We start from the raw sequence: 57,671 nt of genomic DNA, 5'->3' as shown, positions 1-57,671 counted from the left end.
CGAAGCCGCCGGGGAGCTCAACCGCCGCGTTTCGGGCGCCGATCGACTCGTCCGTGCGTTCAAGCGCGCGAGCCCAGGCGAAGCCCTGGCCAGAGTAGTTAGTAGGAGCGATGTAGGCCCGGATCGGGGCCGTCGGAACCTCTGTCACCGGAGCCACCCCGCCGCCGCCGAGCAACTTCGAGCTGAGTCGCCCGATCATCCCGTCAGGGTTTCGCGCTGCCGACTCCATTGCGCGGCCCATCCAGGACGGCATCTGTGAGCGGTGCTTCATCGCCCAATCGGCGAGCCTGGTGAAGAGCTGGCTCACGTCGCGTCCCTTTGCTTTCGAACAACTCCAGCAATTACCTGCGTCACCCTGCGGGCGACAGCGTTCATGGAATGAGTGGCCGCGGTCCACTCGGCAATGCTACGGCGCTGTGCGGGCTGGAGTGGGCGATCGGCGACGTCTCGCATTGCCTGAGCGATAGCGCTCGCATCGTACTGAACCGCGACGCCGACGGGCACGTGACGCGGGGCCTCTGAGATAAACAGGTTGGTGGGACCTGGGCCCGCGAAGATCACGGGGCAGCCAGTCGCAAGAGATGAGTATATTTTTGACGTGAAGGCGTACTCGTAGCCGCCGTCGGGGTGCAGGGTGGCGAGGCTCGCGAGCGATCTGGCGAGCTGGGGACGCAGATCTGCCGCGTCGACGGATGCTGCAAACTCCACGGCGCCATCGATTCCAAGCTCTGTCGCACGTGCGCGCATCGATTCCTGACCCGTGCCGTTTCCGATGAATCGAAGGCGATGGCCGGGGTGCGTCGCTGTGAACTGAGCGAACGCTTCGATCAGGATCTCGGCACCGTGCAGGCCGGTGTAGGTACCCGCGTAGATGAAGGTCCGCTCGACCACATCGTCGGAGTAGGTAAAGACTGAGGTGTCGGCGCCGAAACCAGTCACCGTCATGGGGCTATGGACGCCGAGCTCTCGCGTCCGATCGATCACTCCCTGTGAAATGGTGACCATCTCGGTCGCCCCGCGCATTGCAAATCGCTCGATCGTGCGCAGTATGCGCACCACGACCCCTGAACTCGTCGCGTGGCCTGCGGCGTCGGACCAAATGTCGGCCGCGTCGTAGACATACGGAATGCGCCTCAGCGCACAGATAACGCGTACGACGGCCCCAGTGGTGGGGGGAGGCTCGACAAAGACCGCAGCGGGGCGCCTGGTGAAGAGCAAACGAAACGCGAGCGGAAGATCAAAGCTCATGTACTGGACGTAGCCGCGAACGTAGCCGCTCTTGTCGCGCAGAACTGGAAAGGTTCGAACGCGCTCACCGTGAGAGCCGTCGCCAAGACCCGGCAATGGCCTCGCTGTCAATACCTCGACCTCGTGGCCGTCTGCGAGCATCGCGTCGGCCACACTCCCCAAGAAAAGCGAGGCTGCAGAGGGCTCTGGCCGATAGATGCGAGACGCGATGACGACGCGCACGACTAGGCCTCGAGGAAGTGCTGCATGATCACTGCGCGAGAAAAGTCGCCGTTGTGCAAGCGATTGACAAACTCGGGGCCCTGCGCGGCGATCTGTCGGTAGTAGTCGCGACGGGCGACGATGTCGCGAAGCCTGGCCTCGAGGTTGCCGGCCGTCGTTTCCGGAATGGGAAGGTGCATCTTGGCGTGCGAGGCCACCTCGTCACGCACCTGCTCGCTCACCTGCGCCAGGACGAGGCGTCCTGACGCCATCGTCTCGCAGGCGGCAACGCCGTAGTCGCCGCCTCGGAACTGGTCCAGGATGACGTCGGCACCAGCGAACACCGCGGGCATCTGGTCATTGGGGATGCCCCGGAGCTCGATGTAATCGATGAGTCCCTCTTCATGCAGGCGCCGGGCAATCGGCTCGATGAGGGTGGTGCCCTTGGGAATCGGATTGGTCGGCGCGTGTACCACCCGGATGCGATCGCGCACGAGCAGCGGTTCCGAGTTCGCCCACTTGGCCGGGTCAATGATGACCCCCAGGAAGTGCGCTTCGGGAAGATCGAGCAACAGGCCTGCGGTAGAGACGAATGTCGGCGCGTTCATCTCTGCGATCAGCTCGAGATTCTTGTTCACCACTGCCTCAACCAGGGCCGGCTGAATCCAGGAGTCATCTTGAAAGTAGGACCACTCGTTATTCGCGGCGTGGCGTGACGGAAGGCGGACGTCTGTGCCGTGACCGACGAAGCCAATCTTGAGGCCGGCCTGACGCAGCAGCGCGATCTGCTTGCGCATGTCGCCGCCGTAGAGCCCGCCGAGGATGGGGAAGCACGCTTCGATGAGCACATGCGTGTAGTTGTTGGACAGCGCCTCGAACATGGCCCGTTGCCAGGCGCGCGAGTGCTCGGCGGTCCGCCAGGACATTGTGTAGTCAGTTGGGTACTGCAGAGGGTTATTCGCCTTGTGCACAAAGTTCTTTGCTGAGACGATCCCGCTCGCCTCGGCTGCGCGTGCCCACTGGTATCCCTGGCCGGCGTAGTTTGCGGGTCCGATCAACAGGCGAATCGGCTTTTCCGGATCGGGAATCGGGGGCGGGGGCGGGGTGACTCCTCGTGCCCGGTCGACGCCCGAGGCAATCGCGTCCTGTGCGAACTTCGGCACAGCGTTCCACAAGCGCTCAATCGCCGGGTGCATCTACTGGTTCCTTTCGGGGGTCGCCGGACGGATCCAGCTGTCGCGGAGCACACGAGCGGCGAGTCGGCCGTCGTGAACTTCGCGAACGAACGTGGTGCTCTGCTCTGAGGCGGGGCGAAGGTCTGGACGAGCTGCGAGCTCGCGCAGCACGTGTTCAAGCGTGTCGGGGCTGGCTTCCACGATCGGAAGTTCGAGTCCTGTCTCGGCGCGCACGTGGCTTCGCACCTGCTCAGACACCTGCCCAACTGCGACGCACCCGGCGGCCATCGCCTCACACGCGGCAACGCCGTATGATCCGGCACGGAACTGGTCGAGCATGACGTCGGCTTTGGCAAAACGGGTCGGCATTGCGGCAGAGGGAACGCCTTGCACAAGACTGAACTCGATGACGCCCTCGGCGGCAAGCTTCTCCAGCGTCGGCAGAATAAGCGGCGTGCCCTTGTAGCCCGCGACGGACGGCGCGTGCACAACGCGAAGCGGGGTCCCCGCCGTTCTGGGCGCGCGGAGGGGGACGGCCCAGCGTGCCGTGTCGACCGCGACAGGGCACCAGCGTGCCTGGGGCAGATCGACGAGCAGATCTGGGGTGGAGACGAACGCTGGCCGGCAGCTGTCCTCGACCAACGCGATGTTCCGTGCGGCCAGCTGCTCGGCGCGTGGCCGGTACACGGCAGGATCGTCATAGTAGGACAGCGGGTTGCCGGCGATGTGGCGCGAAGGCAGCCGGGCGTCGGTGCCGTGAGCGAGATATGCCACGTCCACACCTCGTTCGAGGAGCGCGGTTGCCTGTGCGGTTACCGACCGGCCGAAGAGACGGCCAAATGGCGGCTCTTCTGCCTCAATGAGTACGTGCGTCGCTTGAGAGGCGGCTTCCAGTTGACGTTGCTGCCAGTCGGAGTCGTTGTGGTACGTCCCCACCGGGACGAGAAGGTCGGCCTGAAACGAGAAACCTCCGGGCACCTCAATAGCCATGTTCCGTGCGGAAATTTCAGGGTCTACTTGCTCGAGTGACCTCGACCATGCCGTGCCTTGGCCAGAGAAGTTCACCGGGGCAATCAGGACGCGAAGGGGTTTCTGCTCGAATACCGTCGCGGGGATGCTCCCGAACGGAGCAGGACTTCCGAGCCGTTTCGCGACGAGCCTGCCCAGCAGGCTCATGGGTGAATCGGCGATCCGATCGATCGCGGCATTCACCCATGCAGGGAGTTCATTACGATTCACGGTGTGACGGTGTCCGCTCGGCTCCTAAGCTCCATGCGCAAAGTCTACCGACAGTCGGCGCCGGCCTCCTGCGAAGGTACTTGGGCGGGCTTGGTCTCCGTCTACTATGGGGCAACATCGTATTTTGCGTGAGCAGCTTGAATGCTTGAGGGGAAGAGCCAGAATGATTACGCCTGAGCAGCATGACTACTCACTGAGGTCCTACTCCGAAACGTTGACCGCGTATAAAGAGGCCGGATACCTGGTCACGAGTTTTCAGGAATACCTGGAGTCTCCGCAGGGGCTGCACATGATCCTTCGGCACGACATCGACAACACCATTGAACAGGCGATGCGGGTCGCTGAGGTTGATGCTGCGGCCGGATGCACTTCGACGTTCTTCTTGCGGGTGCACGCGCGCGGCTACAACCTGATGAGCCTTCCGTCATTGCGCATTGTCCAAGAGATTGAAGCGCTTGGACACGAGGTGCAGCTGCATCTCGAGGGCGGGCTGAGTGATTGGCTCGGGGGAGACAACTTTGAGTGGGCGGAGCGGCAACGGGCCGTTTTTGAAGCCGCGGTGGGTCGGCCATTGGGCGGATTCAGCTCACACGAGCCAGCCCGCATGGGTGGTATGGACTTTGCAAATGCGCTCAAGGATCGATGGTCAGACTCTGTCGACTATCACGCCTATGAAGAGCGGTTCATGATGCCGAACATGAAGTACTTGAGCGATTCAAGCGGCCGTTGGCGTGAGGGTCACTTCGGCATGTGGGTAGGGAAAGAGCCGCTCATGCAGGTGCTCACGCACCCCTTCTGGTGGTTCGAGAAGGTCCCCGCGGAGAACTACTAGAAGCGTTCGTTCGTTACTTTTTGTTGTCCCCGAGACGCTTCGCGGGATTTCCGACACGAACCTCGTTCTCGGGAATAGATTTCAGCGCAACGGCGCCGATCCCGAGCAAGGAATCTTTGCCCAGGGTGAGTCCCTGAATCACTGAAGCGTTCGGTCCGATCCACACTTCGTCCTCGATAGTCACGCTGCCCGATATCTCTGCACACGCAGTAATGATGACGTTCTTGCCGATTTGACAGTTGTGGGCGATATGTACATGGTCGTCAATTTTTGTGTAATCGCCGACGACTGTGGGGGCGAGAGTTCCTGAGCACACCGTCGTGAAGTTTCCCACCTCTGTGTAGGTCCCGAGGCGGACTGACCCGATGTGCGGCACGTGAAAATTGTTTCCATCGGCATCCTTCTCGATGCCGAAGCCCTCTTCGCCGACAACAGCCTGACTCTTGATGAGCGAGTGGGCCCCAACCACGACATTGCGACCAATCACCACGTGATCCCGAATCTCGGCATGCGCCTCGACGACGGCGCCGGCACGGATCACGGTGTACTCGCCAATGGACGCAGTCTCGTGGACTGACGCGGTCGAGTGCACGCGGGCAGTATCGGAAATGCCGGCATCAGGCTGAGGCGCAAAATGGTTCGCGACGGCTAGCCCAAACGATGCGCGAGGGTTATCCACCAAAATCAACGCGCCCGTCGCGTTGCTCGGAAGCTGCGTGCCCAACGGCGCAAATACGATCGCGCCGATGTTCAACGCATTCAGCAACGGCTCCGCGAACCTCTCGGTATCGCCGACAAAAGTAAGTGCGCTTTCGTGAGCGTCCAGGAGCGGCGCCGGGATTGTGATCTCTAGGTCTGGGCCGATAAGGCTTGCCCCGAAATGAGTTGCGAGAGACTTCGCGCTTAAATCTGTCATGTCCTCACTGTAACGGGCTGAGGTTCACTGTCGGGGAGACATTTGACCTCCGAATGATTGTCGAGGAGGACCCGCCCCGTCGCGACGTTCTAAGCTTGTGACGATTGCGCTACAGGAAATCTTGTCGGTGCACCACGCCCCACGGAGGAGAATCATGGCTAACCCGAACGTTGTACTCTTCGGAGCCGGTGCCATGGGGCGCAACCACGCCCGCATCATTGCAGCATCTTCGCGAGCCAACCTCGTCGGAATTGTTGATCCATTCGAGGCGAATGGCCGCGCGGCAACCGAGCAGTTTGGCGGCGAGTGGTTTGCCGGTGCAGCGGAGGCGCTCAAGAAGGCTGACGCGGTCGTCGTCGCGGCGTCGACTGAGTACCACTACGACATTGCGCGAGAGATTCTCGACGCGGGGGTGCCGGTGCTCATTGAGAAGCCGATTTGCCCATCGCTTGAGCAGACCGAAGAGATCCTGGCCATCGCCGAGAAACGGGGCGTTCCGGTGCAGTGCGGATTTCTCGAACGCTTCAACGCTGGTGTGCTTGCCGCGAAGTCGATGATCGACGAGCCGGTGTACGTGCGTGCCGAGCGGCACTCTCCATACTGGGCTCGGATCAAGACCGGCGTTGCGTGGGACATGTTGGTGCACGATGCGGACCTCATCTCCAACGTGTTTGGCGCAGCTTTGCCCGACGCTGTGAGCGCGGAGCTGGGGTTCTTTCACCCGGAATCGATGCCCGGCGCGGAAGACGTCATCGACATGACGCTTCGCTTCCCGGGCGGTGGTATCGCTTCTGCCTCAGCCAGCCGCATTGGCCAGCGCAAGGTGCGCAAGATGACCATTCAGTCGCTCGACTCGATGATTGAGATCGACTTGCTACTGCGCGGTGTGACCAAGTACCGCCACGCCAACATCGAGAGCACGGGCGACAAGGTGGGATTCAAACAGATGACCGAGATGGAGGTGCCTGAAGTCTCAGGCGCCGAGCCGCTCGCCGCCCAGTTTGACCACTTTGTGGACCTCGTCGCGGGCCGTGTCGACATGGACGAGGAGCGCCGCAGCATCTTGCCAGCGCACCGCATCATCGCTGCTGCGCTCGCGAAGAAATAGCGTCGCTAGGCCGGCTATTGAGATGACTCCGCGGCCCGGACAAACGTGATTGTTGGAGTGCCGGGGTCTAACAGTGGGCTTTGTCGCACTGAAAACATGTTTGCATCTACGAGGCCGACTTGAAAGTCCGTGTCGTAGCTGAAAGGGAAATCTTCCGTGCTTTCTGCTTCATCCAAACAGATCGGCTGATCTGAGGCGGGTTCAGGGCCGATTGAGAGCAGACCCGACTCAATTTTCCAGGTGCCTATGTACTGGCTGCATCCGAAGGTACTGGCCCAGGTCCCATCAGCCTTGAAATCAATCAGGGTGACCGCTGTGCTTGACGCCGGACCAGCCCATCTGCCAACAAGCGATACTGCGTCAGTACTGGTGTGGACAAGTGTCATTTCGGAGCCAGCGTCGTCTGAGAAAACAACGCTCCCATCTGCCTCGAGGATCGCAGAGGTTGCGCTGTGAACGGACCAAGGGATGTCGACGTTGTTGCACCCTACCTGCGTCATGGCGCCGCCCCCTCCCGTCTCAAAATTGCCGTCCTCACTGACCTTCCAGTGGCCGTCGGTCCTGTTACAGCCGTCGGAAGCGAACCAAAGTCCGTGCTCGGCGAACTCGACGAATGCATCTTGATTTGCGGGCTTGAGTGCTTGCCATCGCCCCAAAAGATCGCTGGTCGATGCGGGCCTACTGGCGGGAGAATCGACAACGCGTGCCGTGTCGATTGCGCTACAGGCGGCAAGGCAGAGCGCGGCGGCGGCCAGCGCCAAAATCCGCAGGTGCTGCAAAGGTGATGGTGGCCTGTTCACTGCGGCAGTCTCCTCAGAGGATCTTTCCGCGGTCTACAGTGCGATTGGATCCAATTTGTGGGCCCGATTGAGCGATTTTCGCTGAGCCTACACCAGCGCAGAACCCTTCTGGGGCTGCGCAACCTCCTGCAGTCCGTCTAGGCCGCTGCCCCACGCACCTGCAATACTGCGTGCATGGGGCAGAACCGCAAGAGCAACAACGATGAAGCAAACCACCTTGGCTGGACCGTGGGCCAGCGGACCTTCATCACGCTCGACGACATCGATGAGCAGCTGCTCTCGGTGCTCGAACGCGACGGTCGGACAAGCTACGCCGACCTCGCCGCCGCCGTCGGGCTGACACCTGGTGGCGCCCGCGCCCGGGTGAAGCGACTGGAAGAAAACCGGGTCGTCAAGGTCATCGGCATCACGAACCCGTACGCAGTCGGGCTGCAGTCGGTCGCGAGCCTGCAGATCGAGGTCTCTGGCAACATCGACGCGGTCGCCGATCAGCTCAGCGAGTACGACGGAGTGCGCTACGTGGTGCTGGGCTCAGGCAGTTTCAGTATCCTGGCCGAGGTGTACGCAGAAACACCCCAGGCCCTCTTCTCGCTGATCAATCGCGAGATTCGTGAGGTGCCCGGGGTGTCCAGGATCGAGACGTTCGTCTACGACTCAGTGCACACGCACCGGCCGATCTTCCCGCTTACCGGGGCGACTGGTCCGCTATAACGAGTCCAAGCGCTCGGGCGAGTTCGGCCGACTGCTGAATGACCTCCGTCTGGTGCGCCAGGATCTCGCGAGTTGGCGACTGGCCGACGGTGATGTTCACGGGATCCTGCACGCCCGACTCGACGCCGCTCAAAGCTTCAAGGACCGCGATGCCGCAGAACGGCACATGTACGGGGGAGTACCCGCCCTCGTGCGAGAAGATGATCTTCCCGTCACAGACGTCGGCGGCGAGTCCCACGAGGCGCTCGGCCATGCCGCGGAAGCCGCCCGAGGTGACGCTCATGCGCCCGAGCGGGTCCATCGCCGACGGGTCAAAGCCGCTCGAGACGATGATGAGGTCGGGCTGGAACGCGCGAATTGCCGGGGCCACCACCTCTTCGACAACCGACCAGTAGGCGCCGTCGCCTGAGCCCGCGGGCAGCGGGATGTTGATGTTGGTGCCGAGGCCGGCGCCACCGCCCTGCTCGTCTGCCATGCCCGAGTCGACCGGGAAGAGGCGATCCTGGTGCACCGAGATGGTGAGCACGTTCGGGTCTTCCCAGTAGATCTTTTGCGCGCCGTTGCCGTGGTGCACGTCGTAGTCAAAGATCGCGACTCGCTGCACGAGGCCGCGGGCGCGCAGCGACTCGATGGTGACGGGGACGTTGGCAAACAGGCAGTATCCGCGCCCCTGGTCGGGCTCGGCGTGGTGCCCGGGCGGGCGCACGAGCGCGTATGCGTTGTCGACCTCGCCGGCCAGCACTGCCTCAGCGGCGGCGAGCGTGCCGCCCGCTGCGAGCTTTGCGAGCTCAAACGAACCGCGGCCGAAGGGGGAGAAGCCGTCACCGGCGTCGCCTCCCGTCGTGTCGGACTGGGTACGAATGCGCTCGATGTGCTCGGGGGTGTGCACGCGCAGCAGGTCCTCATCGGTGACCGGGGTGGCCTTGATGCGGGTCAGGTTGTTGATCATGCCCGAGACCTCGACCAGACTTGCCATGCGGGCTTTTGACTCTGGGCTCTCGAAGTTGGCGAGCGGCTGGACGTGCCCGCCGGAGGGGAATACTCCCGCGTGCGTGCCGGTGTCGTGCCAGGCGTACTGCTCGTGCCAGATGTAGCCAGTCTTTCGCGTCATTGCGAGGTCCTTCCCAAGAAATGTGTCGATTTTCCGCGACCCAGCCAAATGGCGGGCCGCCGGTGGGTGCAACGATAACCCAGATCTGTTAACAATTCACGAGTGTTTTGGTGGAGAAAGTAACGAATCAACATTGAAGTTGGAGAATTGTTGACTAAACGACGTTGACTGTGTTCGTATGGTCAACGCTGCACGAATCGCCCCAGGTTGGCTGCCGGGCAGCCACCCATCACAGACAAAGGAGTCATTGAGATGAATCGCATGCGTAAAGTCTTGGGCGCAATCGCCCTCACTTCGGCGGCAGCGCTCGCCCTCGGCGGCTGCGCCTCGAGTGCAGACTCGGGCAGCGGCGACGGCGCGGCCGCGTCGAAGGGCGCCGTGGCCATGAGCTTTGCCGGCCTCGACATCCAGATCTGGAACGACATGCTCCCGTTCATGGAGACGGTCGTTACCGACGCCGGCTACGAGTTCGTCACTGACGATCCGAAGTGGAATGCCCAGACCCAGGTTCAGGACTGGGAGTCCTGGCTCGTCCGCGGCGATATCAAGGCCATCATGGGCTACCCCGTCCAGTCGGACGCGCTGGTCGCCGTCACCCAGCAGGCGAGCGACGCCGGCATTCCGGTGCTCGGTTACGGCAGCACCTGGGACGGCGTGAAGGCTTCGGTGGCACTCGACCACAAGGCCGACGGCACGAAGGCGGGCGAGGAAGCCGCGAAGTGGATCAAGGAGAAGTACGGCGACGAGCAGGTCGACGTCGCCTTCCTCGGGTACCCCGACACCGACCTGGGTCGCCTGCGCGGCGAGGGCATGATGGAAGCCCTCGACGCTGCAGGTCTCAACCTGAACATCAACGAGCAGTCGGTGCTGAATCTCGATGACGGCTACGCCGCGGCTCAGAACCAGCTGAACGCCTTCCCGAACACCAAGGTCTGGCTCGCAATCGCGAACGACCCGGCGCTCGGTGCCTACCAGGCGCTCATCGACTCAGGCGTCTCGCCGACCGACGACGGGATTCTGCTGGCCAACCTTGACGGGACCGATGCCGAGCTCGAGATCGTCAAGGAAAAGAACTCCTTCTGGCGCTTCATCTACCTCGCGCCCGCACGCGGCATCGCCGAGGCGAACGCGCAGATGCTCATTGACGCGGCTGAGGGCAAGCCCCTTGAGAACAAGATCGTCGACGTGACCCTCGTGACCAGCGAGAACGCCGATAAGTTCTTGCTGGCGAACCAGTAGTAGCGGGAGTATCGGGAAGTATCGAAGGGATCACGATGGTGCACGCAGCAGAGCGAATCGCGTTTGATGGCATCACGGTCGACTTTGGGGCGACGCGCGCGTTGGAAGATGTCTCCTTCGCAGTGAAGCCCGGCGAGATCGTCGGCCTGCTCGGCCACAACGGTGCCGGGAAGAGCACGCTCTTCAACGTCACCACCGGGGTGATCGAGGCAACGAGCGGTGGCTATTCGATCGATGGGGTGCCGGTGTCGGGCAAGCTGAGCCCGCGGGTCGCCGCGCAGCACGGCATCACCGTGATCTACCAGGAACCCGCGCTGGCTCCGAACATGTCCGTGTTGGAGAACCTCTTCCTCGCCCGCCCCACGCTGCGTTCCGCGGAGCGTCGGGAGCGGGCGGGGGAGGCGCTTCGCGCAGTGGGGGCCGACCTGCCCTTGGACATGCCGGTCGAGGCGCTGAGCCTGGGCGAGCGCCAGCTCGTCGACCTCGCGCGCGGCATGCTTGCGGGCGAGATGAAGGTGTTGCTGCTCGACGAACCCACCGCAGCGCTGGGCAAGGCCGAGACGGACGCGCTGCACGCGCTCATCCAGCGCTTCGCGGCAGAGGGGGTCGCCGTGCTGTACGTGTCACACCGCCTGCCCGACATCATGGAGGTCTGCACGCGCGTCGTGGTGCTGCGCGGCGGCAGGCTCGTCGTGGACGCGCCATCGACCGACTTCACTCCGGCGAAACTCGCCGAGGCGCTCGTCCCCGACCTGCGCTCGCTCGACTTCGAGCACGTGGCCCCCGGGGCCGAGATCCTGCGCGTCGATACGCCGGGCGGCCCGATCACGGCCCGCTCGGGCGAGGTCGTCGGGCTCTTCGGCATGGCCGGCGGCGAGCAGTTCCACCTCGCCGCGCAACTCGCGGGCGCCGCGGCCAAGGATGCGCTGGAGTACGAGCTGTGCGGCACGCCCGCACGGTTCTCGAGCCCGGCGGATGCCATCGCCCAGCACGTGTTCTATGTGCCGCCGGACCGCGACACCGAGGGGTTGATCGGCTCGGAGACCGCCATCGACAACGTGATGCTGCCCTGGTACGGCGCCACTCGCGCCCGCGGCTGGTGGGTGTCGGCGAAGTCCGGCGCCGAGGTCTACGCGAAGGCCCGCGAGGCGCTCGACATTCGCGGCCCGCTCGGCGAGGCCGAGGTCTCGCAGTTCTCGGGCGGCAACCGGCAAAAGCACCTGCTCGCTCGCTGGCTCTACCCCTCCGAACCCACCCTCCTGATCCTTGCCCAGCCGACGCAGGGCGTCGACGTCGGCGCCAAACTCGACATCGTCGAGGCCGCGAGAGCGGCGGCCAGCCGGGGCGCCGCGGTCATCGTCGCCTCGAGCGAGTCTGACGAAATCGCCTCGATGTGCGATCGCGCCTACACGCTGCTCGGCGACAGCCTCAGCGAGCTCCCCCGCTCGGCCGCCTTCAACGAGGAACTGCTCGCCTCACTCCTTTCGCTCGGCGTCACCGCCCGCTCTTGACAGAAAGACACACCCTGATGAACACCGAACGCCTCAAGATCTTCGCCGCCAAGAACGGCATCTTCCTCGCGCTGGTCGTGCTGATCGCGGTCTTTTCCATCCTGCGCCCCAACTTCTTCACCTTCGCGAACGGCCAGAGCATCCTGATGCAGGCCGCGGAGCTCGGGCTCATCGCGATCCCCGCGGCCTTCCTCATCATGTCCGGCACGATCGATCTGTCCGTCGGCTCGATTGCCTCCGCAGCGGGGGTCATGGGTGGCCTGACGATGGCGAGCACCGGATCGGCCCTGCTCGGCTTCGCCGCGGCGATCGCCACCGGCATCGTCGCCGGCGCGCTCAATGGCTTCCTCATCTCGTACCTCGGGCTGAACTCGTTTGTGGTCACCCTGGGAGCCCTGAGCGTCTGGGGAGGCTTCGCCCTCATGATGTCGGGCGGGCGCACGATTCCCCGCTCGGACCTCCCCGAGAGCTTCCGCGCGATCGGCACCATGAAGGTCGGCCCCGTGCCAATTCAGATTGTCCTGCTCGTGATTGTCGTCGCACTTGGCTGGTACGTCTTGAACCACACGAAGTTCGGCAAAGAGATCAAGGCCATCGGCGGCAACCAGCGTGCCGCGCGCCTGATGGGCGTGCGCGTCGAGCGCTCGCGCTTTCTGCTCTTCGTCGCGAGCGGCGCGTTCGCGGCGCTGGCCGGCATGATGCTCTCGGCGAAGGTGCAGTCGGCAAACCCGAACATTGGCAGCGGCCTCGAGCTCGAGGCGCTGACCGTGGTGCTGCTCGGCGGCGTCGCGTTCGAGGGTGGCGTCGGGCGCATCAGCGGTGTCGTCGCGGGCCTGCTCTTCTTCCGCGTGCTGCGCGCTGGCCTCGTCTTCATGCAGGCGTCGCCATTCCTGCAGACCATCCTGGTCGGTGCGACCCTCATCGTCGCGGTTGCGCTCGACAGCTCGATTCAGAAGATGATTCGAAAGTCGTGGGCGAGGCTCGGCAAGAAAGCGGTGACGGAACCGGATCCGGTCCCCGCCGCATAGCGGGAGGGCCGGGGCGCTAGCGCTGTGCCTCGGCCCCTGCCTCGGGCTCCGTCTGGGCGCCGACCACACGCAACCTGCCCGCGAGCTCCCACACGGCCTGCGTCAGCGGCGGGCAGTCCAGCGCGATCTCGCGCAGGATCTCGAACTCGACCTGATCGGCCATGTGCGCATACTTCTCGCCGTCGGGCCCCGGGACGCGGCCCATGAGCCGTGTGATGTTGAACTCGGCGAGCTTCCCGTCCTGCTCGAGCAGCTCGTCGCGCAAATTGAGCACCACAATCCCGTCGATGCTCGACATCTGCTCCATCGAGACCGCCGGGTCTTCTCCGTGGCGTCCCCGGGTTTCCATCATCGTGGTTCGCTCGAGGCGCGCATCAGCGCGAAGCTCGAGGAGACGCTGGGTGGTGAGGTGCATGGATTCCGTGGCCGTTCGATCGCGCGGTGGCAGTGGGCTCTATCTTGTCACGCCTCTGCTGAGCGGCCGCGGGCAATTATCTGACGGAGTGGTTGCCAGCAGTGGGGCGACTGTCGCGACTGAGGGGCACGCGCCGCCACGGCAATGCCTGCGGTTCGCCGAGCTGTGAGGGCACCTCGTAGTCGGTCTTTGACTTCACCGCGAAGAGGACGAGCAACAGCCAACCGCCCTCCACCAGGATCCTGCTCTCGGTGAGCGACTGCACCAGCAAGGCGATCACGATGAGGAACGGGAACAGCGCCGACGTGGCGTAGGGCAGCGGGGCGCCGTGGCCACGCCGCGGCTGGTCGATGGCGCGGAACCAGACGCGCCACATGGTCAGGAACACCAGAATGGCGAACAGGACCAGCCCGACGATGCCGAGCTGGAGCCAGACATCGAGCCACGCGTTGTGCGCGCTCATCACCTGGATGCCGACCTTCTTGTCGAGGCTCTTGAACGGTTCCGCCCAGGGTGCCCAGTAGCTGACCCAGCCCCAGCCGAACCACGGCTTCTGGGCCGCGAGGTCCGCGACCTTCTGCCAGGTTTCCATGCGGCCCGTGAGGTCGCCGCTCTTGCCGAGCAGCCCGAATACGAAGTCGCGCGCGAAAATCGTTGCGGCGCCAGCGATGACGATGAGGGCGGTGCCGGTCGCGTAGAGGGGTACCCGTCGCTCGGGGCCGATCCGCCTCGCCCAGAGCGCGAAGAGCAGGGTGACGACGACCGCGGCGAGGGCGACCGTGACGGTGGCTCCGCGGGTGAGCGCGATGGTGAGGAATGCGATCGCCAGCCAGAACCAGCCAGCGGCGGGGCGCACGAGCCCGGCGCGCAGCTGCACGGCAAACACGATGACGCCGAGCAGGCCGAGGAAGCCGAGCAGGACGGAGCTCGCGACGAGGCCCTGGATGGGGCCGCCGCTGAACAACAGGTCGCGACTCCAATAGAGCAGCGGGGACACCTTGCCCTCGGGCGCGTCCATCCACCACGGCAGGAGCGGCTCGCGCACAAAGATCGCGACCCAGAGTTCGAAGAGCAGCGAGAGGCCGAGCAGGAAGCGCAGGGCGGTACCGAGGGTGCGCAGCACCTCGTGCCAGGTCAGCGTGAAGGCCAGCACGAGGGCCAGCAGCGTGGTCGAGAGCTGCGCAAGATTACCGAGCAGCGTCTCAGGACGATACGCAGACCACGCCACCGAAACGAGCGCGAGCGCGAGAAACAGGGTCAGGGGTGCCGGCAGTCGATACCAGCGAAAACGTTCGGGCTTGCGGGCGATCATGATCCAGAGCCCGACGCCGACCAGAGCGACGCCTACCGCGAGGAAACCGGGCCAGCCGAGGGCGTTGCGCACGCCGTTGCCGCCGAGGGTGACAAAGAAGACGGTGCCCGCGTATGCACTCAGTCCCAGTCGGGTCTTCGAATCCGCCATACGGGTAGTGTAGGCCGTGGCCACGCGCTGAAATTGCGAGGCATTGCCAAGTCCGGGAGCGCGAGTGCTGGTCTTCATCGAGAACACCCCGCTGCGGTATGCGTGGGGGTCGGCAAACGCGCTGCCCGAAATTCTGGGAGTGGCGCCCACGGGCGAGCCCCAGGCCGAGCTTTGGCTCGGCGCGCACCCGGGCAGCCCCGCCCAGGTGGCGAACGCGAACCCCGTCGTGCACACGCTGATCGACTTGATCGAGAGCGACCCCGAACGGTACGGCGTCGACGGTGCGCACCTCCCGTTCTTGTTGAAGATATTGGGCATCGGCCAACCGCTTTCCCTGCAGGTGCACCCGAACCTCGAGCAGGCCGCGCGCGGTTTCGCCGCAGAGGACGCCGACGGCGTGCCGGTCGACGCCCGCGAACGCCGCTACCGAGACGCGAACCACAAGCCCGAAATGCTCGTCGCCCTCGGCCACGGAGTGAACGCGCTCTGCGGGTTTCGGCGCCTGCGCGACGTGCGACGCGACCTCCACGCGCTCGCCCTCGTACTTTCGCCGGGCGAGGGGCGAGACCTGCTGGCCGCCTTCGCCGAACGCCTGCACGGGCGCGGCGACGCGGCCGGCGCACGGCGACAGGCGCTCGCCTGGATGTTCGACGCCGACCCGGATGTGTCGGCGGTCGTTTGGAAGACCACGGTCGCGCTCGCCGCAGCGAGCGAGCGGGCGATGGGCAGGATCGCGGAGCCGGAGGGGGCCAGCGACGAGGGCGCGCCGGTGCTCGACATCGACCCCGAGCGGGTCTCGGCGATCGCGACCATCCACCAGACTCACCCGGGCGACGCCGGGATCCTGATCTCCATGCTGTTGCACCTCGTGCGCCTCGAACCGGGAGAGGCCCTGTTTTTGGAACCCCGGCAACTGCACGCCTACCTGGGCGGCATCGGCGTCGAGGTGATGGCCGCGTCCGACAACGTGCTGCGCGCGGGGCTCACCGAAAAGCTCGTCGACATTGACGAACTCTCCCGCGTGATGGACGCCGATCGACTGGAGTCCCCGCGAATCGAGGGGGAGAGCTCGGTGCGTGGCCTGGTCGTCTGGCAACCTCCCGTGCCGGATTTTCGCCTGATGCGGGCCCGTGTTGGGGAGAGCGGCGAACGCGGCTTGGGCGGCTGCGCCGAGTCGATCTCGATCGAGGCGCCCTACCCGCTGGTGCTCGTCGCGACCGCTGGTCGCATCCGGGTCGAGCGCGACAGCGACACCTATCAAGAGGTCGCGGGCGTGCGCCGAGGCCAGTCCCTCTACATTTCGGCGGGCGAGCCCATCGTGCTCACGGGGGCCGGCGAGGCGTTTTTGGCGACCGTGGGCGAGGGCTGGCCGGACCGAAATTCGAGCCTCAGCGTGTCGTGAATCCTCAACCCGCACTTGAGGGTTTACGATCCCCGGCTTGACTTGAGCGAATCACACGGGTGTAATTAGCAGGAGCCGATTCGCCAGACCGGCGGAATGTGCCAGATGAGAGGAAAAGGACCGCATGACTCAGCAGCACCCCGTCCCCTCAAACTGGTTTGTCGATCCGGTCGCACTCGGCGTTCCCGGTGTGCGTCGACCCGAGATCGACGACGAAGCGCTCTCCTGGCAGGGCGACGCGCTCTGCGCGCAGACCGACCCCGAGGCGTTCTTTCCTGAAAAGGGCGGTTCGACCCGCGAGGCCAAGCGCATCTGCGAGGGCTGCGAAGTGCGATCCGAATGCCTCGACTACGCGCTCGCGAATGACGAGCGGTTCGGCATCTGGGGCGGCCTCTCCGAACGCGAACGCCGCAAGCTCCGCCGCGAGGCGATCTAACGCTTCCCGGCACGCCGTCGGTTTCGCCGCGGTGTCGGCGCTTAGGGTGAAGGCGCTATGCCTACACGAGTAACCGCCATCCTGGTCGCACAGCGCGGCAGCCACTGGCTCGACGAGACCCTTGCGGCGCTCGCGGCCCAAACCCGCCGCCCCGACCGCATCATCGCGGTCGACAACGGTGGCGGGGACGCCCTCGCCGCCCGCTTGAACGCGGCCGCGGTCGATGGGGTGGTCTCGACCGGCAGCAAGCTGTCCTTTGGTCGGGCCGTCGCACTCGGCGTCGCCGCCGCGGTCGGCGCGCCCCCCGCTGCGGGAGCCCCGCACCAGGCCGGTTCACCCTCCGAGAGCGACTGGATCTGGCTCTTGAGCGAGGACTCGGCGCCCGAGCCCCAGGCGCTCGCGAACATCATCGCCGCGGTGCAGCGCTCCCCATCGGTCGCGATTGCCGGGCCGAAGCTCGTCGACTGGGAACACCCCGAGCGCATCATCGAGCTCGGGCAGAGCCTCACCCGCACGGGCAGCCGTTGGAAGTTGCGTCGGCAAGAACTTGATCAAGAGCAGTACGACCACCTGCAGGACACTCTGGGCGTGGGCCCCGTCGGCATGCTCGTGCGCCAAGACGTGTGGATGCGCCTCGGCGGTTTTGACCCTGCCCTCGCCGTCTATGACGACGGGCTCGACCTCAGCGTGCGCGCCCGCCTGGCCGGGTTCCGCGTCATCGTCGCCCCGCACTCGCGCATCCGCTTCGCGCAAATCGGCGTCGCCGGCCCGCACATCGATCGGCGCCGATCCGTCCTCCGCACCGCTCACCGGCAGGCCCGCACCTCCGCCCTGCACCGCCGCCTCGCCTACGCGCCCGCCGCGCTCGTGCCGTTCTATTGGATTGCGTTGCCGTTCATCGGGGTCTTGCGCATGGTGTGGGCGCTGCTGCGTGAGCAGCCCGGCAACATGCTGGGCGAGCTCTCCGCCGCCCTCCGGGTGTTCTTCCGCCCCGGGGCGGTCGCGCGCGCGCGGCACCGAATCAAACAGGATCGGTCGGTCGGCTGGGACGCCGTACGCCCCCTGCGTGTCGACCCGAAGTCGGTGCGCACCGCGCGCATGATCGATCGCGAGGCGCTGCGCGCGGCCCAGGGCCGCACCCGCCCCGAGCTGCACTTCGTCTCGACCGGAGGGCTCGGTGTGCTGCTGGGCGCCCTGGTCGCCGCCGCGGCCCTGTTCTGGTGGCTGCTGGGCACCGACGTCGTGAGCGGCGGCGGCATCGCCCCGCTGAGCGACAGCGTCGCTGAGCTGTGGCGGAACACGCAGTGGACCGCCGAGGGCCCGGCCGACCCGTACGCATGGGTGCTGGCGACGCTCGGCACGCTCACGTTCTGGAACCCGAGCCTGTCGATCGTGCTACTGCTCGCGCTCTCGATTCCGCTTGCCGCGTTCGGCGGCTGGCACTGGGCCGCCCGCGTTACCGAGCACCCCGCTGGTCGCGCGATCGGCGCGGGGGCCTGGGCCCTGAGCCCCGTGCTGCTCGGCTCGCTCGACGCTGGCCGACTGCCCACGGTGATCGTGGTCATCGCGCTGCCGTGGCTGCTGATTGCCGCGTCGCGCGCACGTGAATCGTGGAGCTGGGCCGGCTCGGCCTCGCTGCTCGCCGGCGTCGTGCTCGCCTGCGCGCCCGCGCTCATCCCCGCCGCCATTGTGCTGCTGATCGTCGGGGCCTGCACCTCGCCGCGCGGGTTGAGCAAGGTGTTCTCGATCGCGCTCGTCCCCCTCGCGCTGTTTGCGCCGCTTGCCCTGCACGCGATCCGCACGGGTCGACCGCTCGACTTGCTGCTCGACCCCGGCCTCAGCCCCGCGTTTACGCCCGGAAACCCCTGGCACCTGATGATCGGGTTCCCCGAGTTCGGGCTGCACGGCTGGGCGCCGTTGCTCTCGATGATCGGGCTCGGCAACGCGCCCACGACCCTGCTGGTCGGTCTCCTGATGGCTCCGCTCGCGTTGCTCGCGGCGCTCGGCCTGTACACGGCCCCGGTGCGGGTCAGCGTCTTTGGCGCCCTGGCCGCCGGCCTCGGCCTCGCGACCGCGATCGCCTCGGCGCAGGTGCAGCTCACCTCGGTCGGCGCCGAGCCGCTCTCGATCTGGACCGGATCCGGTATCGCCCTCTTCTGGATCGGCCTCGCAACCCTCGCCGCCTCGGGGGTGAGCGTGCTGCGCAAGGCCGCCGCGCCGCTCGTCGCGGTCGCCGCCATCGGCGCCGTCCTCGCGGTGCTGCCCGTCGCCGCCCACCTGCTGCTCAAGCAGTCCGCCGTGCAGCCCGGCTCGGGGCGACTGCCGGCGCTCGTCGAGGCGGCAGGCAACCTCGACCCCGAGATCGGCACCCTCGTGCTCAGCGCGGTCGGCGAGCACGCGGTCCACGCCGAGATCGAGCGCGGATCGGGCACCCGGCTCGACACGGTGCGCACCGCCCGTGTGCAGCCCACCCTGTCCGCGGAAGAGCAGAGGATCGCGACCGTCGTTGGCCAGCTCGCCAGCACCGGCGGAGAGGACCTGCGCGATGCGCTGGCCGCCGAACGGATCGAGTTCGTCGTGCTGCTCCAGAACGACGACATCTCGGACGGTGCCGCCGAGCTCGAGCGCGGCACGCTGCAGGGCGCGCTCGATCAGAACGCGGCGCTGTCGAGCGCCGGAGAGACTGATTCCGGCCTGCTGTGGCGGGTCGAAGTGCCCGCTGAGCCCGTCGCCGAGAACGTGGATGCCCGTGCGCCCCTGATCGCGATGCCGTTCTGGTGGGCCCAGATCGCGATGCTCGCTGCGATGGTGCTGCTCGCGCTGCCCACAGGTGACATCGTGGAACGCCCTGAGCGGCGCCCGCGGCGTCCCCGAAAAGGCGACCCGGGCGGCGGTGCTGTGGCGCCGGCCGAGGCAGCGAGCGCCAGCGCCAGCGCCAGCGTCAGTGCGGATGAGGCCCAGGGCGATCCTGGAGCCTCGGCCACGTCCGCACCCACCCCCATGACTGAGAACCGTACCGACTCGAAGGGAGCCGACCATGAGTGAGCGACCACAGTGGCTTCGCGCGAGTGGGCGAGCCGTCGTCGGACTGGCCATCACGGTCGTCGCGGTGGGCGCCGTCGTCGCCGTGGGCACGATCACGCTGCCGACCATCTCTCGCGGCGCGGTCGCGATGACCGTCGACACCTCGCAGGGCGCGGGGCGCGACCTGAGTTGCGCCGGACCCTTCATGGAGCTCGGCGTCGACCCCACTCGCCCCGGCGCCTCGCTGCCCACGGGCGCGGCAGAGCTGAGCGTCGCCGGCGAGCCCGGCGAGACCCGCACCCTGACGACCGAGGCTGGCGACAACGCAGCCACCGTCCTCACCGCGGCGTCCGCGGACGAACTGCTCGCGGCGGCCCAGGTGCAGCGCATCGACACCGAGAGCCTCGCAGGCATCGCCGCCAGCGCCTGCGGCGAGCCCGCCAACGAGCAGTGGCTCGTCGGCGGCGACACACGTCTCGGCACCGCGACCACCCTGACGGTGGGCAACCCCGGGGACGTCGCCGCGACCGTTCGCATCTCGCTCTTCGACGAGGCGGGCCCGGTCGACGAGGTGCAGACCGCGGGGGTGCTCGTACCGGCCGGAAGTCAACGCACCGTCTCGCTCAACGGCTACGCCCCCGATCGCGCCCAGCTCGCCGCGCGCGTGCTGAGCACCGGGGCCGCGGTCACCGCCACCCTCGGCGTCGCACAGACGCGCGACATCACCCCCGTGGGAGTCGACACCGTGATGGCGCAGTTCTCGCCCACCGAGGTGTTGGCGTTCCCCGGTGTGACGCGCACGAGCGACGACGCACAGACGGCGACCGACGCGCACGACATGGACGAGTTCCCCGTCACGGTGCGCGTGCTCGCGCCGGGCAGCGCCGACGGCACCGCCGAGATCCGGGCGGTCGACGCTGATGGGTCGTCGACGGTGGTCGGGAAGGCGACGCTGACGGCCGGGGTGGTCAGCGAGACGGTGATCGAACATTGGGACGCGACGTTTAGCGGGATTGTCGTCACCGCCGATGTCCCCGTCGTCGGTGGCGTGCGCGGCACGGCTGTCGTTGGTCGTGCGCACGACCTCGCATGGTTCTCGCCCGCTGGCGTGATCGCAGCGGGCGTCACCGCCGCGGTTCCGGTCGTGAACGCCCCCGGGGTCTCGATGACGTTGCTCAACACCGGAACCACCGAGGTGGAGGTCGCGGTGTCGCGTCAGCCCGATGCCGGGCTGCTCGGACTCGCCAAGCCGACCCTGGTGCGGGTGCCCGCGGGGGCCGCAGTCGAGGTGCCGGTGGAGCGCGGACGGGCCCTGACCATCGTCAGCGACGCGCCGATTTACGCCGCCATCACGATGGTTGAAGGACCGGGGATCGCCACGTACTCCATCGAGCCGCCGCGCGAGCGCGCGAGCACTCTGACGGTCTACCCGCGTTAGCCGGGGTGCGGGCGGCGCGGGATTTCCCCGCGCGCCCGCGGGGCATCGACCCGGCGAAGCCCACCTAGCCCGCGCTCACCATCCAGGTGATGCCGAAGCGGTCGCGCAGGTCGCCGAAGGTGTCGCCCCAGGGCGCCGTCGCGAAGGGCTCGCGGATCTCCGCGCCCTCGGCGTGGGCGTTCCAGATCTGGGTGAGGTGCTCGAGGTCAGGACCAAAAACGCAGACCGACGAGCCGCCGGCGGCCGAGTCGGGGGAGTCGGCCATGCTCGCCGGCATGTCTGCCGCCATGAGCGTGAAGCCGTCCGCAGTGTCGAGTTGCCCGTGCATCACTTTGTCGCCTTCGTCACCCTCGCCCATCATGCCGGGGATGGAGTCGTAGCGCATGATGTTCAGCTCGCCGCCGAGTACCGACTGATAGAACTCGAGCGCCTCGCGTGCGTTGCCGCGGAAGGAGAGATAGGTGGCAGCTGTGCGGACATGAGGGTGTTCCTTTCAGTGACTTCGTTGACACGTTCCGGGCGGACTGCGGGGACCGGTGCGGCAAGCATACGGCTCGCCACCGACAACCCCGCCAAGTTCTTCCTCTTCGGTGAGGGCCAGATCGCGACGCTCACGCGCGAAGTGCTGCGCGAGGCCGAGCCCGACATCGAGCGTCGGCCTTGGGTGCACGTTGGGTAGGGGCAGGATCCTGCCGGGTGCCGCGTTGCGGGGCGCCGAACTAGGCGGACAGCGTTTCGGCCGCGTGCGCCGCGCGCCGGCCGTCGTGACGGATGAGCTCCCAGCCGCCGGGCGGAGTGAGGCGGTCGTGGTGCACCGCGCAGAGATCCTGGCCATCGGGCGTGCGCTCCGGACTCAGCGGGCCGAGCGCGACGATGCGCGAGGCGTAATCCATCGTCAAGGTCGCGGCGGCGATCCGCTGGCAGGCGGGCTTCGCGCAGCGGCGATCGACGGCGGGAGCGGGTAGCGCAGGCATATATCCAGGCTATTCGAACCGCCCGTTCACGGCCCGTTCCCGCGCCGTGTGGGCGCCGGTAGACTGGCGACATGTTTGGACGAGGCCGCACGCGTGGGCACGATGCAGGGCCCGTGAGCGGCGGCGCTGGCGGGTCGGCCGGGCGCGCCTCCCGTCGGCACGGACGCCGCGAGCCGCGATCCTCGATCACCGGCCCGGGGCTCGCGAACCCCGACGCCCGCATCACCCGGTTCGAGCGGCAGGCGCGTGGCGCCCTCGACCTCCTCTTCGCGGCGTTCCCCGCCGACCTGCAGGGCGTCAGCGTGAGCTTTGTGTCGGTGCCGCGCGAGCTTGGCGACGGTGACGAGCCCCTCTTCTGGACCGTCGACCGCGACGCTCGGACGATCCTGCTCTATCGGCTGCCGATCCAGCGTGCCCGCGGGCTCCACGTCGACGACGACGAGCACCGCCTCATGTTCGTGGAGCACTGCGTGTACCGGGCAATCGCCGAGTTCCTCGACCGCGACCCGTGGGAATTGCTGCCGGGGCGGTTCGACCACTTCTAAGCGCGCTCGCGCGTTGACTTCGGCGGTGGTGCGCCGCGCCTCATCACTCGCCGCGCCTCATCACTCACCGCACCTCATCTCATCTCACCGCACATAACGGAGGGATCCCACGTAACGGAGCCGCAGACGGGGTGTTTCGGCTCCGTGAAGTGGGATTGCTTCAGGAACTGCGACTGCGGCGGCCACGGCGGCAGGATCCTGCCGGGCCTATTGGGCCCCGAACGCACTCGCGGGCGCGCACCCCGAAAGGTCCGCGCCCGCGAGTGGGTGAGGCAGTTTAGGCAGCAACCTTCTTGGTGCCGTTGAACAGCGGGCCGAAGGCGAAGCCGGCGATGAGGCCGCCCAGGATCGGGAACACGATGAATGCCCAGAGCTGAGTGAGGGCCTCGCCGCCACCGAAGACCGCGGTCGCGATCGAGCGAGCCGGGTTGATCGAGCCGTTCGAGACGGGGATCGACACGAGCAGCACGAGCATCAGGCCGAGGCCGATCGCGAGGCCGGCGAAGCCCGCGGGGGCGCGGTCCGAGGTCGCGCCCAGGATGATCGTGACGAAGATGGCCGTCGCGATCAGCTCGGTGAGGGCCACGGCGAGCAGGCCGTAGCCGCCCGGCGACGCCTCGCCCCAGCCGTTCGAAGCGAAGTTGCCGAGGTTGCCGGCCTGCGGGCTGTCGCCGAGGATGACGAAGAGCAGCGCGGCGGCGATCGTGCCGCCGATGACCTGCGCGACGACGTAGCTGAGGACGTCCTTCCACGCGAAACGACCGGCGGCGGCGAGCCCGAAGGTTACGGCAGGGTTGAAGTGCGCGCCCGATACGGACCCAAACGCGTAGATGCCGGTGAGGACTGAGACGCCGACCGCGAGGGCGACACCGAGGAACCCGATGTTGACGGGATTGCCGGGCTCACCGGCGAAGCCGGCCGCCGTGAGCGCGGCACCGATGCCGGCAAAGACGAGGACGAACGTGCCTACAGCCTCGGCCGCGAGGCGGGCTCCGGTGCTGGGAACTGCTACGGATGTCGACATTGAAACCCCTCCGAAAAGTCGAACGTATTATGTGCTGTTTCTCAGGGTAGTGGGAGGAAGGCGGACTGTGACCATAATGGAGGCATGAGTGCACGGATTCTGGTCGTCGACGATGACAAGGCCCTGGCCGAGATGATCGGTATCGTCCTTGAAGCCGAGGGCTTCACGCCTTTCTTCTCGGGGGACGGCGCGGAGGCCATCGAGGTCTTCCGCGAGGGGCGCCCGGACCTGGTGCTGCTCGACGTCATGCTGCCGGGCCTCGACGGGATCCAGGTCTGCGAGCGCATTCGCGCCGAGTCCGGGGTGCCCATCATCATGCTCACAGCCCGCACCGACACCACCGATGTGGTGCGCGGGCTTGAGGCGGGCGCTGATGACTACGTCGTCAAGCCGTTCAACCCGGTGGAACTGACCGCCCGCATCAAGGCCCGCCTGCGCGAGCCCCAGCAGGATCTCCCCGAGACCATTCGCGTGGGCGACCTGACGATTGACGTCGCCGCGCACGAGGTGCGCCGCGGCGCGCAGCCGATCTCGCTCACGCCGCTCGAGTTCGATCTGCTCGTCATTCTCGCCCGCAAGCCGCAGCAGGTGTTCAGCCGCGAGGTGCTGCTCGAAAAGGTGTGGGGCTATCAGTACAAGGCCGACACCCGTCTCGTGAACGTCCACGTGCAGCGCCTGCGCGCCAAGGTTGAGCTCGACCCGGACTACCCCACCATCGTCACCACCGTGCGCGGCGTCGGCTACCGCGCCGGCGCGGTGACTGACTGAACGGCAAGCCGGTGAGTCGCGGCCGCTCGAGGCTCGCGCTCTGGCTGCGTCGTGCGTGGCTGCGCGTCGTCAAACTGACCAATCCGGTGGTCGGGCCGTTTCGCGAGCGCTGGCGACGGTCGCTCAAGCTGCGCACGATGGCGGTCACCGGCCTCGTGACCGGCGTCATGATCGCGATCGCCGGCACCTTCATCTTGACGAGCATCGGCGACGACCTCTACTCGGCCCGTCGCGACCAGGTGCTGCAGGACTCGGCGCGCGCGACCGTCTCGGCCCAGCAGCTGCTCGATGCGTCGGACGCGAGTGAGCACAGCACGCTGTCGGCGCTGATGACCTCAATGCGGCGCGCGGTGAGCGACACGACGTCGAGCCAGATGTTCGCGGTGAGGCGCCAGCCGGGCCAGACCGCGACCGCCGAGGTGCCGCAGGACTTCAGCACCGAGATCGCGCTCGGCGACCTCATCACTCCCGACCTGGCGACGGCGCTACACAGCGGCGATGCGCCGCAGTACTGGCAGCCGGTCGAGCTCGACACCCCCTCCGGGGAGCCGGGCCCCGGCATCATCGTGGGCTCGACCCTCACCTTCCCGGGGGCGGCCGGCACGTACGACCTCTACATCGGGTACAGCCTCGCCGAGACCCAGAGCACGCTCGAGTTCATTCAGCGCACGCTCATGATCACCGCCGTCATCCTCATGCTGCTGATCGGCGTGCTCGTCTGGACCATGACGCGCATCGTCTTCCGGCCCATCAGGGCGGCCGCCGATACGAGCCGGCGCCTCGCCGCGGGCGAGACCCAGGTACGCATGCCGCGGCAGAACGACGAGCAGTTCGACCTGCTCTCGGACAGCTTCAATCACATGGCCGACACCCTGCAGCAGCGCATCGCCGAGCTCGACGAGCTGTCGGAGATGCAGCAGCGCTTCGTGTCGGACGTGTCGCACGAGCTGCGCACCCCGCTCACGACGATCCGGCTGGCCAGCGAGGTGCTCAGCGCGAAGGCCTCCGACATGGACCCGGCGCAGGCGCGCTCCGTCGAGCTGCTGCGCACGCAAGTAGACCGCTTCGAGCGGTTGCTCACCGACCTCCTCGAGATCTCGCGCTACGACGCCGGGCGGGTCACGCTCGAGACCGAGCAGACCAATCTGGTGCGCCTGACGGAGGAGGTGTGCGAGGGGCTGCAGCCCCTCTCGCCGAGCCTCATCGAGGTGCGCGCGCTGGGCGGGTACGCCCCCATCGAGGTCGATCCGCGCCGCATCCGCCGCATCGTCACGAACCTGGTGGGCAACGCGATCGAGCACGGCGAGGGCAACCCCGTCGTCGTCACGATCGACTCGAACCAGTCCGCGGTGGCGCTCACCGTGCGCGACTGGGGCGTCGGGATGAGTGCCGACGCCACCGAGCACGTCTTCGACCGGTTCTGGCGGGCCGACCCGTCGCGCAAGCGCACCCTCGGCGGCACGGGCCTCGGCCTCGCGATCGCGCTCGAGGACGCAGCGGTGCACGGCGGGCAGCTCGAGGTGTGGTCCGAGGCCGGCGTCGGCACGAACTTCCGGCTCACGCTGCCCCGCAGCGAGGGCGTGGCATCGTTCCTGTCGCCCCTACCCCTCATCGCCGACGAACACCTCACGGCGGCGGGCGACACCCAGTCCACGGGCGGCTGGTTGCGCCGCCCCATGCGCAATCTCGGGAAACGGCGGCGATCATGACTGCGATGCACGCTCACCCCGGCAGGCGGACGATCTCGCGCAGGATCCGGGCCGTCGCAGGCCTACTTGCCGCAGGGATCCTGCTGGCGGGCTGCCAGGGAGTGCCCTCGAGCGGTCCAGTCGCGGCCGGACTGACCGACCTCGAACAGAGCGATCAGCAGGTGCTGTTCAACCCGAATCGGCCCGTCGAGGGAGCGTCAGCGAAGGACATCGTGGGTGGCTTTGTTGACGCCGCCTCGTCGAGCACGGACAATTACGCGATCGCGCGCCAGTTTCTCTCGCCGGACTACGCCGAGCAGTGGGACCCGAGCGCCGGGGTGTTTATCTACGAGGGGTCTCGGCCCTTCCGAGAACCGGTGGAGGGCGTCGCCATCCTGTCGCTCTCGGCGACCGCGCTGCTCGATGAGCACGGCACGCTCACCCCGACGCCCGAGGGGCCGACGACCGATGTTCGCTTCGAGGTGGTGCAGGTGGATGGGGAGTGGCGCATCTCTTCCGCGCCGAACGGCATCATCCTTGACCAAGCGATCTTCACCGAGGTATGGGCCCCGCATCAGCTCTATTTCGCGGATGTCGCCGGGGTGCTGGTCCCCGATACTCGCTGGTTCCTCAGCCGGGCCACCGCCAGTACCAACATCGTTGCTGAGCTCATTGCGGGCCCCGCTGACCCGCTCTTGGGCGCCGTGCGCAGCGGGTTCCCGACGGGCACCGTGCTCGCTGCCGAGGCGGTGCCGATTGTCGAAGGGACTGCCAAGATCGACCTGTCGGGAGAGGTCGAGAATGCTGACGCGGCCGACCGCGAACTCATGAGCGCGCAACTCGCGGCGAGCCTTCGATCAGTGCGCGGCGTCACCGGGTTCGCGATTTCGGTGAATCAGACCCCCGGCTTCGCCGAGGGGCCGGTGGCGGCGCAGCCAGTGAGCGGCGCGCCGAAGTCGAAGTTCTCGGCAGTGATCATGGGCGAGGACGGGTTCGGGTTCCTGTCGACTGCCGGGTTTGAACCGCTTCCGGGGATCGGCGATGCCATCGCGGCCCTCGACCCGAGCGCCGTCACGCTCTCGCTGGACGAGCCAGTGCTCGCTGCCGTGCTGGAAAACGGCCGTGTGACGGTGTTCGGGGCGGGTGGGCCGGTGCCGGTGGACGACCGCCCCGGAGTGCTCGCGCCTTCGGTTGACCGCTACGAGTACGTTTGGGTCGGCTCGTCGGCGACCCCCACCACGGTGACGGCGACCCGGATCGGACGCGACCCCGTCTCGATCGCCGTGCCCTGGCTCGACGGCTTGTCGCTGCGCGCGTTGCGGGTGTCGCCCGATGGCAGTCGAATCGCGGCCCTCGTCGCCGACGGAGACAGCAGCGGGGTGGTCGTCGGAGGGATTATGCGCGACCGCGAGGGGCGCCCGATCGCCGTCACCGAGACGGCAGTCGTGAGCATGTTCCTGCCCGGCGCGCCGATCGATCTCGATTGGATGGACGAGACGCGCTTCGTCACGCTGACTGAGGTGGGCAGCGTCGCGCGAGTCACGATCGGCGGCCCGGGGCTCTTCCCGGTGGAGGCCGGATCGGTCGCGGAGGGCGTCAGCATCGCCGGGACCGGGTCGCGCTCGCAGCTGCGAGTGCTGGACGCGGAGGGCGCGCTCTTCGGGTTGCAGGGCAGTGGCTGGCAGCGTCAGGCGAACGGGGTGGAACTGCTCGCAAAGCGCGGGTAGGGGGGCTTTTCCCTCACAGAGGGGCAGACGACGAAGTTGTGCACAGATCGGCGCTCGAAGGCCGACCGGCTCGCGCGTGCGGGCAGCCTGAGGGTATGACTTGGACATTCCGGCTGCCGCGGGCGCTGCGCGAACTCGCCGCCGACCTCGCCGCGCTCGTCTGGCCGGTCGAGTGCGCGGGCTGCGCACGACCTGATCGGGCGTGCTGCGACGCGTGTCTCGCGGGGCTGCTGCGACAGGCGCATGCGGCAGCGCCGCAGGTGGCGGTGCCGGCTGACGCCGCGTCGCCGCCGGCTGATGTCGCTGCGTCGCCGGCCTGGGCGCCGGCCGCTTCGGAACCGACCGCCGTGGAACCGGCCGCGGCTGGCCCGCCGGTCTTCGGTGCTGGCGCCCACGAGGGGCTCCTGCGCGACCTCCTCGTGCCGTTCAAGCATGCGGGACGGACGTCGCTCGCGCCGATCCTGGGGAGGGTGCTTGCGGTGCCGCTCGAGCGCGCGCTGGCACTCGCACACGGGCCAGACCCGCCACTCGTCGTGCCCATCCCGTCCCGGCCCGAACGCGTGCGTGATCGCGGGTATCGGCACGTCGAGATACTGGGGCGCGAGGCGATACGGGCGCTCGGCGCCACCGGTGTGCGCACGCCAGTCCTGCGGCGTGCGCTTCGCACGCTGCCCGGACGCACGAGCCAGGTGGGGCTGCGGGCAGGCGCGAGGCGCAGGAACGCCGCAAAGATCGCCGTGAGTTCCCGGATGGTGTCGCGGGTGCGAACTCGGGAAGTGGTCCTGCTCGACGACGTTCGAACGACGGGCGAAACCCTGGCCGCAGCGGCCGCGGTACTGACGCGCGACGGTGCCAAAATTGTGGCCGTCGTGACGCTCTCGCAGGCGCTGCGACACGCCCCGAGAAAGTAGTTCTAGCCCCCACCCAGTCCAAGCGAGTAGGGTGCGGGAAAGGCGCTGAAAGTTCGCCCACACCTCTTGGGCAACCCGCCTTCGGAATGAGGAGGTCACCATGGACGTGAACATCCGAGGACGTAATGTCGGGATCACGGATCGCTTCGAAAGTTATGTGAGCGCAAAGACCGACAAGGTCGCGGGGCTGCTTCCCAAAGCCCAAGCGTTCGAGGTTCGAGTCTCTCGCCTCAGCGATCGAAGCCCGAAAAACGGCGACCGGGTTGAGGTGACGATCATCGGCCCCGGGCCAGTGATTCGAGCCGAATCCGAGGGCAGTGACAAGTACACCGCCTTCGACATTGCGTACGGCCGAGTGCTCGAGCGCATCCGTCGCGCGAAGGAACGCCGCAGCGATCGCCGCGGCCGTGGGCGTCTCTCACTCGGCGAGGCCGCAGAGCATGACTTTGCGCAGGTCGACATCACCCCGGCGCCGCTCGAGGTTATCGAGGCGGTGGCCACCGGGAACGTGCCGGTGCAGCCGTCCGAAGAGGCTCCGTACAGTCCCGTCGTCATTCGCAGCAAGGAATTCCCCGCCGCGAACCTGAGTGTCGAGGAAGCCGTCGACCAGATGGAACTCGTCGGACACGACTTCTTCCTGTTCGTCGAGCACACCTCGGGCAAGCCGAGCGTCGTGTACCGCCGCAAGGGCTGGGACTACGGCGTGATTAGTCTCGCCGAAGCCGAGTAGAACCGAGCTGCGGCGTTCGCTGCGAAGCTGTAAAGGAAATGCCCCGGGCCCAGTGCCCGGGGCATCTCCTTGTCTGGCGGAGGCGCTCGCCGCCACCATGATTCTTCTGGAGCGCTCCAGAAAGTACGAGACGAATCTGCCCGGGCAAGGCCTAGGAACGTCCTCAGTAAATTGCTAGGTTCGTCGGAATGCCGGGAGCCCGGCGGGCCGCGTACATCCGAGATCAAAGCTGATTTTGGGCGACCTAAGCAATGAAGCGGTGACGAGTATTTGGGGAGCAAATATATGGCGTTTTGGCAGAAGCAGGAGATAGCCGGGGAGTACACACCGGATCGAAGCCCACGGCGACAGCGAGGCAAGAGGGGACTCTCGATCGCGACGGCCTCGCTGATCGCGTGCACGTTGCCGCTGATGGGGATGAGCGCGGCCTACGCGGCCCCCTATTGATGGCGCACCGAGTATCGGTGACTCGCTCTTCGCCGGAATCGGGAACACCGGGTACGACGTCAAGCACTACGACGTGGACATTAACTACACATTCGACGCGAAGACGGACCGGGCCGCGAGATCGGTCGTTGCTCAGAACACGATCACCGCGAACGCGCCGGTCGAGCTCGGCAGTTTCTCGCTCGACTTCGAAGGCATGAATGTTGACGCGATCACGGTCAATGGGGCCCCGGCAACCTTCACCCGATCGAGCGACAGCACGATCGAGTCGTACAAGCTGCATATCGTTCCCGCCACCCCGGTGGTTGGCGACTTCACCGCGGTGGTGAACTACTCGGGTGTTCCCGTGACGCACAACGACAACGACGGATCAGAAGAGGGCTGGTACCACACCCCCGACGGCGCAATCGTGCTCGGTCAGCCGGTCGGCGCGATGGCTTGGCTGCCGAGTAACAACACCCCCGCAGACAAGGCGACCTTCGATATTGCGCTGACCGTCCCGACCACCATCGGCGGCAAGCCCGCTGGCGCCGTGAGCAACGGCGAGATGGTCGGCAAAGCGGTGTCGGAGGATGGCCTGGAAACCACGTGGAACTGGAGCCAGCAGAACCAGATGGCCACCATGTCGGCCATGCTCGGCATTGGCAACTACGACATCACCGAGGGCAGCATCACCTTGCTCAGCGGAAAGGTGATCCCCGAGTGGACGTTCGTCGACTCGGAGCTGTCGACCAGCGCCAAGGCGACGACCGAACTGCGCCGCAAGGAGATTCAAGAGATCACGCAGTTCCTCGAGAGCAAGTACGGGCCCTACCCCGGCAACAGCACGGGCTTCGTGGTGGACATCTCGAACGTGGGCTACGCCCTGGAAACGCAGGACCGTTCCTACTTCCCGAGCACCCCGGGCAAGAGCACCCTCGTGCACGAGATGGCGCACCAGTGGTTCGGCACCGCGGTCACCCCCGCAGACTGGAACAGCATCTGGATCAGCGAGGGCCAGGCGAGCTACGCCTCGAACCTCTACAACGAGGGTCACGGCGGAACCGCGACGAAGACGACCTACCACAACACCTGGCGCAGCACGGCCCCCGGCAGCGCGAACTGGACGGTGGCCTCCGCGGCGATGACCGACCAGAGGCAGCTCTTTGGCTGGCAGGTGTACACCCGTGGCGGAATGACCTTCGAGGCCCTCCGCCAGGTCGTCGGCGACGACACGTTCTTCGCGATCCTGCAGGCGTGGACGCAGAACAACAACGGCAAGAGCATGGTGACGGAGAACTTCATCTCCCTGGCAAGCGAGATGTCGGGCAAGGACCTGACGGCCTTCTTCCAAGACTGGATCTACGACACAGACAAGCCAGCCTGGCCGTCGTTCTGGACACTCGGCCTCGGCAGCGATCCTGCCGACGGAGTGGTCGCTCCGGGTGACGAGATCACGTACACGCTGACCGCGACGAACGCCGGGCAGGTTGACCTTGCCGGCACGGCGCAGGTGGACCTCGCCGGGGTGCTCGACGACGCGACGCTGGACACCGCGGCGCTCGATCCGAGTCTGACGCTGACGGGCACCACCCTGAACTGGGCGGTCCCCACGACGACCGGCACGAACGCCGCCACGGCGAACTTCAGCGTGAAACTCAGCGATCGCGCCTACGATGCGGCGCTCGACGCGACCGCTTCCGGCTCGCTCGGATCGACGTGCACCACCTGTGCGACCGCGCACACCACCGCGGCGGTCCCGGTGATCACCGACGACGACCTCACCGACAGCAACCGCGGTGACCTTGTGGTTCCGGCGACGGCGGTCCCCGGCGACATGATCACGGTTGATTTCGCGAACGATGCCTACAACGGCACCACGGTCACGGGTGTGCTGTTCTCGGACCCCCTTGATCTCGGTGCGAGCGCGGTGGCCGAGGCCGCGGCGAAGTTCAAGATTCCCGCGAATGCTCCCCTGGGCAAGCACCGCGTGGCGGTGTTCGACTCGATCGGACTCTTGATTGGTTGGGCCGATATTGAGCTGGTCGCGGCCCCGGTCGACACCAAGCCGCCGGCAACGGGCACGGGCAATGGATCGGGCCTGTCGTCAACCGGTTCGGACGACGCCGGGCTGTGGGTCGCCGGAGGTGCAGCGGCACTCCTGCTGCTCGGCGGCGGGGCCCTGCTGCTCGCGCGTCGGCGCACGGTCGCTGAGTAGATAACGAAGACACGATGCCCCGGGCCAAGTGCCCGGGGCATCGTGCGTTCCCCCGCACACCCCACCCCCTCAAATTTCGCGGCCAACGAACGCCGCGGGTGAATCCGCTGACTCTCAGTGGTGCCGCCCGCCGGTATTGCTAGGCTGAGGCGTTGTCACAATTCGGCAACGACCGGCGCACCGCCTTACGCGGTGGGGCCGCCCGCACGGCACAGGAGATAATCAACGTGGCTACTGTCCTCGAGAAAGTCCTCCGCTTCGGCGAAGGTCGCAACCTGAAGAAGCTGGAACGCCAGGCCCAGCTGGTGGCCAAGCTTGAGGACTCCTTCACTGAGCTGAGTGACGACGAGCTGCGCGGCGAAACGGCGTCGTTCCGTGAGCGCATCGCCGCGGGCGAGAGCCTGGACGACCTGCTGCCCGAGGCCTTCGCCGCGGTGCGCGAGGCCTCGAAGCGTACACTCGGCCTGCGTCACTTCGACGTACAGATCATGGGTGGCATCAACCTGCACCACGGCAACATCTCGGAGATGAAGACCGGTGAGGGCAAGACCCTCGTCGCCACGCTCCCCGCATACCTCAACGCACTGGCCGGCAAAGGCGTTCACGTCGTCACGGTCAACGACTTCCTCGCGAGCTACCAGAGCGAGCTCATGGGCCGCGTCTTCCGTGCGCTTGGCATGACGACCGGCTGCATCATTGCCGGGCAGGATCCGACCGAGCGCCGCAAGCAATATGCCGCCGACATCACGTACGGGACGAACAACGAGTTCGGCTTTGACTACCTGCGCGACAACATGGCGGCGTCGGCGATCGAGCGCGTGCAGCGCGATCACTTCTTCGTCATCATCGACGAGGTCGACTCGATCCTGATCGATGAGGCGCGCACGCCGCTGATCATCTCGGGACCGTCATCGGGCGAGGCCAACCGCTGGTTCGCGGACTTCGCGCAGCTGGTGCGCAAGCTCGTCCCGGGCACCGACTACGAGGTCGACGAGAAGAAGCGCACGATCGGTGTGCTCGAGCCCGGCATCGAAAAGGTCGAGGACTACCTCGGCATCCACAACCTCTACGAGTCGGTGAACACCCCGCTGATCTCCTTCCTGAACAACGCCATCAAGGCAAAGGCGCTCTTCGCGCGCGACAAGGACTACGTCGTGCTCAACGGCGAGGTGCTGATCGTTGACGAGCACACCGGCCGCATCCTGGCCGGGCGCCGCTACAACGAGGGCATGCACCAGGCCATCGAGGCCAAGGAAGGCGTGCAGGTCAAGGCCGAGAACCAGATGCTCGCCACCGTCACGCTGCAGAACTACTTCCGCCTGTACGAGAAGATCTCGGGCATGACGGGTACTGCCGAGACCGAGGCTGCCGAGTTCATGGGCACCTACAAGCTGGGCGTCGTCTCGATCCCGACGAACAAGCCGATGCGTCGCGTCGACCAGCCGGACCTCGTGTACAAGAACGAAGAGGTCAAGTTCGCCGAGGTCGTCAAGGACATCGCCGAGCGTCACGAGGCGGGGCAGCCCGTGCTCGTCGGCACGACCAGCGTCGAAAAGAGCGAATACCTCTCGCGGCTGCTCGCGAAGGCCGGCGTCCGCCACGAGGTCTTGAACGCCAAGAATCACGCGCGCGAGGCCGCCATCATCGCGCAGGCGGGTCGGCTCGGCTCGGTTACCGTCGCCACCAACATGGCCGGCCGCGGTACTGACATCATGCTCGGCGGCAACGCTGAGTTCCTCGCGGTCTCTGAGATGGCGGCCCGCGGGCTCTCGACCACCGAGACGCCGGACGAGTACGAGGACGCGTGGGACGACGTGTTCGCCGCGGTCAAGGAGACCGTGCAGACCGAGGCCGATAAGGTCGTCGAGGCCGGCGGGCTCTACGTGCTCGGCACTGAGCGCCACGAGTCGCGCCGCATCGACAACCAGCTGCGCGGTCGTTCAGGTCGTCAGGGTGACCCGGGCGAGAGCCGCTTCTACCTGTCGCTGACCGACGACCTCATGCGACTGTTCAACTCGGGTGCCGCAGCGGCCCTGATGAACCGCAGCGGTGTGCCCGATGACATGGCGATTGAGTCCAAGGTCGTCAGCCGCGCCATCCAGAGCGCCCAGAGCCAGGTCGAGGCGCGCAACGCTGAGATTCGCAAGAACGTCCTCAAGTATGACGACGTGCTCGACCGCCAGCGCAAGGCGATCTACGGCGACCGCGCCCAGATCCTGAACGGCGAAGCCATCGAGGATCGCGTCAACGCGTTCCGCACCGATGTCATCGACGCGATTCTCGACACTCACACCTCGACCGGCAACGGCGACGACTGGGACTTCGACGCGCTGTGGGCCGACTTCAAGCAGCTCTACCCGATCAGCCTGACGATCGACGAGGTCATTGCCGAGGCCGGAAGCCGCGGCAGTGTCAACCGCGACTTCATGCGCAAGGAGATCCTGTCGGACGCCGAGCACGTGTACGCGGGCCGCGAGGCGGCCCTCGGCACGGAGGCGATGCGCGAGCTCGAGCGACGCGTCGTGCTCTCGACGATTGACCGCCGCTGGCGCGACCACCTCTACGAGATGGAGTACCTGCGCGAGGGCATCGGCCTGCGCGCAATGGCGCAGCGCGACCCGATCGTGGAATACCAGCGCGAGGGCTTCACGCTGTTCAACAGCATGATGGGCCAGATCAAGGAGGAGGCCATGGGCCTGCTCTACCACCTCGAGGTGCAGGTGCGGCCCGCGGCGGAAAGCCCGGACGGTCACGTCCACCTCCAGGGTGGCGGCATCGAAGAGACCGAGCAGGGGATCGATCAGTCGAAGCTCAGCTACACCGCTCCCAGCGAGGACGGCGATGCTGAGGTGCGCGGCGCGAGCGGCCGGGTCAACCAGGCCGCCACGGCGAAGCAGCAGGCTGCCCAGCGCGGCGCCTTTGGCCAGCAGGTACCGACCGACGACGCTGCTCCGACGAACCGCGCGGATCGCCGCAAGAAGAAGTAGCCCCTCAGGGCCCTTTGACCATACGAAGCACGGGAGACATCAATGTCCAATGAGGCGAATTCCCGCCCCACGAAGAGCCAGCGCCGTGAGCAGGCACGTGCCGACGCGAAAGCGGCGCGGGCCAAGCAGCAGCAGAAGGAGAAGCGCAATCGGCGCCTCCTGCAGGGTGGCGTAGCGCTCGCGATCCTGGCGGTCATCGCCATCGTCGCGATCGTCATCACGACCTCGATGCGCCCGATCGGCCCCGGGCCGAAGAACATGGCCAGCGGCGGTGCCGTCTTCGGTGCCGATCTCGTCGTGCAAGAGACCCCCGCGCTCAAGGATGGCGCCGACATCGTGCCGACCAAGGTCGACCGCGAGAAGGCCCCGCTCGACATCGTGGTCTACCAGGACTACATGTGCCCGTTCTGCGGCCAGTTCGAGCAGCTCAACGGATCGGTGCTCGAGAACTGGGCCGGCAACGGGCAGGCGACGGTCGAGCTGTACCCGCTGAACATCCTCGACCCGCAGTCCGCGGGAACGAAGTACTCGACACGTGCCGCGAATGCGTTCGCGTGCGTCGTTGAGCAGCAGCCCAAGGCCGCTTGGAAGTTCAACCAGCGCCTGATGAGCAAGGACGTGCAGCCCGCGGAGCAGACGCAGGGCCTCACGAGTGACGAGCTGCTGAAGCAGGCCGAGAAGGCTGGCGCCAAGCTGGATCCGGCGCTCGTCTCGTGCGTCAAGGAAAACCGCTTCGGCGCCAACATTGACAAGCAGACCCAGCGCATGCTGAACGGTCCCGTGCCGAACCTCGCCGAGGGCGTCGCGCTCCCGACCGGTTCGCAGGACGGGTCACTGCAGGATCCCGACAAGCCCCAGCGCATCACGAGCACCCCGACCGTGCTGGTGAACGGTGAGGTTGCGCCGCTCGACACGTCTTTGGAAGAATTCCTCCTGAAGAAGTACGCTGAGGTAACCGGAAACGGTGCTGCGGCAGATACGAAGAAGTCGGAGTAACGCTCCACACCGCCCGCCCGGGTCTCTCGGGCGGGCACAAGCCGGCTTGGCGCAGTGGTAGCGCAGTGCTCTTGTAAAGCGAAGGTCGCGGGTTCAAATCCCGCAGCCGGCTCGAATGTGATGTTGCAAAATGTCCACAACCGCCGGGTCCCGTATGGGGCCCGGCGGTTGTGTTTTGTGTGTGTAGGCCGGGTTGCGTCCGCTGGCGCGTACTTCTCGGAGGAATCTGAGTTGTTGGAGCCCCCGAGTCAGGTTTTGGGCTCCGATAACGCAGATTGCTCCGTTATGTGGTGGCCGGGTTGCCGCGCACCGGCACCGCGCACCGGAACAGCGTGCCCGGGCACGCCTACCCTGCAGGTGCCTGCGCGCGCAGCGAGCCGCTAGACCTGCTCGAGCTCCTTGCGGGGCCTCGCCCAACGAGCGGCGAGGTCAGGGCCATCCCAGACCTTGACGACGCCCCAGGCGACGGCCGCGATCGGGACAGCCAGCACGGCGCCCAGGATCCCGCCGAGGACGGTGCCGACGGTCAACGCCAGCAAGATAACGAGCGCGTGCAGCTTGAGGGCGCGGCCCATCAGGACGGGCTGCAGGAAGTTCCCCTCGAGCTGATTCACCAGCACAACGACGCCGATCACGAGCAGCGCGTTCACGGGCCCATTTGCAACGAGGGCGACGAGGGCTGCCAGGATCCCGGCGACCGTGGCGCCGACCAGGGGAATGAACGAGAGCAGGAAGACGAGCACCGAGAGCGGCAGGGCGAGCGGCACCTGCAGGATCGTGATGCCGATACCGATGCCGATCGAGTCAACGAGCGCCACCGCAGCCGTACCGCGAATGTATGACCCGAAGGTCTGCACTGTCTTCTCCCCGACCCGACGCGCGCGCTCAAGGTGATCGTCGTGGAACGGGCGCAGCATGAACGACCAGATCCTGGGGCCGTCCTTGAGGAAGAAGAACAGCACGACGATCATGAGCACGAGCCCGGTCACAAAGTTTGAGACGGCTCCGACGCCGGCAAGCGCGCCGCTGCCGAACTGGCTGCTCGTGAGAAAGTCGATGACCGTCTTCTGCCAGTCCGCAAACTGGTCGGCACTCGGGGCGAACGGCAGGTGGCGGCCCCACTCGAGCACCTGCTCGAAGCCGTCCTGCGCCTGCGCGGAGAGGTCGTCCCACTGGTCGCGCACGGCCGAGACAATGAGCCAGCCGACGCCGGTCAAGATGAGGAGCACCGCGACCAAGACGAGTACCGTGGCCAGCGCGTCCGGCACGCGGTGAGCGCGCATCCATCGCATGACCGGCGCAAACGCGCTCGCGATGATGAGCGCGAGCAGGATCGGGATGACTACGATCGTGAGCGATTGCAGGCCCCAGATGACGGCGATGAGCAACGCCACGACCGCAATGATCTGGATGGACCGGGTCGCGATGAAGCCGAATCCCTGGCTCCAGAGGCCCCGGTGCACGGGCGGTTCTGGGGTGCGGTCGACGGCCGGGTTCGCGTCGCGCGGTGCCGGCCGGGCGGCGGCTGCGCCTGCGGCGAATGCCTGCTCTGCGCGTCGCCTATCTGATCGCCGTCCAAACATTGCGTGCTCCCTCGATGTCGCGTCGCTTCCCGCGCTGCCTTGGGCGCATGCCCGGGAGGCCCAGCTTAGGGGGCAAGTACTGGACGGGCCATGGGGTGGGCCCGCGCGGCGGTACTGTTAGGGGATGAGTGCGCCGCGAGGAATCCCAGTTTGGATCGCTCTTTTGGGTTCTGGCGTCGCCGGAATTCTCGTCGCTTCGCAGTCGCGCCTCAATGGCGGGCTCGGCGCCACAATCGACAACGGGATCCTCGCCGCCGCGATCTCATTTGGTGCGGGCCTGCTCGTCATGATTCTCGCGGTCGCGCTGTCGTCCAACGCGCGGGCGGGGCTCGGGCGTGTGCGTGCGGGGGTGCGTGAGCGCGGCTTCCCCGCCTGGGCGCTCCTAGGGGGTCTCTGTGGCGCGTTCTTCGTGATCTCGCAGGGGGTCGCCGTCGGGGTGTTGGGCGTCGCGCTCTTCACTGTCGGCATTGTTGCGGGTCAGGTGGTTGGTGGCCTGGTGCTCGACCGGATCGGGCTCGGCCCGGGCGGGCGCGTCGTGCCGACCATCCCACGGGTGTTTGGTGCCGTGCTCGCGATCATCGCGGTCGCCGTTTCGGCCTGGACCGGGCTCGGTGATTCCTCCGGCGTCGCCCTGCTCATCCTCCCGCTGCTCGCCGGCCTCGCCGTCTCCTGGCAGTCCGCGGTCAATGGCCTCGTGCGGAGCGTCGCGGAAAGCGCCATCACGGCGACGTTTATCAACTTCGTCGTTGGCACGGTTGCGCTGGGCATCGCCGCCGCGATTTCGGTCGGGCTGCGCGGCTGGCCCACCGATTGGCCAGGGGAGTGGTGGTGGTACGCGGGTGGGCCGCTCGGCTGCCTCTTCATCGCTCTCGCCGCGATCTTTGTGCGCTCGGCCGGGGTGCTCTTGCTGAGTATGTCCAACGTCGCCGGACAGCTGATCGGCGCTCTCGTGCTCGACGCGGTCGCGCCGGTTCCCGGGCGAGGCGGGAACGAGCTGCTGCTCGGTGCGGGTATCGCGCTCGTCGCGGTGGTTATCGCCTGCCTGCCGAGTCGGAAGCGCACTCCGGCGTCGGCCACTGCGAGCTAGGTTCTTGTGGGCGCTGCTATAGCGAGCTCAGGCGGCCTTTGAGGTCGATCGGCGAGCGGTCTTTGCGCTGGCGGTCGTCGGAGCGCAAGCCGCCGACGTAGAGCCAACCGAGGAGCACCTCATTCGGAGATAGCCGGTGTGCGCGGGCGACCTCGGCTGTTCGAGTGAGGAGTCCCGTGCGCCACAGGACGCCCCAGCCCGCTTCGTCGAGCAGGAGGCTCAGGACGTGTGCGACGCCGGAGGTCGTCGCCTCCTGTTCCCAGAGGGGCACCTTGAGGCTCGGCACTGGCGAGCTCACGATGGCGATCAAGAGTGGCGCGCGCTCGGTCTTCGCGACCTGGCGCTCGATCGCGCGCTCTTCAGCGCGTTCCGGCGCGGACTGGGCGGCGGCGAGGGCCTCGCCCACCCGTGCACGAGCATCGCCGCGCAGCTCGATGAGGCGCCAGGGGCGCAGCTTCGAGTGATCGGCAACCCCAGCGGCAGCCTGCACGAGCTCGGCAAGCTCCTCATGGGTGGGGGCGAGGTCGGTGACCTTTGACCGTGACCGCCGACTGCGCACCGCGGCTAGGGCGGGCTGGGGGCTCTGTTCGTCGAAGTTCACGCGGATCACACCTTCGGGGTGCCGGGCTCGAACGTGAGCGCGAGCGAGTTCATGCAGTACCGGTCGCCGGTCGGCGTGCCAAAGCCGTCCGGGAAGACGTGGCCGAGGTGTGAACCGCAATTCGCGCAGCGCACCTCGGTGCGCGTCATACCGAGGGTAGTGTCTTCGATCAGCTCGACCGCCTCGGGGCGGATGCTCTCGTAAAAGCTGGGCCACCCGCAGCCAGAATCGAACTTGGTTCCGCTGATGAACAGCTCACTCTTGCAGGCGCCGCAGCGGTAGATGCCGTCGCGCTCTTCGTTCAGCAGTTCGCCCGTCCCGGGACGCTCGGTTGCCGCACGGCGCAGGATCTGGAACTCGTCCGCGCCGAGGGTCTCGCGCCACTCGTCGTCACTGCGCTGCACGGGGTAGTTGCCGGATGCGTCTGTCATGGGCGTGCCTCTCGCTTCGCGTGTCGGGCCGATGCTCGCCGACGGGCCCAGTGTACGCCGGTCAGTCGAGAGTCCGAAGTGCCGAAATTCGCTCGGAGGAGGGGCGGGATAGGGTGATATTGCGCCCCGGAGTTGACATGGCCTCATAAGGTCTGATGAAATTCATCTGACTAAGGTTCTCCTAACTTCGAGTTAGGGTCGCCTGTTCGACTCTCGGTGCCGGTGCTGGCGCCACCTTGCACGAGCGAATTTTGCTCCTGCAAGCCGCTTCGGGCACTGCCCGTACCTCTGAAGGGGTCTCCTCGACATGCCCGAATCCAATCGGACGCTGTTTGGTCGTGCGCGCACTGCGCTTGCCGCGGCACTCGTCACCGGCCTCTTCGCCGGATCACTCGTGCTTGGCGGCAACGCCGCATATGCGGCCGATGAGGTCGCCGCTCCGCCCGTCGCGACAGAGGCCCCGGCCGCCGTTGCGCCGGCCGACAGCGCCGATCCTGCTGCGCCAGTTGCGCCCGCTGCGCCCGAAGCACCGGCCGAGCCCGAGGCTCCCGCTGAACCGGAAGCGCCCCTCGCGCCCGCCGCCCCCCAGACTGCTGCTGAGGCCGCCCCGGCTGCCACCGAGGCGGCCCCCGCGGCCCAGTCGACCCCGACCCTCACCGTGACCCCGTCGATCGGGCTCAACCCCGGCGACACGGTTACCGTGCGCGGTACGGGGTACAACCCGGCGCAGGCGATCTACGTGACGCTCTGCACGGACATCCCGCTCGATCAGGTCGACTTCAACTTCATCAACAGTGGCTGCACTACGGGCGCGAAGCTGGTCTGGCAGAACGGCTCCGGGCGCGGCTTGGAGTTCGCGGCTGACGGATCCTTTGAAACCACCATCACCGTGAACCCGAAGGCGGGTTCGACCGCCGTCTACACGATCGCGAATCACACAGCGATGGGTGACCGCACGCAGGACGCGAAGGTGACGCTGCGCTTCGCGCCGAAGCTGACAGTGACGCCGTCGACGGGCCTCAATCCCGAGGGTGACACGGTCACGGTGCGCGGTACGGGCTACAACCCGGCGCAGGCGATCTACGTGACGCTGTGCACTGATATTCCGCTCGATCAGGTGGACTTCAACTTCATTAATAGTGGCTGCACTACGGGTGCGAAGCTCGTGTGGCAGAACGGTTCGGGGCGCGGACTTGAGTTCGCGGCGGATGGCTCGTTTGAGACGACGCTCCCTGTTTCTCCGAAGGCGGGTTCGACCGCGGTTTACACGATCGCGAACCACACGGCGATGGGTGATCGTTCGCAGGACGCGAAGGTGACGCTGGGGTTCGCCGCGGTTCGTCCGAAGCTGACGGTGACGCCGTCGACGGGCCTCAACCCCGAGGGTGACACGGTGACGGTGCGCGGCACGGGCTACAACCCGGCCCAGGCGATCTACGTGACGCTCTGCACGGATGTGCCGCTCGATCAGGTCGACTTCAACTTCATCAACAGTGGGTGCGCCACAGGCGCAAAGCAGATCTCTGCGGCTGGTTCGGGCCGAGGCACTGAGTTTGCGGCCGATGGTTCGTTTGAAGTGTCGCTCGCGGTGACCCCGAAGACTGGTTCGACTGCGGTGTACACGATCGCGAACCACACGGCGATGGCTGATCGTTCGCAGGACGCAAAGGTCACGCTCGGCTTTGCTGCGGTTCGCCCGAAGCTGACGGTCACGCCGTCGACCGGACTGAACCCTGACGGCGATACGGTGACGGTCCGCGGCACTGGCTACAACCCGGCCCAGGCGATCTACGTGACGCTCTGCACGGACATCCCGCTCGATCAGGTCGACTTCAACTTCATCAACAGTGGCTGCACTACGGGTGCGAAGCTCGTGTGGCAGAACGGTTCGGGGCGCGGACTTGAGTTCGCGGCGGATGGCTCATTCGAGACAACTCTTGCGGTGACTCCCAAGACTGGTTCGACTGCGGTGTACACGATCGCGAATCACACGGCGATGGCTGATCGTTCGCAGGACGCGAAGGTCGCGCTGGAGTTCGCTGTCCCGGCGAAGCCGGTCGTCACTGGCGCCGTGTCGGACGTCGCTGAAGGCAAGTCGCTCACGATCGCCGTCGATGGATCCGGTTTCGAAGCGAATGCTGCATACGTCGCGCTGATCGAGCGGGGTACCGAAGGGTCTCTCGACGCGAGCGGCGGATATGCCGCGTTCGCGCTGCCTTTCCCGGTGATCACCGACGGAATCCTCGACGTCTCGATGGTCGCGGAGAAGGCGAAGCTCGACCGCACCAAGCAGTACGAGGTGCTCGTGTGGAAGCAGCACACCGCGCCGATTGCGGAGAACATTTACGCCCGCGCTGACGTCGAGGTGAGCGACGCGAATTGGGATGCCATCTTCGGAAAGGTCGAAGGCCCCAAGGTGTCGGGCAGCGTCACCAAGGTGACTGATGGCACGTCATTGACGATCGGTGTCAGCGGCACCGGGTTCACCGAAACGACCGCCTACGCCGCCCTCATTGAGCGTGGCACTGAGGCAGCGCTCGGCCAAGACGGCGGCTACGCGGCATTCGCGATGCCCTTCCCCACCATCACCGACGGAGTCTTGAAGACCTCGATGGTGGCCGAGAAGGCGAAGCTCGACCGCACAAAGCAGTACGAGGTCTTGGTCTGGAAGCAGCACACTCAGCCCACGGCGGACAACATCCTCGCCCGCAGCCTGGTCTCGGTCAGCGGTGCGCAGTGGGACCAGCTCTTCGGGAAGGCTCCCGAGCCCAAGCCTCCGGTGACTCCCGCGGTTCCGGCCGGCCCGACCCAGCCAGGGTCGCTGACCTGGGGCATCTCATCCTCATTCGGTGCGTACGTCACGGGGAACACGGCGAAGGGATCGATCACGACCTCCGGTGCTGGCGGTGGGGCCGGTGGATACGTATTCCCCCAGTCGTCGAGCAGCAGCTGGGACCGCGCGAGCCAGACCGGCAGCGTGCAGTACTCGGGCGTCGTGAGCTACTCCGGACACCACGGACTGCTCAGCATGTCGGTCTCGAACCCAATGATTCGGGTCACCAGCCCGACGACCGGTCAGCTGTACGCGAATGGACAGCTGTTCGCGAACCTGAACCTAGGCGCAGCATCGCGATCGGTCGCGGCGGATGGATCGGTGACCTGGCGCAACGTGCCAGTTGCTCCGGCGGGCGCTGGTGCCAGCTTCTTCTCCTTCGGTAGCTACGCGATGGCGATGGACGGCCTGAGCTTCACGGTCGGCGCAGTCAACACCGGGATTTCCGGCGGCACGACCGTGGTTTCCCCGGCAGCACTCAAGTTGAACCGGCAGCCGGCAGCGGCCGCGCCTGCAACCACCGGCATCCGGATCCTGACGCCTGCCGACGAGCTCGTTGCGGGTGGCGCGATCGAGTTCGAGGCAAGCGGCTTTGAGCCGGGCGAGCGCGGCATCTTGGTCGTGCTCTACTCCGACCCGATCGTGCTCGACCGCAACGCCGGTGCCGACGCCAACGGTGTGGTGCGCTGGATTGGTACGCTGCCGAAGGATCTGACGGGCACCCACACGCTGACCCTGCAGGGAAGCACTGACGCCGGCGCGACGATCACTATCGCGAAGGAACTCACCAAGGAAGCCAAGGAGTCCGTGCTCACGTCTGACCTCGAGGTGCAGGATGGGGCCATCGCGGCAGTGGGATTCTCCGACTCGCCTGTCGCCGGTTCCGCGGCACTCTGGTGGGCTGCCGCGGCGGCCTTGGTGCTCGTTGCAGGCTCGCTCGTCGGCGTAGTGATCGCACGCCGCCGGGCCGCGGAGGCACTCGAACAGAGTGGCCCAGGTTCTGCCATTTAGGCTGGTATCGTCCAGCTCTTGAGTCGTAGGGATGGAGCGTGGCGGGTTTGCCGCCTCCATCCCTTGCCTCGGCTGGCCATTCGGCTCGTGGCTACGGCCAGAATCACCCCCGAACGACACGCTTCTTCTTCCCGGCGAACAAAGGATGCAATTCTCGTGAACGTACGCCCCCTCACCCGCAAGCTGACCGCCGTGCTCGGTGGGGCCTTCGCCGCTCTCGGAGTTGTTGCTGCCTGCGCTATGGCTCCGGCCGCCGTCGCAACGCCTTTGGTCGCCTCGCCCGCCGCCGGACCCGTGGCCTCCGAGGCTGGAGTTGGCTGCACGATCAGCGACGCGTCGCTGAGCTGGGGCGTGATCGAGCGCTGGCGTGCGTACATCACCGGCACCATCGCGAATGGCGACTGGACGTTGAACGACGGCGTCGAGTACGAGACCCCGGCGTTCCGCTGGGCGGCGGGATCCGGCGCACTCGAAGCCGATGGAAGCGGAACGATCGGATTCACCGGTGGCGTCCACTTCACTGGCCACGAGGGGCTGCTGCAGCTGGACGTGGCGAACCCGACGCTCGAGCTCGTCTCGCCAACCGAGGCGTACTTGCTGCTCGACCTGGCCTCGACCAAGCAGACTGGCGAGCCAGACGTCTCGCTGCCCCAGGTGCGCGCCGTCAAGCTCGACCTCACCGGAACGATTATCGTCAATGGCGTGACTCTCGAGATCGTCGACGCCCCAGGTCGCTTTACCGCGGAGGGGGCATCGGCATTCGGCGGCTTCTACGCGGCGGGCGAAGAAGTTGACCCGCTGAGCCTGACGGCGCAGGCCGAGGGTTGCGCGCTGGAGGCTGATGCCGCGGACAAGGCTGCGGAAGAGGCCCCAAGCGAGGTTGCGGAACCCGTGACCGGTGTGATTGAAGAAGAGCAGCCGGGAGTTCCGTGGCTGCCGATCGGCATCGGTGCGGTTGCGTTGCTGGTCATCGCCGGTGCCACGTTCGCGCTCGTGCGCAGTGGGCGAAAGCCGGCTGCTGCCGACGCCGCGGAATCGACGCCCGACGAGGCCCGAGGCGAGGCGCCGACCGACCCGAACGCGTAGCCACTCACGATTGACGGCGGCGGGAGCGAGCAATCGCGTCCGCCGCCGTTGTTCGTTTCCACCTTGCTGACTCGCATCGCACTACGAGGATGGCTGCTCTAGATACTCATCAAGCGATGCAGCGTGGCCCTATTGAACAATAATGTGCAACGCGGTCAGAACTGTCGAATGTGCGCTTGTGCATATGCACTCCTCTTGCCCGAGTCGGATAGATCTATGGTTCGTAGTTGGTACCTAGCAATTCCATCGGGTTGACCTCCTTCTCGATAGGCTGGGTCAATTGATGGGTGAAACTGTCCGAGACTCAGTGTGGAGGTAGTAGTGAATACGTTGAAGGTCGTAAGAAACCTCGTTGGATTTGTGTGGATCGGAATCACTGTATGGGGCGTAGTCTCGCTGTTCCAGGGGCAGTGGATTGCCCTGATCGTGTCGATAATCCTTTGGATTCTTTGCAGCATCGTCTTCGGCTCGCTCCACGGCAGCCTCCAGCGCGTCGAAATGTCAAACGTGACGCGGCTGCTCCAGATGATTGGGGAGCGTGTAGCAATTGGAGACTGGCCAGGGGCCCTTTCGCAATCGTCACGAGCTGTTCAGATTCTGAAGGCCAGCCGAGATCGCGACTCTGGTTCCAACATGGCCGGGCCGCTTGCATTCGCCCAGTTGAATCACGGACTTCTGCTGGGGGCTAACGGAGAGGTTGGCGAAGCGATGTCCAGTATTGAATTCGCGTCTGGGGCTCTGTCACGCATTGCCGCAAGCAATCCGCAGTTTGTGGACATGGCGGCCCTTGCAAATGCGGTTCGCGCGGAACTTGCCCAGAGCGCCGCGACGCCCCCGACTGCGGTCTTCCGGCAGGTTTCCATGGAACTCAATCAGCAGTTCTAATGACGCAAGTTGAGCCGGCGCACATTCCATCCTGAGGTGCTTTCGCCATACTTCGACATCTCATTCAAGAAGGCTTCGAACTTGACCAATCCTTAGGGCCAATCGAAAGACATGCGGCAGGTTAACGTCGACCATCGGTCCTGCTGCAATTACTTGCGGTGATCTATGACGGAACTGTAAATAGTTATTCAATCTTCCTGTGCCCCTGCGGAGGGTATGAGATTCCTCGCGCGGTCTTGTCTTGCCTGAAGCATTCGGGACAGTGGAGACAAGCTAATTGAGACATTTCCGATCTATTGTTCCGCTCCAGATCACGTCAACTGCTAACTGTTTGTCGAGGAACGGCTGGATGCTGCGGGTATTAGTGGGCACGGTGGAGCCCATTCGCGATGGCGTTGGTGATGAGGTCTTGCATTGCCGGCCACTCATGGATCAGCTGGCGGTAGCTGATGCGAATCACGGTGTAGCCGCGGAGCCGCAGTTGGGCGTCGTGGAGGTTGTCTGAGTCGCGCTGGGCTCCGACATGGTAGCCGCCGTCGACCTGGAGGACGAGTCGCTCTCCCAGAAGCGCATCGACGCGGTGCCCGAATAGCCAGACCTGCAACTTGAGGGGAACATTCGTCCAGCCGAGCCGCTGACGGAGGTAGGTCTCGAGCCCGGAATCTGCCAGCGGCGTCGCGTCGTTCAACACGTCTCGGGCGCGGGCAGGCAACGCCAGCTGGGAGAGCGAATGAAGATCGGTCAGCTTCTTGTTCAGGGCAGAATCCCAAATGGCGACGGCCTCTTCGTGCGGCACGCAGGTGGTGACGAGGACGAGGGTGTTGACCAGTGAGTCCTCGAGCAGGTCAGGGTGACGCGGGACGAGCGGCCTGTGGCGGTGGACGACCAAGCGGGGGTCATGAAGTGGTGGACCATTTGGAAGGGAAGCGACATGCGTCCGCTCTTCGCTGAACACCCAGAGTCCGAGCCGCTTTGCGCGGGAAATGCAGGAGATCGTCACGCTGTGTCGTGCGGCGAGCAGCAAGAGTGGATCAGTGTTGGGCAGGGCAACCCAACCTCTAGTCACCCGGAAGACAAGTGAGCGCGCGACTGCCTGAGCGATCTCGTAGCGGGTGAATCCCGACGTGAGAAGCGTCGCCGTGCGGGCGATGCCGCCGAGCTTTCGCAGTTCAGATGGAACGGACATTTGTCCAGTGTTCCCGGACTGGACGATCAGCAGTGGCGTTGGAGCGAAATTGTGGAGAGTCACTTGAAGGCGTCAGGTGTGAACGGGCAATAACACTTTCACTCAATAGTAGAAAAGCCGAGAATCCCCACGAGAACGCCGAATTCCTACTATTGAAGGCGGATCTACTATTGAGTGAAAATCAGGGTGCCCAGGGGACGCCGGGCCACCCAGCACCGCGCCACCCAGGGCAGCCCCACCACCCAGAACTACCTCAGCGGAAGTACGATCCCGCGACCAGTCACCGGGTGCGGGATCACCTCGACGGGGGAGTCGTACACCGCTGACACGATCGAAGCAGTCAGCACCTCGGCGGGCGAGCCGAGCGCCGCAATCGAACCTTGGCGTAACAGCGCGATGCGGTCGGCGTAGGCCCCCGCGAGGTTCAGGTCGTGCAGCACTACGATGACGGCGTCGCCCTCAGCTGCACGCGAGCGGGCGAGCGACAGCACGGACTCCTGATGCTTGAGGTCGAGCGCCGCGGTCGGTTCGTCGAGCAAGAGCACGCCGGTGCGGCCAGCGATCACGCGGGCGAACGCGGCGCGCGCCCGCTCGCCGCCCGAGAGCGACGGCACACGGCGGTTGCCCAGGTGCGCGATGTCGGCGGCCCCGATGGCCTCGGAGATTGCCGAGTTGTCGTCGTCCTCACGGGGGGTGCGCCGCCACGGCGCTCGACCCATCTCGACAACCTGGTGCACCGTGAAGGGGAACAAGACCTGGTTGTCCTGCAACAGCACGCTGCGTCTGCGGGCGAGATCGATCAGGGACCACGAGTCGAGGGTCTGCCCGGCGAAGTCGACATCGCCCGCATCGGCGACGAGGTCGCCCGAGAGCACGTTGAGCAGCGTGGACTTACCGGCACCATTGGGGCCGAGCAGGGCGAGCACTTCGCCGGCCTGCACGGACAGCGAGACCGAGTCGAGCAGGCGTCGGCCGCCGCGCGCGACCGTGATGCCGCGCATCTCGAACGCGGCCGTCCCCACAGGGACCGGTGTGGGAAGTGTGAGGTGTCGAGCCATTATCCCCAGCCCCCGCTCCGCTTGCGGGTGCGCCGCAGCAGCCAGAAGAAGAATGGTCCGCCGACGAGGGCGGTGAGCATGCCGATCGGCAGGTCGGCCATCGGCACCATCGTCCGCGCGGCGAGGTCGGCGAGCGACAGCAGCAGCCCGCCGCCCAGGGCGCTCGCAGTGACGAGCGGCAGGTGCGCCGGGCCGAGGATCATGCGCATGAGGTGCGGCACCACGAGGCCGACGAACGCGATGATGCCGGCGAACGCCACCGCCGCGCCGACGAGCAGCGAGACGAGCACGATCACGCCGATCCGGAGCGCCTCGACATTGACGCCGAGGTGCCGGGCGTTGCGCTCACCCAGCGAAAGCAGATCGAGCTTGCGGGCGACGAGGTACGACACGATGAGGCCAATCGCGACGACGGGGGCGACGACGAGGACCTGCTCCCAGCGGCTGCCAGCGAGGCTGCCGAGCTGCCAGAACACGATCTGCTCGCGCGACTGGGTATCGCCCAGGAAGGTCAGCAGCGCGATGCCGGCGCCCGCGATCGCGTTGATGGCGATGCCGGTGAGGATGAGGGTGACGACCTCGGTGCGGCCGTCGGCGCGGCTCATGAAGTACACGAGCAGCGTGGCGAGGAGGCCGGCCCCGAACGCGAACACGGCGACGGTCCAGTCGCCGAAAATGGTGAGGCCGAAGACGATGCAGATACCTGCGCCCACGGCAGCGCCGGACGAGACGCCGATGACGCCGGGCTCGGCGAGCGGGTTGCCGAACACGGCTTGCATGAGCAGACCCGACACTGACAGGGCCGCGCCCACGAGTACCGCCATCGCGACGCGGGGGAACCTGATTGCCCAGAGCGTCTGGTCACCCGCGGCGTGCTCGGGCAGTGGCAGCCAGGTGATTCCGATGCGGTGCAGGATTGAGCCGAGGACCTGATCCGGCGGGATCGCCAGCTGGCCTGTGCCGGCCGACACCAGGACGACGACAAGCAGTGAGACGCCGAGCGCAGTGAACAGAGCAATCACCGTGGCGGTGTGCCGCGAACGGGCGGTGACGGCGGTGCTCTTCATGACGCGGCGGGTGCTGCCTTCCTGGCAAATAATGGGGCGTGGGGGCCCTCTGTACTCTAAGGGCACGCCAGCTGTGTGAGCCCCGAGAATCCAGGGGTCACCACACCATCTTAGGCTAGGCTAACTTCTCGAGTCACTTTGGCTCGTCGCATGGCGTCCACGGCGGTCGCCGGATCGCGCATTGCGGTCTGGGAGTACCCCGGATCCTGCATTGATCGGCGACCAATCGAAAGCCGCCCCATCTCTATGTCGTATCGCCGCATCGCCCGCTCCGCCGCGCTCGTTCTCGTGCTTGCCCTCGGGGCTGGTCTGACCGCGTGCCAAACCGGGCCAACGCAGGCGACCGCCGACACCGCTGCAGCGATCGACTTGCCGCCGCTGTCGACGCTCACTCCGCTCGAGGATCCCCGGGCGTACCAGGGCCCGACGACCGCGGTGATCGGCGGCCCGACGCTGCAGCCGATCGCCGACAACCCCGAGGCCGATCTGCCCACGACGGTCGTTTCTCGCGACCGCGGCGGCGACCGCGAGATCGAGGTCACCGACACGTCTCGAGTGCTCGCGCTGTCCATGACGGGCACGCTTGCGGATCTCGTGCATGCCTATGGCCTGGGGGACCGGCTCGTGGGGCGCGACACCTCGACGAGCACCGAGGGCACCGCCGATCTGCCCGTGGTCACGAAGGCCGGGCACACGATCGACGCCGAGAGCGTCATCGCACTCGCGCCGACGCTCATCATCACGGACGGGTCGATCGGCCCTATCGACGTGCTCTTGCAGCTGCGCGACGCGGGCATCCCCGTCGTGGTCGTGACCAAGTCCGACGACTTTGACAGCACCTACACGGCCGCCCGCGAGGTCGCCGCCGCCCTCGGCGTTCCGGCCCTGGGCGAGCAGCTCGTCGCTGAGATTCAAACGGCGATCGCTTCCAAGATGCTTGAGATCAAGCCCCTCGTGCCGGGAGGTCTTGCCGACAAGCCGCGCGTCGCGTTCCTGTACATTCGCGGCACCGCCGGAATCTACTACCTCTTCGGTGAGGGCAGCGGAATTGACTCGGTCATCGAGGCGGTGGGGGCGGTCGACGTCGCAAAGGAAATCGGTTGGACTGGCATGAAGCCCATGACCGACGAGGCACTCATCGCGATCGACCCCGACGTGATTGTTGTGATGACCGAGGGTCTCGAGAGCGCGGGCGGCGTTGACGGGCTGCTCGAGGGCGTGCCGAGCGTCGCGTTGACGACCGCTGGCAAGAATCGCAGGATCATTGACGTGGACGACACTGCCTTGTTCGCGGGAGGCACCCGCATTCCCGATGTGCTCGATGGGCTGGCGCGCGCGCTGTACGCTCCCGATTCGCTGCCAGGGAAGCAGAGTTCTGCCGAGTAAGGTGGGAACGGTCTCGGGCGAGTGCCTGAGTGGGAGTGCAATCATCCGGAGGTACGCGCGTGGCGCAGAAGCAGAGCGCTGAATCCAGCGGTGAGGCCCGTGCGGCAAGCACGCGCGCCCCGCAGGATCGCTATGACCTGGTCGAGCGCAGCCACCGTGTCGGGGTGCACCGTTCGCCCGAGCGGGCGGGGTCGTTCTGGCTGCGCGCGCTCATGGTGCTGCTCACTGCCGCGGTGCTCGCCACCCTGGGTATTGTCTTCATCGTGATCGGGCCAGGCAACGTGCAGTTGCCCGGCGCGGTCGAGGAGACCAAGAAGCCGGCGCCCGTGCAGGTGGTCGGCGAGATCGACCCCGCCGCGACGATCGCGATCCTGAATGGCAGCCCGGCGGACGGACTCGAAGACAACGTCGATCAGGCGATCCGGACCGGCGCGCTGGGTGACGTGATTTTTGCTGGTGTCGCCGATCAGCGGGACGTGACGATCTCTGCGATCTTCTACGTTGATCCGAAAGACGAGGCATTCGCCAAGGGCCTCGGCGAGCAGCTCGGTGGCGCTTCGTACTACCTGCAGCCGGACTACGCGAGTTACGGCGCGCGGCTCATCGTGTTGCTGGGCAGCGACTACCGCGGCCCCGGCGCCGTCGAGATGCCGAGCGATACGCCCGCCGCGCCGGCGGAAGAGACGCCTGCCGAAGAGCAGCCCGCCGAGTAGGCGGCGCCGGACCTCCTCCTTGCGCTTGCACTCTCAGGGTGCGAGTGCCAAGATTGTGGTTAGCACTCCGATCTCTCGAGTGCTAATTCCACTCGTAACACCCTGGAGGATCGAGAACACTTATGGCTAAGATCATTGCCTTTGATGAAGAGGCCCGCCGCGGCCTTGAGCGCGGTCTCAACATTCTCGCCGACGCCGTGAAGGTGACCCTTGGTCCCCGCGGTCGCAACGTCGTGCTCGAGAAGAAGTGGGGCGCCCCCACGATCACCAACGATGGTGTCTCCATCGCCAAGGAGATCGAGCTGGACGACCCGTTCGAGAAGATCGGTGCCGAGCTCGTCAAGGAGGTCGCCAAGAAGACTGACGACGTCGCAGGCGACGGCACCACCACCGCAACCGTGCTCGCACAGGCACTGGTCCGTGAGGGCCTCCGCAACGTGTCCGCCGGCAGCGACCCCATCGCGATCAAGAAGGGCATCGAGAAGGCCGTTGCCGCTGTAACGGCGCAGCTCCTCGAGAACGCTCAGGACATCGAGACCACCGACCAGATCGCGGCAACCGCGTCGATCTCGGCCGCTGACGAGCAGATCGGCAAGCTCATCGCCGAGGCGATCGACAAGGTCGGCAAGGAAGGCGTCGTCACCGTCGAGGAGTCGAACACGTTCGGCACCGAGCTCGAGCTCACCGAGGGCATGCGCTTCGACAAGGGCTACCTGTCGGCGTACTTCGTCACCGACGCAGACCGCCAGGAAGTTGTCTTCGAGGATCCGTACATCCTCGTCGTCAACAGCAAGGTCTCGAGCATCAAGGATCTCCTCCCGGTCGTTGACCAGGTCATCCAGTCGGGCAAGCAGCTCCTCATCATTGCCGAGGACGTCGAGGGCGAAGCGCTCGCGACCCTCGTGCTCAACAAGATCCGTGGCATCTTCAAGTCGGTTGCCGTCAAGGCTCCCGGCTTCGGCGATCGCCGCAAGGCTATGCTGCAGGACATCGCGATCCTCACGGGCGGACAGGTCATCTCGGAAGAGGTCGGCCTGAAGCTCGAGAACGCGACCCTCGACATGCTCGGTCGTGCCCGCAAGGTCATCATCACCAAGGACGAGACCACCATCGTCCAGGGTGCAGGCGAGGAAGACGCGATCGCAGGTCGCGTCGCGCAGATCCGCCGCGAGATCGAGAACACGGACAGCGATTACGATCGCGAGAAGCTCCAGGAGCGCCTCGCGAAGCTTGCTGGCGGCGTTGCAGTCATCAAGGCTGGCGCGGCTACCGAGGTCGAGCTCAAGGAGCGCAAGCACCGCATTGAGGACGCAGTCCGCAACGCAAAGGCTGCTGTCGAAGAGGGCGTCCTGCCCGGCGGCGGCGTCGCGCTGATCCAGGCCGGCAAGGCTGTCTTCGCTGGGCTGAACCTCACCGGTGATGAGGCCGTTGGCGCTCGCATCGTCGAGGTCGCCATCGAGGCGCCCCTGCGTCAGATCGCGATGAACGCGGGCCTCGAGCCCGGCGTTGTCGTGAACAAGGTGTCGGAGCTCCCCAACGGTCACGGCCTCAACGCCGCGACGGGCGAGTACGGTGACCTGATCGCTCAGGGCATCCTCGACCCCGCCAAGGTGACCCGCTCGGCGCTGCAGAACGCAGCCTCGATCGCCGGCCTCTTCCTCACGACCGAGGTCGTTGTCGCTGAGAAGCCGGAGCCCGCAGCTGCAGGCGGCGGCGACCCCACGGGTGGCATGGACTTCTAGTCCAACCTGCGCATAAGCGGGGTAGTGGCCTTCGGGCCGCTGCCCCGCTTTTCGTATGCCGGAGCTTAGGCCGGTGTACGAGATCCAGAACTGACGCTCCGCTCTGGCGCAATCATCGCTAGGATTTTTCTATGACGGGTCGTGGATTTGAACGCCTCGCGGGGGTGGGGGTGCTCCTGGTCGCAGGCGGCGCCGCTGCGCTGCTCTTCTTCACGCTCGCGATCGACGAGCCGTTGCCGATTTCAGAGCCTGCGACCCGAGCAATCTTTGGGATTTGGCAGATCTTCTACAGCACGACCGCGCCCGACCCGCAGGTCGTGATCTCAGCCATCGCGCTCGCGCTATTTTTCGCGGCGAGCATCGCGCTCCTCGAACGCAGCGTGGCCGTTCGCTCGCGGCGCTCGAGCAACCCGGTCAGCACACCGCTCGCCCCAAAGGTCATCATGGAGCAGACCCGCGGCGTCTTCTCCGGCCCGATTACGGTGACCGTGCTGATGCCGGCGCACAACGAGGAGGCGATCATCGCTGCGGCGCTGAGCGCGGTGCTCGCACAGGAGGAGCTGCCGGCGCGCATCATTGTGGTCGCCGACAACTGCAACGACAACACCGCTGGTGTCGCCCGAGCCCACGGCGCGGAGGTGTTCGCGACGGTCGGCAACCGAGAGAAGAAGGCGGGCGCACTGAACCAGGCGCTGCAGACGCTGCTGCCGGGCATGGGCCCCAACGACCTGGTAATGGTCGTCGACGCCGATACTGTGCTGGACCCGGGCTTCCTCACTGCCGCGACGCAGCGCTTCACGAGCGACCGCGCGCTCATGGCGGTCGGGGGATTGTTCGTCGGGGAGGAGGGGCACGGCCTCATCGGGCAGTTCCAGCGCAACGAGTACCTGCGGTATCGGCGCGAGATCGCTCGACGCCGAGGCCGCGTCTTCGTGTTGACGGGGACGGCGTCCGTCTTTCGGGCCACGGCAATGCGCACTGTGGCGGGCGAGCGGGGTAAAGGTCTTCCCGGCAGGCCCGGCGACGTCTACGACACCATGGCGCTCACGGAGGACAACGAGCTCACGCTCGCGATCAAGTCGCTCGGCGGGCTGATGATCTCGCCCGAGAAGTGCCAGGTCGTGACGGAGCTCATGCCGACCTGGCGCGAACTCTGGGTGCAGCGCCTGCGGTGGCAGCGTGGAGCGCTCGAGAACCTGGGCAGCTACCGACTCACCCCGCACACGTTCCGGTACTGGGCCCAACAGCTCGGAATCGGATACAGCGTGATCGCGCTTAGCTCCTTCTTCCTTCTCCTCATCGTCACGTTCCTCTCGCTCGACCACTGGATCTGGTTCCCGTTCTGGATCGGGGTCGGCTCGCTCTTCTTGCTCGAGCGCGTCGTGACGGTGTGGGCAGGGGGCCCGCGGGCCCGGCTCCTCGCCCTGGCGCTCTTTCCCGAGCTCTTCTTCGATATGTTCCTAAACGTGGTGTACGTCACCGGAGTGCTCGAGATCAGCCTGGGGCGTAAGGCGGCCTGGGGGAACGGGGTCGCGTCCGAGAGTGAGGCGGAAGGCGCGGGGCCAGACAGGAGCGCCGAGCGGGCCGCGGAGTCTGAGCGCGAGGGGAACGCATGATGATCGAGAGTTGGGCGACCGACGCTGTGCACGCCGGGATTCTGCTGCCCGAGTCGACACTGCAATCGGACTGGTTCGCCGTGCTCGCCGCGTTCGTTGCGATCAACACCGTGATGTACGCCGTGCTCGCGGTCGCCAAGATCCTACCCAAGTGGTACCTGTCGGACCTCTTCACGTCGCGGAACCGGCGGACCGAAACCCGCAGCATCTACCCCGAAAGCAACGACTAGGTGTACTGCGTCATGACGTTGGTGACACTCGGCTGATGGGTGTTGCTCCGATGCCGGTGTGGATGCGTTTAGTGTTGTAGAAGTCCAACCAGGGCGCAAGAGCGGCCGATCGTTCGTCATTGCTGGTGAAGACCTGCCTATAGGCCCACTCGGTTTGCAGGGTGCGGTTGAGGCGTTCAACTTTGCCGTTCGTCCAGGGGCAATGGGGCTTGATGAAACGTTGAACTGCGCCAAGCTCGGCGACGGCGTCCTTGAACGCGGCCGATTTCCGGTAGGCGAACGCGTTGTCCGAAAGGACCCGCTTGATCGCGGGGATACCGCATGCCGCGAAGAACGCTGCAGCTCGCACAATACGCCGGCAGCGGTGACGCCTTTCTCGTCGGAATGGATCTCGGCGTAAGCGAGGCGACTGTGGTCATCGATCACGGCGTGGACATAGTCGAACCCGACCCCCTGGTGGCCGGTGACGTGATTGCGGCGGGTTTGGGTCAGGTCGGCTCGCCAGCCACCACCGTCGGGGATGCGGCCGAGTTTCTTCACATCAACATGGACCATCTCGCCAGGCCGCTCATACTCGTAACGGTTCTCCGTGGCGCGAGAGGCCCGAATGAGTTCGCCGGTCATCGGATCACACCAGCTCAGCGGCGGGACGTGGTGGCGTGCTAACACGCGTGACACGGTTCGGGCAGGAACACCGGTGTCTGCAGCGATGCGCAACGGGCCTGCGCGAAGTCGAGAGCGGGACTCGAGCACGACCTGTTCACGATCCGGACTCGTCCGGGTCGGCGAACACCGTGGCCGAGACGAGCGATCCAGCAGTCCCGCAGGGCCCTCGTCTTTGTATCTGCGAACCCAGCGATGCGCGCATTGCCGGGAAATGCCGAGTTCTTTGGCGACATGAGCGACGGGACGATGGGAACCAATGACGCGTTCAATGAGCAACGCTCTCCCGCGAACAGTCAGTCGGGCATTAACGTAAGACAAGAGAACCTCCTGGCTATGCGGATGACTTCAACATCTCCACTAAGCCAGGAGGTTCTCCCTTTTCACAAGACCTAAAGTGTCACCAACGTCATGGCCGGGTACAACTAGGCCGGTGCCGGGCCCGAGCGTGGTCGCTACGCGAGTGGAAGCTCGACGCTGAAGGTCGCGCCGCCGCCGGGAGTTTCACGTGCAACGACCGTGCCGCCGTGCGCCGCGACGATCGACGACACGATGGCGAGCCCGAGGCCGGAGCCGCCCGTCTCGCGGTTGCGCGACGTGTCGGCACGCCAGAACCGCTCAAAAATGCGCTCGCGGATCTGCTCGGGGATGCCCTCGCCGTGGTCCACGATGTCGAATCGGGCCGTGCCGCGCTGCGGGGCGACCGACACCACGATGTCGATCGGGCTGCCCGCGGGCGTGTGCCGTAGTGCGTTCCCGATGAGGTTCGACATCACCTGGCGCACCTTGTGCTCGTCGCCCAGCACGATGGGGCGCCGCGGCTCGTACACGAGCGGCAGCGGGCCTGAATCGGAGATGACGCTCGACGCATCGGCCAGCTGGCTACCGTCGCCCGGGCCCTTCCGGCGCAGCCGAGCGAGGGCCTGGCTGCCGAATGCGATGGCGCCGGTTGCGAGGGTCGCGGGCGCCGCCTTGGCGGCCTTCTGCTGCTCGGCCGGAGCGACGACATCGTCCTCGCCGCTCGGGACGGTCGGCAAGACGCGCTTCGGGGCGCCGCGTTGCCGGGCACCTGCCGGTGCCGGATCCATCGCGGCGACCGTCGCACCGGCGTCGACGGCGGACGGGTCGACAATCACGGTGACGGTGCGGCTCGGATCCTGCGCCTGTGTGTCGAGCGCGGCGTCTCGCGCGAGCGGGATGAGGTCGAGCGCGCGCTGTTCGAAGGCGCGCTTCTCGTCGAGGCGGGCCAGCGCGAGGAGGTCCTCGACGAGCGAGCCCATGCGCACGGCCTCGCCCTCGATGCGGCCCATGGCCTGGGCGACCTGCTCGGGCGTCTGCAGCGCGCCCATGCGGTACAGCTCGGCGTAGCCCCGCACCGAAACGAGCGGGGTGCGCAGCTCGTGGCTGGCGTCGCCGACGAAGCGCCGCATTTGGTCGATGGTGCGCGCGCGATCGGTGAAGGCGTCGTCGATGCGGTCGAGCATGGTGTTGAGCGAGCGGCCAAGGTGGCCGACCTCGGTGGTCGGGCTCGTGACCGTGATGCGTTTGGAGAAGTCGCCGGCGGCGATCTCATGCGCCGTGCGTTCGACCTCCGCGAGCGGTTCAAACGTGGTCGTCACGAGTATTCGGGTGAGGGCGGCCCCCAGCAGGATCACCGCCAGGCCGAACCCCGAGAAGATCGTCACGAACTGCGCCATTGTGCTGTTCACGGCGGCGGTGGACGCGGCGATGATCAGGGTGCCGCTGGCGGACTCGGTGTCGGTCGAGGAGTGAATGGGGGTCGCGATGCCGCGCCACTCGGAGTTGTCGGCCGCGCGCATCGTGAAGCTGCGGTCGCCGTTCTCGGCAACCCAGTTCGTGGTGAGCATCGGGATCGTCGGCCCGCTGCCCGCGGGGTGTGAGCGGAAGTTGTCGTAGAGCAGTACGCCGTCCGAGTCGAGCACCGCGACGTAGTAGCGATCGGGCGCGTAGAGGACGTCGTCGCGGGTCATGCTGGCCGAGTTGGCACCCGGGCCGAGCGCCAGCGTGGGGTCAACCCGGAGCTGGCGCAGCTCCGCGTCCTGCTTCGCGATGAGCTGCGGCTGCAGGAACGAGAGCGTGCCGGCGCCGGCCACGAGAAGCCCCAGGGTGAGGATAAATACCGTCACCCCGGTGATCTTTGCGCGGAGCGATACATTCGCCCAGCGCTTGCTCAGTGACCGAC

The 57,671-nt window shown here is 66.3% G+C and carries 47 protein-coding genes, 1 tRNA gene and 2 pseudogenes (1 of these 50 only partly in view); 30 read left to right on the top strand and 20 right to left on the bottom strand.

The window, feature by feature from the left end; all coding sequences use genetic code 11:
• The 4 genes in view from JW030_RS11810 to JW030_RS11795 are tightly spaced (at most 2 nt apart) and all read right to left on the bottom strand, a layout consistent with a single transcriptional unit that may run on beyond the window.
• Positions 1–307, bottom strand: partial view of a hypothetical protein gene (locus JW030_RS11810; RefSeq protein WP_188045633.1) — the 5' portion only. 914 nt of this gene lie to the left of the window's left edge; 307 of the gene's 1,221 nt are visible here — the first part of the coding sequence; its start codon is at positions 305–307; the stop codon falls past the left edge of the window.
• The gene (locus JW030_RS11805) at positions 304–1,470 is read right to left on the bottom strand and encodes a glycosyltransferase (protein ID WP_206348567.1); all 1,167 of its coding nucleotides are present in this window, start codon (positions 1,468–1,470) and stop codon (positions 304–306) included. Before JW030_RS11805 ends, JW030_RS11810 begins: the two co-directional genes overlap by 4 nt.
• 2 nt (positions 1,471–1,472) lie before the next feature.
• Positions 1,473–2,645, bottom strand: coding sequence for a hypothetical protein (locus JW030_RS11800; protein WP_188045635.1), 1,173 nt, complete (start codon positions 2,643–2,645; stop codon positions 1,473–1,475).
• Positions 2,646–3,863 carry a hypothetical protein gene (locus tag JW030_RS11795; protein WP_188045636.1) on the bottom strand — a complete coding sequence of 406 codons (1,218 nt, stop codon included), beginning with the start codon at positions 3,861–3,863 and terminating at the stop codon, positions 2,646–2,648.
• Positions 3,864–4,077: 214 nt separating this feature from the next.
• Between JW030_RS11795 and JW030_RS11790 the strand changes: the two genes are divergently transcribed.
• Positions 4,078–4,695 (top strand): GCN5 family acetyltransferase, encoded by a 618-nt coding sequence (locus JW030_RS11790; RefSeq protein ID WP_241095452.1) that lies wholly within the window; start codon positions 4,078–4,080, stop codon positions 4,693–4,695.
• Between the two features lie 13 nt (positions 4,696–4,708).
• Here JW030_RS11790 and JW030_RS11785 read toward each other — a convergent pair whose 3' ends face one another.
• Positions 4,709–5,611 (bottom strand): UDP-3-O-(3-hydroxymyristoyl)glucosamine N-acyltransferase, encoded by a 903-nt coding sequence (locus JW030_RS11785; RefSeq protein WP_188045638.1) that lies wholly within the window; start codon positions 5,609–5,611, stop codon positions 4,709–4,711.
• 154 nt (positions 5,612–5,765) lie between these two features.
• On the opposite strand from JW030_RS11785, the gene JW030_RS11780 reads away from it, so the two are divergent.
• Positions 5,766–6,719 (top strand): Gfo/Idh/MocA family protein, encoded by a 954-nt coding sequence (locus tag JW030_RS11780; protein WP_188045639.1) that lies wholly within the window; start codon positions 5,766–5,768, stop codon positions 6,717–6,719.
• Positions 6,720–6,733: 14 nt separating this feature from the next.
• On the opposite strand, the gene JW030_RS11775 is transcribed toward JW030_RS11780, so the two are convergent.
• Positions 6,734–7,519: a hypothetical protein gene (locus JW030_RS11775; protein WP_188045640.1), complete on the bottom strand. Its 786-nt coding sequence runs from the start codon at positions 7,517–7,519 to the stop codon at positions 6,734–6,736.
• Between the two features lie 174 nt (positions 7,520–7,693).
• Between JW030_RS11775 and JW030_RS11770 the strand changes: the two genes are divergently transcribed.
• Entirely contained in the window at positions 7,694–8,230 is a 537-nt protein-coding gene (locus tag JW030_RS11770) for an Lrp/AsnC family transcriptional regulator (RefSeq protein ID WP_188045641.1), read from the top strand.
• Here the strand turns inward: JW030_RS11770 and JW030_RS11765 are convergent.
• A complete protein-coding gene (locus tag JW030_RS11765; RefSeq protein WP_188045642.1) occupies positions 8,205–9,341 on the bottom strand; it encodes a class II histone deacetylase in 1,137 nt (378 codons plus the stop codon). The two genes, JW030_RS11770 and JW030_RS11765, sit on opposite strands and share 26 nt — an antisense overlap.
• A gap of 252 nt (positions 9,342–9,593) precedes the next feature.
• On the opposite strand from JW030_RS11765, the gene JW030_RS11760 reads away from it, so the two are divergent.
• From JW030_RS11760 to JW030_RS11750, 3 genes are read left to right on the top strand one after another with little or no spacing between them, the layout of a single operon-like run.
• On the top strand, positions 9,594–10,580 hold the full coding sequence (locus tag JW030_RS11760; RefSeq protein ID WP_188045643.1) for a substrate-binding domain-containing protein: 987 nt from the start codon (positions 9,594–9,596) through the stop codon (positions 10,578–10,580).
• A 35-nt stretch (positions 10,581–10,615) separates the two neighbouring features.
• A complete protein-coding gene (locus tag JW030_RS11755; RefSeq protein ID WP_188045644.1) occupies positions 10,616–12,091 on the top strand; it encodes an ATP-binding cassette domain-containing protein in 1,476 nt (491 codons plus the stop codon).
• Between the two features lie 17 nt (positions 12,092–12,108).
• A complete protein-coding gene (locus tag JW030_RS11750; protein ID WP_188045645.1) occupies positions 12,109–13,119 on the top strand; it encodes an ABC transporter permease in 1,011 nt (336 codons plus the stop codon).
• A 16-nt stretch (positions 13,120–13,135) separates the two neighbouring features.
• Here the strand turns inward: JW030_RS11750 and JW030_RS11745 are convergent, their stop codons facing one another.
• Positions 13,136–13,534 (bottom strand): hypothetical protein, encoded by a 399-nt coding sequence (locus tag JW030_RS11745; protein WP_188045646.1) that lies wholly within the window; start codon positions 13,532–13,534, stop codon positions 13,136–13,138.
• A gap of 76 nt (positions 13,535–13,610) precedes the next feature.
• Positions 13,611–14,996 carry an O-antigen ligase gene (locus JW030_RS11740; RefSeq protein ID WP_188045647.1) on the bottom strand — a complete coding sequence of 462 codons (1,386 nt, stop codon included), beginning with the start codon at positions 14,994–14,996 and terminating at the stop codon, positions 13,611–13,613.
• Positions 14,997–15,060: 64 nt separating this feature from the next.
• Between JW030_RS11740 and manA the strand changes: the two genes are divergently transcribed.
• The 4 genes from manA to JW030_RS11720 all read left to right on the top strand — a co-directional run bounded on the left by manA (position 15,061) and on the right by JW030_RS11720 (position 21,296).
• Positions 15,061–16,398, top strand: a complete 1,338-nt coding sequence (gene manA, locus JW030_RS11735) for a mannose-6-phosphate isomerase, class I (RefSeq protein ID WP_188045648.1) — start codon at positions 15,061–15,063, stop codon at positions 16,396–16,398.
• 124 nt (positions 16,399–16,522) lie between these two features.
• Entirely contained in the window at positions 16,523–16,834 is a 312-nt protein-coding gene (locus tag JW030_RS11730; protein WP_188045649.1) for a WhiB family transcriptional regulator, read from the top strand.
• Between the two features lie 57 nt (positions 16,835–16,891).
• Positions 16,892–19,879, top strand: a complete 2,988-nt coding sequence (locus tag JW030_RS11725) for a glycosyltransferase (protein WP_188045650.1) — start codon at positions 16,892–16,894, stop codon at positions 19,877–19,879.
• Positions 19,872–21,296, top strand: a complete 1,425-nt coding sequence (locus tag JW030_RS11720) for a DUF5719 family protein (protein WP_188045651.1) — start codon at positions 19,872–19,874, stop codon at positions 21,294–21,296. Before JW030_RS11725 ends, JW030_RS11720 begins: the two co-directional genes overlap by 8 nt.
• A gap of 64 nt (positions 21,297–21,360) precedes the next feature.
• On the opposite strand, the pseudogene JW030_RS11715 reads toward JW030_RS11720, so the two are convergent.
• Positions 21,361–21,750 (bottom strand): annotated as a pseudogene (locus JW030_RS11715) (VOC family protein); the annotation flags it as partial.
• 42 nt (positions 21,751–21,792) lie between these two features.
• Here JW030_RS11715 and JW030_RS11710 point away from each other — a divergent pair.
• Positions 21,793–21,975, top strand: a complete 183-nt coding sequence (locus JW030_RS11710; RefSeq protein WP_188045686.1) for a hypothetical protein — start codon at positions 21,793–21,795, stop codon at positions 21,973–21,975.
• Positions 21,976–22,015: 40 nt separating this feature from the next.
• On the opposite strand, the gene JW030_RS11705 is transcribed toward JW030_RS11710, so the two are convergent.
• Positions 22,016–22,270: a DUF3499 family protein gene (locus JW030_RS11705; RefSeq protein ID WP_188045652.1), complete on the bottom strand. Its 255-nt coding sequence runs from the start codon at positions 22,268–22,270 to the stop codon at positions 22,016–22,018.
• Positions 22,271–22,341: 71 nt separating this feature from the next.
• Here JW030_RS11705 and JW030_RS11700 point away from each other — a divergent pair, with 71 nt between their 5' ends.
• Positions 22,342–22,815, top strand: a complete 474-nt coding sequence (locus tag JW030_RS11700) for a hypothetical protein (RefSeq protein ID WP_188045653.1) — start codon at positions 22,342–22,344, stop codon at positions 22,813–22,815.
• 277 nt (positions 22,816–23,092) lie between these two features.
• Here the strand turns inward: JW030_RS11700 and aqpZ are convergent, their stop codons facing one another.
• Positions 23,093–23,839, bottom strand: a complete 747-nt coding sequence (aqpZ, locus tag JW030_RS11695) for an aquaporin Z (RefSeq protein WP_188045654.1) — start codon at positions 23,837–23,839, stop codon at positions 23,093–23,095.
• Between the two features lie 84 nt (positions 23,840–23,923).
• On the opposite strand from aqpZ, the gene mtrA reads away from it, so the two are divergent.
• The 9 genes from mtrA to JW030_RS11650 all read left to right on the top strand — a co-directional run bounded on the left by mtrA (position 23,924) and on the right by JW030_RS11650 (position 36,402).
• The gene (gene mtrA, locus JW030_RS11690) at positions 23,924–24,607 is read left to right on the top strand and encodes an MtrAB system response regulator MtrA (RefSeq protein ID WP_188045655.1); all 684 of its coding nucleotides are present in this window, start codon (positions 23,924–23,926) and stop codon (positions 24,605–24,607) included.
• Positions 24,608–24,618: 11 nt separating this feature from the next.
• Positions 24,619–26,316, top strand: coding sequence for an MtrAB system histidine kinase MtrB (gene mtrB / locus JW030_RS11685; RefSeq protein ID WP_188045656.1), 1,698 nt, complete (start codon positions 24,619–24,621; stop codon positions 26,314–26,316).
• Positions 26,313–28,022, top strand: coding sequence for a GerMN domain-containing protein (locus JW030_RS11680; protein ID WP_188045657.1), 1,710 nt, complete (start codon positions 26,313–26,315; stop codon positions 28,020–28,022). Before mtrB ends, JW030_RS11680 begins: the two co-directional genes overlap by 4 nt.
• Positions 28,023–28,117: 95 nt before the next feature.
• On the top strand, positions 28,118–28,933 hold the full coding sequence (locus JW030_RS11675) for a ComF family protein (RefSeq protein WP_188045658.1): 816 nt from the start codon (positions 28,118–28,120) through the stop codon (positions 28,931–28,933).
• A 100-nt stretch (positions 28,934–29,033) separates the two neighbouring features.
• The gene (gene hpf / locus JW030_RS11670) at positions 29,034–29,663 is read left to right on the top strand and encodes a ribosome hibernation-promoting factor, HPF/YfiA family (protein WP_188045659.1); all 630 of its coding nucleotides are present in this window, start codon (positions 29,034–29,036) and stop codon (positions 29,661–29,663) included.
• A gap of 520 nt (positions 29,664–30,183) precedes the next feature.
• Positions 30,184–32,307 carry a M1 family metallopeptidase gene (locus tag JW030_RS11665; protein WP_241095451.1) on the top strand — a complete coding sequence of 708 codons (2,124 nt, stop codon included), beginning with the start codon at positions 30,184–30,186 and terminating at the stop codon, positions 32,305–32,307.
• A gap of 227 nt (positions 32,308–32,534) precedes the next feature.
• On the top strand, positions 32,535–35,294 hold the full coding sequence (secA, locus tag JW030_RS11660) for a preprotein translocase subunit SecA (protein ID WP_188045660.1): 2,760 nt from the start codon (positions 32,535–32,537) through the stop codon (positions 35,292–35,294).
• A 42-nt stretch (positions 35,295–35,336) separates the two neighbouring features.
• Entirely contained in the window at positions 35,337–36,290 is a 954-nt protein-coding gene (locus JW030_RS11655; RefSeq protein ID WP_188045661.1) for a thioredoxin domain-containing protein, read from the top strand.
• 40 nt (positions 36,291–36,330) lie between these two features.
• A tRNA-Thr gene (locus JW030_RS11650) sits at positions 36,331–36,402 on the top strand.
• 268 nt (positions 36,403–36,670) lie between these two features.
• Here JW030_RS11650 and JW030_RS11645 read toward each other — a convergent pair.
• Positions 36,671–37,873, bottom strand: coding sequence for an AI-2E family transporter (locus JW030_RS11645; RefSeq protein ID WP_188045662.1), 1,203 nt, complete (start codon positions 37,871–37,873; stop codon positions 36,671–36,673).
• Between the two features lie 124 nt (positions 37,874–37,997).
• Between JW030_RS11645 and JW030_RS11640 the strand changes: the two genes are divergently transcribed.
• Positions 37,998–38,960 carry a DMT family transporter gene (locus tag JW030_RS11640; protein ID WP_188045663.1) on the top strand — a complete coding sequence of 321 codons (963 nt, stop codon included), beginning with the start codon at positions 37,998–38,000 and terminating at the stop codon, positions 38,958–38,960.
• Positions 38,961–38,976: 16 nt separating this feature from the next.
• Here JW030_RS11640 and JW030_RS11635 read toward each other — a convergent pair whose 3' ends face one another.
• The gene (locus JW030_RS11635) at positions 38,977–39,561 is read right to left on the bottom strand and encodes a nitroreductase family protein (protein WP_241095450.1); all 585 of its coding nucleotides are present in this window, start codon (positions 39,559–39,561) and stop codon (positions 38,977–38,979) included.
• A gap of 5 nt (positions 39,562–39,566) precedes the next feature.
• Entirely contained in the window at positions 39,567–39,992 is a 426-nt protein-coding gene (msrB, locus tag JW030_RS11630; protein ID WP_188045664.1) for a peptide-methionine (R)-S-oxide reductase MsrB, read from the bottom strand.
• Positions 39,993–40,299: 307 nt separating this feature from the next.
• Between msrB and JW030_RS11625 the strand changes: the two genes are divergently transcribed.
• The 3 genes from JW030_RS11625 (at position 40,300) to JW030_RS11615 (ending at position 45,807) form a co-directional block, all read left to right on the top strand.
• On the top strand, positions 40,300–43,836 hold the full coding sequence (locus JW030_RS11625) for an HtaA domain-containing protein (RefSeq protein ID WP_188045665.1): 3,537 nt from the start codon (positions 40,300–40,302) through the stop codon (positions 43,834–43,836).
• A 156-nt stretch (positions 43,837–43,992) separates the two neighbouring features.
• Entirely contained in the window at positions 43,993–44,922 is a 930-nt protein-coding gene (locus tag JW030_RS11620) for an HtaA domain-containing protein (RefSeq protein ID WP_188045666.1), read from the top strand.
• Between the two features lie 321 nt (positions 44,923–45,243).
• Positions 45,244–45,807 carry a hypothetical protein gene (locus JW030_RS11615; RefSeq protein WP_188045667.1) on the top strand — a complete coding sequence of 188 codons (564 nt, stop codon included), beginning with the start codon at positions 45,244–45,246 and terminating at the stop codon, positions 45,805–45,807.
• A 361-nt stretch (positions 45,808–46,168) separates the two neighbouring features.
• Here the strand turns inward: JW030_RS11615 and JW030_RS11610 are convergent, their stop codons facing one another.
• The 3 genes from JW030_RS11610 to JW030_RS11600 all read right to left on the bottom strand — a co-directional run bounded on the left by JW030_RS11610 (position 46,169) and on the right by JW030_RS11600 (position 49,118).
• On the bottom strand, positions 46,169–46,993 hold the full coding sequence (locus JW030_RS11610) for an endonuclease domain-containing protein (protein ID WP_188045668.1): 825 nt from the start codon (positions 46,991–46,993) through the stop codon (positions 46,169–46,171).
• 248 nt (positions 46,994–47,241) lie between these two features.
• The gene (locus JW030_RS11605) at positions 47,242–48,051 is read right to left on the bottom strand and encodes a heme ABC transporter ATP-binding protein (protein WP_188045669.1); all 810 of its coding nucleotides are present in this window, start codon (positions 48,049–48,051) and stop codon (positions 47,242–47,244) included.
• The gene (locus JW030_RS11600) at positions 48,051–49,118 is read right to left on the bottom strand and encodes an iron ABC transporter permease (protein ID WP_188045670.1); all 1,068 of its coding nucleotides are present in this window, start codon (positions 49,116–49,118) and stop codon (positions 48,051–48,053) included. Before JW030_RS11600 ends, JW030_RS11605 begins: the two co-directional genes overlap by 1 nt.
• Positions 49,119–49,268: 150 nt before the next feature.
• Between JW030_RS11600 and JW030_RS11595 the strand changes: the two genes are divergently transcribed.
• The 5 genes from JW030_RS11595 to JW030_RS11575 all read left to right on the top strand — a co-directional run bounded on the left by JW030_RS11595 (position 49,269) and on the right by JW030_RS11575 (position 54,805).
• Positions 49,269–50,504, top strand: a complete 1,236-nt coding sequence (locus JW030_RS11595) for a hemin ABC transporter substrate-binding protein (protein WP_241095449.1) — start codon at positions 49,269–49,271, stop codon at positions 50,502–50,504.
• A gap of 59 nt (positions 50,505–50,563) precedes the next feature.
• Positions 50,564–51,217 carry a LytR C-terminal domain-containing protein gene (locus JW030_RS11590; protein WP_188045671.1) on the top strand — a complete coding sequence of 218 codons (654 nt, stop codon included), beginning with the start codon at positions 50,564–50,566 and terminating at the stop codon, positions 51,215–51,217.
• Between the two features lie 122 nt (positions 51,218–51,339).
• Positions 51,340–52,959 carry a chaperonin GroEL gene (gene groL / locus JW030_RS11585; protein WP_188045672.1) on the top strand — a complete coding sequence of 540 codons (1,620 nt, stop codon included), beginning with the start codon at positions 51,340–51,342 and terminating at the stop codon, positions 52,957–52,959.
• Between the two features lie 131 nt (positions 52,960–53,090).
• Positions 53,091–54,575 (top strand): glycosyltransferase family 2 protein, encoded by a 1,485-nt coding sequence (locus JW030_RS11580; RefSeq protein WP_188045673.1) that lies wholly within the window; start codon positions 53,091–53,093, stop codon positions 54,573–54,575.
• Positions 54,572–54,805, top strand: coding sequence for a hypothetical protein (locus tag JW030_RS11575; protein WP_241095448.1), 234 nt, complete (start codon positions 54,572–54,574; stop codon positions 54,803–54,805). The genes JW030_RS11580 and JW030_RS11575 overlap by 4 nt, the downstream gene beginning before the upstream one ends.
• Before the next feature lie 10 nt (positions 54,806–54,815).
• Here the strand turns inward: JW030_RS11575 and JW030_RS11570 are convergent.
• Together JW030_RS11570 and JW030_RS11565 are read right to left on the bottom strand one after the other, a co-directional pair.
• A pseudogene (locus tag JW030_RS11570) lies at positions 54,816–55,789 on the bottom strand (IS481 family transposase).
• Positions 55,790–55,923: 134 nt separating this feature from the next.
• A complete protein-coding gene (locus JW030_RS11565) occupies positions 55,924–57,615 on the bottom strand; it encodes a cell wall metabolism sensor histidine kinase WalK (RefSeq protein WP_241095447.1) in 1,692 nt (563 codons plus the stop codon).
• Positions 57,616–57,671: the final 56 nt, after the last annotated feature.

The organism is Leucobacter sp. CX169 (assembly GCF_017161405.1).
GTDB lineage: Bacteria > Actinomycetota > Actinomycetes > Actinomycetales > Microbacteriaceae > Cx-87.
Note: the sequence above shows the minus strand (reverse complement) of the source record. Positions and strands in the feature narration are given on the sequence as shown.

Coding starts and splice junctions, on each gene's coding strand:
- groL (WP_188045672.1), top strand. CDS start 51,340: ATGGCTAAGATCATTGCCTTTGATGAAGAGGCCCGCCGCGGCCTTGAG.
- JW030_RS11780 (WP_188045639.1), top strand. CDS start 5,766: ATGGCTAACCCGAACGTTGTACTCTTCGGAGCCGGTGCCATGGGGCGC.
- JW030_RS11675 (WP_188045658.1), top strand. CDS start 28,118: ATGACTTGGACATTCCGGCTGCCGCGGGCGCTGCGCGAACTCGCCGCC.
- JW030_RS11760 (WP_188045643.1), top strand. CDS start 9,594: ATGAATCGCATGCGTAAAGTCTTGGGCGCAATCGCCCTCACTTCGGCG.
- JW030_RS11575 (WP_241095448.1), top strand. CDS start 54,572: ATGATGATCGAGAGTTGGGCGACCGACGCTGTGCACGCCGGGATTCTG.
- JW030_RS11750 (WP_188045645.1), top strand. CDS start 12,109: ATGAACACCGAACGCCTCAAGATCTTCGCCGCCAAGAACGGCATCTTC.
- JW030_RS11740 (WP_188045647.1), bottom strand. CDS start 14,996: ATGGCGGATTCGAAGACCCGACTGGGACTGAGTGCATACGCGGGCACC.
- JW030_RS11600 (WP_188045670.1), bottom strand. CDS start 49,118: ATGAAGAGCACCGCCGTCACCGCCCGTTCGCGGCACACCGCCACGGTG.
- JW030_RS11730 (WP_188045649.1), top strand. CDS start 16,523: ATGACTCAGCAGCACCCCGTCCCCTCAAACTGGTTTGTCGATCCGGTC.
- JW030_RS11595 (WP_241095449.1), top strand. CDS start 49,269: ATGGCGTCCACGGCGGTCGCCGGATCGCGCATTGCGGTCTGGGAGTAC.
- JW030_RS11725 (WP_188045650.1), top strand. CDS start 16,892: ATGCCTACACGAGTAACCGCCATCCTGGTCGCACAGCGCGGCAGCCAC.
- JW030_RS11655 (WP_188045661.1), top strand. CDS start 35,337: ATGTCCAATGAGGCGAATTCCCGCCCCACGAAGAGCCAGCGCCGTGAG.
- JW030_RS11755 (WP_188045644.1), top strand. CDS start 10,616: ATGGTGCACGCAGCAGAGCGAATCGCGTTTGATGGCATCACGGTCGAC.
- JW030_RS11700 (WP_188045653.1), top strand. CDS start 22,342: ATGTTTGGACGAGGCCGCACGCGTGGGCACGATGCAGGGCCCGTGAGC.
- JW030_RS11800 (WP_188045635.1), bottom strand. CDS start 2,645: ATGCACCCGGCGATTGAGCGCTTGTGGAACGCTGTGCCGAAGTTCGCA.
- JW030_RS11610 (WP_188045668.1), bottom strand. CDS start 46,993: ATGTCCGTTCCATCTGAACTGCGAAAGCTCGGCGGCATCGCCCGCACG.
- JW030_RS11705 (WP_188045652.1), bottom strand. CDS start 22,270: ATGCCTGCGCTACCCGCTCCCGCCGTCGATCGCCGCTGCGCGAAGCCC.
- hpf (WP_188045659.1), top strand. CDS start 29,034: ATGGACGTGAACATCCGAGGACGTAATGTCGGGATCACGGATCGCTTC.
- JW030_RS11645 (WP_188045662.1), bottom strand. CDS start 37,873: ATGTTTGGACGGCGATCAGATAGGCGACGCGCAGAGCAGGCATTCGCC.
- msrB (WP_188045664.1), bottom strand. CDS start 39,992: ATGACAGACGCATCCGGCAACTACCCCGTGCAGCGCAGTGACGACGAG.
- JW030_RS11680 (WP_188045657.1), top strand. CDS start 26,313: ATGACTGCGATGCACGCTCACCCCGGCAGGCGGACGATCTCGCGCAGG.
- mtrA (WP_188045655.1), top strand. CDS start 23,924: ATGAGTGCACGGATTCTGGTCGTCGACGATGACAAGGCCCTGGCCGAG.
- JW030_RS11745 (WP_188045646.1), bottom strand. CDS start 13,534: ATGCACCTCACCACCCAGCGTCTCCTCGAGCTTCGCGCTGATGCGCGC.
- JW030_RS11640 (WP_188045663.1), top strand. CDS start 37,998: ATGAGTGCGCCGCGAGGAATCCCAGTTTGGATCGCTCTTTTGGGTTCT.
- JW030_RS11625 (WP_188045665.1), top strand. CDS start 40,300: ATGCCCGAATCCAATCGGACGCTGTTTGGTCGTGCGCGCACTGCGCTT.
- JW030_RS11785 (WP_188045638.1), bottom strand. CDS start 5,611: ATGACAGATTTAAGCGCGAAGTCTCTCGCAACTCATTTCGGGGCAAGC.
- JW030_RS11765 (WP_188045642.1), bottom strand. CDS start 9,341: ATGACGCGAAAGACTGGCTACATCTGGCACGAGCAGTACGCCTGGCAC.
- JW030_RS11720 (WP_188045651.1), top strand. CDS start 19,872: ATGAGTGAGCGACCACAGTGGCTTCGCGCGAGTGGGCGAGCCGTCGTC.
- JW030_RS11605 (WP_188045669.1), bottom strand. CDS start 48,051: ATGGCTCGACACCTCACACTTCCCACACCGGTCCCTGTGGGGACGGCC.
- aqpZ (WP_188045654.1), bottom strand. CDS start 23,839: ATGTCGACATCCGTAGCAGTTCCCAGCACCGGAGCCCGCCTCGCGGCC.
- JW030_RS11770 (WP_188045641.1), top strand. CDS start 7,694: ATGGGGCAGAACCGCAAGAGCAACAACGATGAAGCAAACCACCTTGGC.
- JW030_RS11580 (WP_188045673.1), top strand. CDS start 53,091: ATGACGGGTCGTGGATTTGAACGCCTCGCGGGGGTGGGGGTGCTCCTG.